The sequence below is a fragment of the Streptomyces sp. 147326 genome, assembly GCF_045000215.1.
Classification (GTDB): domain Bacteria; phylum Actinomycetota; class Actinomycetes; order Streptomycetales; family Streptomycetaceae; genus Streptomyces.
This window is the reverse complement of record NZ_CP134201.1, coordinates 110,759-166,967: the sequence shown is the minus strand read 5'-3', so window position 1 is coordinate 166,967 and position 56,209 is coordinate 110,759. Positions and strand designations below refer to the sequence as shown.

The following is a 56,209-nucleotide window of genomic DNA, read 5'->3' as shown; positions in this document are numbered from 1 at the left end:
GATCCGCTGCGCCCTCGGTGACGGCGCGTTCTTCCGCATGCTGCGCGACTGGCTCACCGTGCACCGCAACGGGGTGGTGACCACCGCCGGCTTCACCACCCATGCGGCCCGCTACGCCGCCGAACCGCTGGACGACCTGTTCTCGGCCTGGCTGTACGCGCCCGCGCTCCCGCCCCTGCCCTCACCGCCGGCCCCGTCGTCGATACCGGAGAAGCCCGGCTACCCCCCGACGAACGGCAGACCCGGCAAGGGCCGCGGCCGCGGCCGCGCCTCCGCCTAACGCCTGATCGCTCAGTGAAGAAAAGTCGCCTGCCGTCCGGGGGCGGAGGTGACACCATGCGGTGCCATGGCAGATGACAGCACCACTGTGTTCGAGGCGGGCCAGACGGGACTGGTCGTCCGGATCCCGGAGGCGGAGCCGGTCGTCCGGGCGTGGCGGGGTCGGCTCGACCCCTCGGCCCACGACGGGCTTCCCGCACATGTCACCGTGCTCTTCCCGTTCCTTGAAGAGAGCCGGGTAGACGCCCTCGTCCACTCGGCCCTCGCGGACCTGTTGGGCCGCCACCAGGCGTTCGACCTGCGGTTCGAGAAGTGCGGGCGGTTCCCGGACGTGCTGTACCTCGTCCCCGAGCCGGACACGCGGTTGCGGCAGCTCACGCAGGCGATCGCGGACCGCTGGCCCGAGGCTCCGCCGTACGGTGGCCGGTTCGCCGAGGTCGTGCCGCACCTGACCATCGCCCAAGGTCAGGAAGGCGTCGCCACCCTGGAGGAGATCGAGGCCGACCTCGTCGGCGGGCTCCCGTTCACCTCCCAGGTCTCGTCGGTGGAACTCCTGGTCCACGACGGCACGGGCTGGCGAGAACGGGCATCGTTCGCGCTCGGAGAACGAAGCGGGTCATGAGGCCCGTACCGAGGCGCTAGCCCTGCCGCGTCCAGCGCTGCGACGCCTCCCCGCCGCACGACTTCGTCACGAGGCCGCTGGCCATGCCCAGGTCGAGGCAGCCTCCGCCGAGGTCGCTCCGGAGGCCGCCGTTCGAACCCGTACGCCAGATCCGGCCTACGTCCTGCGCGCAGTCGCCCACGAAGACGGCCTGGCCGAGCCCGTTGGAGTACAGGCACTGGCCGCTCTGCTGGTTGACGAGCTTGAAGCTCCCGTCAGACCTGCCCTGCACGGTCCAGCGGGCGGACCCGTCCGAGCACTCGCCGAAGTCCGAGGCCCCGAACACCTGGGTGATGCACTTGCCGTTGTTGCCGTTGCGGTAGCGGTACGTGCCGGACGCGGGGGGCGCCGGAGGCGCCGGGGCGGTGGGGGCGGTGGACGTCCCGCCGCCGGACGGGCGCGTACTGCCGGCGCCGCCCGCGTTCGCGGAGTTTCCGGATCCGGCCGAGCCTCCCGAGCCGCCGCCCGGCCCGGTCTGGGCGCCGCCGCCCGCACCGGGACCGGGGCCCTGTCCGGTGCCCGCGGCGGCCGCGTTCGGCGGGACGCCGCCGGCCCCGCCCTGCGCTTGGTCCGTGGCCGGCGACTGCGCGGGTGACGCCGTTGCCGCTGGGATGCCTCCCGTGCTCGCCGGTGGCGTCGGGTCGGCCGCCGCCGTGACCGAGCTGTGCGGGGTGTTCCCCGCCTCGACCTGCGGCGAGCCGATGTGCGGCAGGTACTGGATGGCGAGCGTCGTGCCGCCCGCGACCACGACGACGGGGAGGACGGCCAGCAGGACGCGGGTACGGCGGCGCCGCTCCGGCCGCTCGGGCCGTTCCGGACGGGAAGCGGCGGGTGCGGGCGCCGGCCCGGGATCCTCCGGTTCCTTCCCGGACCCCTTCTCCGGTGCCGGTGCCGGAGCCGGAGCCGGTGCCCCATCCGGATCCGGTTCCGGCTCCTCACCCTTGAGCGGGAGCGTCGGTACGTCGACCTCCTGCACGTTCGCGGCGAAGGCGGCCCGCTCGGTCAGCCGCTCGGCGATGGCCGCCGGCCACAGCGGCGCCGTGAACGGGCCGTGCTGCGCGGCGCGTTCGAGGAGCCCGGCCGCGGTGGGGCGGGCGTCGGGGTCCTTGTCGAGGCAGGCCGCGACGAGGTCGGCGAGCTCCGGCTCCACCTCCCGCAACGGCTCCAGGTCGGGCTCCTCGTGCACGATGCGGTACAGCACGCCGTGCCCCGACTCGTCGCCGAAGGGCGGCTGCCCGCACGCCGCGTACGCGAGGACCGAGCCCAGCGCGAACACGTCGGTGGCGCCGCTCAACCGCCGTCTGCCCGAGGCCTGTTCGGGTGCCATGTAGGCGGGCGTGCCCACCACCATGCCGGTCCTGGTCAGCTGGCTCTGTTCCGCGGCCCGGGCGACGCCGAAGTCGATGAGGGTGAGGCCGTCGAGCGTCAGCATGACGTTGGACGGCTTGAGGTCCCGGTGCACCATGTCCAGCGCGTGCACCGACGCCAGGCCCGCCGCCGCCTCGCGCAGCAGCAGCCACAGCGCGTCCGCGGGCAGCGGGCCGCCGTGCAGCCCGATGGCCTCGCGCAGGGTGAGCCCGGGGATGTACGCGGTGGCGAACCACGGCGGGCTCGCGGAGCGGTCGCTGTCGAGCAGCGGCGCGGTGGCCTCCGCGGGCAGCCGGGCGAGGTTGTCCAGCTCGTGCCCGAAGCGCCGCAGGAAGTCCTCGTCCTCGCCGACGACGGAGGACAGCAGCTGCTTGACGGCGACGTACCGGCCGTCCTGGACCCCGAGGTACACCCGCCCCATGCCTCCGGCCCCGAGCCGGCCCGCCAGCGCAATCGCTCCGATCCGGCGCGGATCCCCCGCCTCCAGCGGCTCGGCCCCGCTCCCCGTCAGCTCTAACACGTCTGCCCCGCCCGGAATTAGAATCAGTTTCCAGAAATCTAACCCGATGATCCCGTAACGGCAACGCGCCCGGCCGGGCGCCGACTTGGCGCCCCTTATGCCCTCTCCCTCAGCCGACGCGGAACGCCTGCCGGTAGGCCGTGGGGGAGACCCCGATCGTCTGGGCCAGGTGCTGGCGCAGGGACGCGGCCGTTCCGAAGCCGGCGTGCGAGGCGACGTGATCGACCGACAGGTCGGTGGTCTCCAGCAGCCGGCGCGCGTGTTCGACCCGCTGCTGGGCGAGCCACTGGCCGGGCGGCATGCCCACCTCCTCGCCGAATCGCCGGCAGAACGTCCGTACGCTCATCCCGGCGTGGCCGGCGAGCTCGGCCAGGGTGAGCGGACGGTGGAGCTGCCGCAGGGCCCACTCGCGGGTGGCGGCCGTCGTGGCGGCCGTCGGCTCGGGCAGCGGACGGTCGATGTACTGGGCCTGGCCGCCCTCCCGCCACGGCGGTACGACGCAGAGCCGGGCCACCCTGTTGGCGATCTCGCTGCCGTGATCGCGGCGCACCAGATGGAGGCACAGGTCGACCCCGGCGGCAACTCCCGCCGCGGTGAGGATCCGGCCGTTGTCGACGAAGAGGACGTTCGCGTCGACCTGCACCTGCGGGAAGGCCTGTTGGAAGTTTCCGGCCTCGTTCCAGTGCGTGGTGGCCGCGTGCCCGTCGAGGAGGCCGGCCGAGGCCAGCACGTAGGAGGCGGTGCAGATGGAGACGATGCGGGCGTCGGCGGGCAAGTGGGCGAGCGCCTCGGCCAGTTCGTCGGGAAGCCAGTCCCGGACCTCTTCGGTTCCGCATGTGAACGGGGGGATGACCAGGGTGTCCGCGGTCCGCAGCGCCTCGCTCCCGTGGGCCACGGTGATGGCGAAGTCGGCGCTGGTGGTGACCGGGCCGCCGTCCAGGCTGCAGGTGACGACCTCGTAGAGCGGCTCGCCGTCGAATCCGGCCGCGGTTCCGAAGATGCGTACGGGGATGCTGAGTTCGAAGGGGTAGACGCCTTCGAGGGCCAGGACGACGACACGATGCATGGCAAGATCCTTTCACATCATGGCCATCTTGCCGCTCGTTGTGGTCCGCGGCATCGGAGAACCTTGATCCAACAGGGCCGCAGGGGCCCGGCGAAGACAGGGGGAACACGATGCGTGCGATCGGTCAGGACGAGTTCGGCGGGCCCGGGGTGCTCCGGGTGGTCGAGGTGGAGCGCCCGGTGCCCGGGCCGGCCGAGGTGCTGGTACGGGTGCACGCGGCGGGCGTCAACCCGACCGACTCCTGGCACCGCGCCACCGGAGGCCTGGCCGGCGCGGTCATCCGGCTCGGCTGGGACGTCTCGGGCGTGGTGGAGGCGGTCGGCCTGGGGGTGACCACCCTCGCGCCGGGCGACGAGGTGTTCGGCATGCCACGTCACCCTCTGCCCGCCGGCACCTATGCCGACTACGTCACTTCCCCGGCCCGGCACCTGGTCCGCAAGCCCGCCGCACTGACCCACGAGCAGGCCGCCGCGCTGCCGTTGGCCGGACTGACCGCCTGGCAGGCCCTGGTGGACACCGCCGAGGTCCGCCCCGGACAGCGCGTACTGATCCATGCGGCGGCCGGCGGGGTCGGCCATCTCGCCGTGCAGATCGCCAAGGCGCGCGGCGCCCACGTCATCGGCACCGCCCGCGCCGCCAAGCACGACTTCCTGCGCTCGCTCGGCGCCGACGAGCTCGTCGACTACACCGAAGCCGAGTTCGAGACGGCCGTGGAGCCGGTCGACGTGGTGGTCGACGCGATCGGCGGCGCCTACGGCCCGCGGTCCCTGCGCGTCCTGCGCCCCGGTGGCACCCTGATCGCGCTCGCCTCACCGGCCGAGGCGCAACTGGCGGACATCGCAAGGCCGCTCGGTCTGCGCGCCGTCTTCATGGCCGTGGAAGCGGACCAGGCGGGCATGCGCGAGATCGCCGCACTCGCCGAAGCCGGGCTGCTGCGCCCCGAACTCGACACCGTCCTCCCGCTCGCGGACGCGGCCAAGGCCCACGAACTCGCCGACAGCCGCCGCACGACCGGCAAGATCGTCCTCTCCGTCACCGACTGACCGCCCCCGACCGCCCCCGACCGGACAACCGCCTCGACCGACCTCGAAGGAATGCCGCGATGACCACTTTCGTCCTCGTACCCGGCGCCTGGCACGGCGCGTGGGTCTTCGAACCGCTCGCCCGGCAGCTGCGCGCGCACGGCCACCACGCCCACCCGCTGACCCTCACCGGGGTGGGGGACCGCAGGCACCTGCTCACCGCCACCGTCAACCTCGACACCCACATAGCGGACCTCGTCAACCTCCTGACGGACCACCAGATCACCGACGCCGTGCTGGTCGGCCACAGCTACGGCGGCATGGTCGTCACCGGAGCCGCCGACCGCGTCCCCGAGCGCGTGGCCGGCCTGGTCTACGTAGACGCCGTGGTCCCGGAGGACGGCGACTCCTGCTGGTCCCTGGTGACCGACCGGGAACGCGCCTGGTACCTCGGTGGAGTCGGGGAGACCGGCTACACCAGCGCACCGCTGCCGTTCTTCGACCCGCGGGCCACCCCGCACCCGCTGGCCTCCCTGATGCAGTCGGTCCGCCTGGAGGGCGGGCTCGACCGGTACCGCACCAGGGACTACGTCTACGCCACCGGCTGGGAGGGCCGGTCGCCCTTCACCCCGCTCTATGAGCGCCTCGCCGCCGACCCCGGCTGGCGTACGCACGCCCTGGCGGGCGGCCACAACCTGATGCGGGACGCCCCGGAGGAGCTGCTGAAGGTCCTGCTGGCGAGCGCCCGGGGCGACTGACCCGGTCCGGGAGTGGCCGAGCGTCGGCTCGTACCGCTTGCGTATCTTGTCGCTCACGGACGGCGACATGGTGGCACGCGGTGGCGGCCTTGATCCACGCGCCGCAGGACGACGAGGAGGAACGGTCATGGGCCTCAAGAGGGCGGTCTACGAGAGGGAGCTGCTGCGGCTGCAGACGGAGCTGATCCAGCTCCAGGAGTGGGTGCGGGCGGAGGGCGCCCGGCTCGTCGTCGTCTTCGAGGGCCGCGACGCGGCGGGCAAAGGCGGAACGATCAAGCGGGTCGCCGAGCACCTCAATCCCCGTGTCGCACGCATCGCGGCCCTTCCCAAGCCGACGGAGCGCGAACGCGGCCAGTGGTACTTCCAGCGCTATGTGGAGCACCTGCCGGCGAGATCGTGCTCTTCGACCGCAGCTGGTACAACCGCGCCGGAGTGGAGCACGTCATGGGCTTCTGCACGCCCGCCGAGCACCAGCGCTTCCTGCGCCAGTGTCCGGTCTTCGAGCGCATGCTCGTGGAAGACGGGATCCTGCTCCGCAAGTACTGGTTCTCGGTCAGCGACGCCGTTCAGGAGGAACGCTTCCGCCGCCGCACGGAGGACCCGCTGCGGCGCTGGAAGCTCTCTCCCATGGACCTGGAGTCCCTCACGCGCTGGGAGGCGTACTCGCGGGCCAAGGACGAGATGCTCGTCCACACCGACACCGTGGACGCCCCCTGGTACGTGGTCGAGAGCGACGACAAGCGCGGTGCGAGGCTCAACATGATCGCGCACCTGCTGTCCTCGGTCCCGTACGAGTCCGTGGCCCTGCCCCCGCTCGTCCTGCCGCCCCGGCCCGCGTCGACGGGATACGAGCGTCCGCCCAAGTACCTGCAGACCGCCGTACCCGATCACGCGGCCACGCTGAGCAAGGCCTGACCCGCATCGTGAGAACTATTACATTCGCCCCAGAATCACCCATTCGGCGTGGATCATTGCTTCTCGGAACTGTCGTATATGGGTCGCTTGTGGGGCCCGCGCCACCTTCTTGACCGGTAGGCGCCGTGGGAGAGGCATGGGACGCGTGGGCAACTGGACCTCCAACCGACGGATCGCCCTGCCGCTGGCGGGCGGCGCCGTCGTACTGGGACTCGGCGGCGGCCTCTACGTCACCGGGCTCGTGGCCGGCAGCGACATCGACCAGGGCACGCGCGTCCTGGGAGTGGACATCGGCGGAATGAGCCGGGGGCAGGCGCAGCAGAAGCTGACCCGGGAGCTCGGGCCCGCCGCCACGGCCCCGGTCGCGATGAAGATCGGCGACCATGTGGAGAAGGCCGCCCCCGCGACGCTCGGGCTCTCGCTCGACACCACCGCGACCGTGGACCGCGCCGTCCGGACGGGATACGGTCCGGCCACTGTCATCGGCCGGCTCTTCGCCTCCGGCGAGCGCGAGGTCGAGCCGGTGATCCGGATGAACGGGCAGACCGCCCGGGCCGCGGTCGACCGCCTCGGCGCGGCCACCGGTCAGCAGGCCCGCGACGGCTCGATCACCTTCGAGAAGGGCGCGGCGAAGGCCGTCGCCCCGCAGCAGGGCGTCACCCTCATCCAGGACCGGGCCGTCACCACCCTCCGCGAAGCCTACCTGCGGCCTGCCGCGGAGCCCGTCGTGATGCCCGTCGAGCGCACCCAGCCCCGCATCGGGGCCGAGGAGACCGGACGGGCCATGCGGCAGTTCGCGCAGCCCGCGATGTCGGGGCCGGTCAACCTCACCGTCGCCGGGCAGCGCCTGTCCATAGGCCCCGGCGTCCTCGGCGAGCACCTCAAGATGCGGCCCGACGCCCAGGGCCGGCTCGTACCGGCCCTCGACTCCAAAGGCCTGCTCGCCGACCCCGCCGTGGCCCGCCCGATCGGGGCGGTCACCGAGACCCCGCGCGACGCCGTACCCCGTCTCGACGCGGACGGGAGCGTGGTCATCGGGGAGCCGGGACGCGAGGGCCGGCAGGTCACCGAGGCGGCACTCGGCAAGGCCGTGCTGCCGCTGCTGACCCGCTCGGGCGCGGCCCGCAGCGGCGAGGTCGCCACCGTGGCCGTCCAGCCGGACCTCACCAGCGCAGAGGCACGACGGCTCGGCATCAAGGAGAAGGTCTCCTCCTTCACCGTCGACTTCCCGGCCGCCCCGTACCGCACCACCAACATCGGCCGTGCCGTCGAGCTCATCAACGGCTCCGTCGTCATGCCGGGGGAGGAGTGGAGCTTCAACCGTACGGTCGGCGAGCGCACCCCGGAGAACGGCTTCGTCGACGGCATCATGATCAACGACGGCCAGTACGTGAAATCGCCCGGCGGAGGCGTGTCGGCGGTCGCCACCACGATGTACAACGCGGTGTTCTTCGCGGGCGTGAAGCCCGTCGAGCACGGCGCCCACTCCTTCTACATCGAGCGTTACCCCGAGGGACGGGAGGCGACCGTCGCCTGGGGCACCCTCGACCTGCGCTGGATCAACGACTCGGGCCACCCCCTCTACATCCAGGCCCGGTCCACCGACACCTCGCTGACCATCTCCCTCCTCGGCACGAAGAAGTACGACGAGATCCGTGCGACCAAGGGTCCGCGCACGCACGTCACCCCGCCCGCCAAGCGCACGGGCATCGGGCCGACGTGCGAGGTCCAGACCCCGCTCGAGGGTTTCGACGTGGCCGTCGGCCGCGTTTTCGTCCAAGGCGGGAAGGAGGTCAAGCACGAGGAGTTCAAGACCCACTACACGCCGCGCGACGAGGTGACCTGCACGCCGGAGGCCTCGCCCACCCCGGGAGCCCCGCAGGCCCCCGGAACCCAGCCGGCCCAGCGGACCCCGGAGACCCGGCAGGCCCCGCAGACCGCCCGGGCCGCGCAGGCCCCGCAGACCGCGCCGGCCCCTTCCGCCACGGCCGGGGGCGGCCCCCTGGCCCTCGGCGGCACCCCCTCGCACTGACCGTCCGTCCAGGACGACGCGTGACAGATCCGGAGCGCGCCGTGCGCGATGGGAGCCATGCAGGCCCGGAAGTGCTACAACTGGGTGCGTGACCATTCCTTGCCACCCGTGCCGGGCACGTCGGTGCGGTCACCGCTAGGCAACAGAACCAGAAGCGTCGCCGGACAGGTATTCGTCCTCCAGGTGGCGATCGTGGTGTTGCTCGCCGCCGGGGCGCTGCTGGCCCTGGTACTGCAGTCGCGCCACGACATCGACCGCGAGGCACGCAACCGCTCGGTGTCCGTGGCCGAGACCTTCGCCCACTCCCTCGGCCTGCAGGACACGCTGAAGACGAGCGACCCGGCTGCCGTCCTGCAACCCCTCGCCGAGGAGACGCGCAAGGCCGCCGGCGTGGACTTCATCGTCGTGATGGACACCAACGGCATCCGGTACAGCCATCCCCAGCCCGACCGCATCGGGAAACGGTTCGTCGGCACCATCGAGCCCTCCCTCGCCGGCAAGGTCCACACCGAGAGCGTGCAGGGCCCCCTCGGCAAGGAGATCCAGGCCGTCGTACCGGTCAAGGGCCCCGACGGCAAGGTCGTCGGCCTGGTCTCGGCCGGACTGACCGTGAAGAACGTGACCGGCGTCGTCGACCGGCAGCTCCCCGTCATCCTCCTGGCCATCGCCACCGGCCTCGCCCTGGCGACCGGCGGCACGGCCCTGATCAGCAGACGGCTGCGCCGCCAGACCCACGGGCTCGGCACGCAGGAGATGACCCGCATGTACGAGCACCACGACGCGGTGCTCCACGCCGTCCGCGAGGGGGTGCTGATCACCGACGGTGAAGGACGGCTGCTGCTGGCGAACGACGAGGCCAAACGGCTGCTCGGACTGCCGGAGGACGCCGACGGACGCCACATCGCGGACGTACCGGGCCTCGACCGCCGGATGGCGGACCTGCTGCTCTCCGGCCGGACGGCCACCGACGAGGTGCTGGAGAGCGGGGACCGGCTCCTCGTGGTCAACCAGCGCCCCACCCACCCCCGGGGCCGGCCGGAGGGCGCCGCGGTCACCATCCGCGACTCCACCGAGATGCGGGTCCTGACCGCGCGGGCCGAGACGGCCCGCAGGCGCCTCAAGCTGCTCTACGACGCGGGCGGCGACGTCGGTACCAGCCTCGACGTCGTGCGGACGGCCGAGGAGCTCGCCGCCGTCGCCGTCCCCCGGTTCGCGGACTTCGTCACGGTCGACCTGGCGGACCAGGTGCTCGACGGTGACGAACCCGCCCCGGGCGCCGATATGAGGCGCACGGCCGTCAGCGGCATCCGGTCCGACCACCCCCTCTACCCCGTCGGCCGGCTGATCGACTTCCTGCCGTCCACCCCCCAGGCACGCGGCTACGGCACCGGCCGGGCGGAGCTGGTCACCGACCTGTCCGACGCGCCGGGCTGGCAGGCCCAGGACCCGCCCCGCGCCCAGGCCATCGTCGAGTACGGGATCCACTCGCTGATCGCGGCCCCGCTCATGGCCCGCGGCGTCGTGCTCGGAGTGGTCAACTTCTGGCGCTCGCAGAAGAAGGAGCCCTTCGACGAGGACGAGCTGTCGCTGGCCGAGGAACTCGTCGCCCGCGCCGCCGTCAGCATGGACAACGCCCGCCGCTACACCCGCGAGCACGCCCTCGCCGTGACGCTCCAGCGCAGCCTGCTGCCGCGCGCCCTGCCCGAACAGAGCGCCATGGACGTGGCGCACTTCTACCTGCCCGCGCAGTCCGGAGTGGGCGGCGACTGGTTCGACGTGATCCCGCTCCCGGGCAGCCGGGTCGCGCTGGTCGTGGGAGACGTCGTCGGGCACGGCCTCCACGCCGCCGCCACCATGGGGCGGCTGCGCACGGCGGTGCACAACTTCTCCTCCCTCGACCTGCCGCCCGACGAGATCCTCGCCCGCCTCGACGACCTCGTACAGCGCATCGACCACGACCGCGACGGGGACGGCGCCGACACGAACGGTGGCGGCGGCATCATGGGCGCGACCTGCCTGTACGCCATCTACGACCCGGTGTCCCAGCGCTGCACGGTGGCACGGGCGGGGCACCTGCCGCCCCTGGTGGTCGCACCCGACGGCACGACGGAGATCGTAGAACTGCCGGCCGGACCTCCTCTGGGGCTCGGAGGCATGCCCTTCGAGACCGCGGAACTGGACCTGGCGGAAGGCAGCCAGCTCGTCCTCTACACGGACGGGCTGGTCGAGGAGCGGACCCGGGACATCAGCGAGGGCCTGGAACTGCTGCGCGCGGCCCTGAGCCACCCCGACCGGGACCCCCAGGACAGCTGCCGGGCCGTACTGGACATGCTGCTGCCGCCCCGGCCCACCGACGACGTGGCCCTGCTCATCGCGCGGACGCGGACCCTCGGCCCGGACCGGGTCGCGCAGTGGGACGTACCGTTCGAGCCGAGCGCGGTCGGCGCCATGCGCAGCATCGCCGCGAAGAAGCTCGACGAGTGGGGCCTGTCGGAACTCGGCTTCGCCACGGAACTGATCCTCAGCGAACTGATCACCAACGCCATGCGGCACGGCAGCGAGCCGGTCCGCGTCCGGCTGCTCCACGACCACACCCTGACCTGCGAGGTGTGGGACGGCAGCAGCACCGCCCCCCACCTGCGGTACGCCGCCACCACGGACGAAGGCGGACGCGGACTGTTCCTGGTCGCGCAGCTCAGCGAACACTGGGGCACGCGGTACACACCCGAGGGCAAGGTCATCTGGGCGGAACTGCTCCTCCCCGACACCCCGGGCGGCACCGAACCCGCCCTGGCCGCCTTCCTGGACGTCGACCCCCTGTGACGGGCCCCGCTAGGGACCGGTCGCGCCGAGAGCCGTCGTGACGAGCCTCAGTGCGTAGGCGGTGTCGAGGCCCTGGGGGCGGAAGAGGAGGCGGTACATCAGGGGGGCGACGACCTGGTCCATGACCGTTTCGACGTCGGGTGTCCGCTCCCCGCGTTCGGTCGCGCGGGCGAGGATGACGCCGATCTGTTCGGCGGCGTAGGCGGAGCACCGGCCGGCGTTGCTGCCGTCCGGGTCGCCGAGCAGGGCGTCGCGGATGTAGGCGCGGCCGGCGGGGGAGGACATCTCGTCCAGGAACTGCTCGGCCCAGGTCGTCAGGTCGGCCGACAGGCCGCCGTGGTCCTGGGGTGCGGTCTCGGGCCTCAGGCGCTCGACCGCGACGTCCGACAACAGCTCTTGCAGGTCTCCCCAGCGACGGTAGACCGTCGACGGGGTCACGCCCGCACGCTGGGCGATCAGCGGGACCGTCAGGGCGTCCCGGCCCATCTCCGCGGTGAGTTCGCGCACCGCGGTGTGCACCGCCGTCTGGACCCGGGCGCTGCGCCCGCCCGGGCGCACCATCTGCCTGCTCACACCCCCACCTTAACGCAAAATCATTGCTTCTAGCGAGGCTGTGGGTCGCCCCCCGGGCGTCCGTGCTCGTGGGCGGGGCGGGTCCGCTCGTACGCGTGGCCGACGCGGAAGAGTACGTCCTCGCGCAGGGGCCGTCCCAGGAGCTGCATGCCGATGGGCAGACCCGCCGCGTCGTGGCCGACCGGCACGGACAGGGACGGTACGCCGGTGATGTTGGCCGGGGACGAGAGGCGCACGTACGCGTCCGGGACGCCCTCGACGGTGCCGTCGGCCCAGGTGATCGTCTCCTGGCCGGCCCGCACGGCGGTCGCCGGCACGGCGGGGGCGGCGATGACGTCGACCTGCTCCAGCATGCGGCCCCACTCCTGCCGCATCAGGGTGCGGGAGCGCTGGGCGCGCAGGTAGTCCACGGCGGGCATCAGCGCGCCGGCCTCCAGGAGGACGCGGACGTCGGCCTGGTAGAGCTCGGGGACCGTGCGCAGGGTGTCCTCGTGGTAGGCGGTGGCCTCGGGCACCATCAGGCCCCACTGGGTGGCCCGGACGTAGCGGGTCATCGGGATCTCGACGTCGACGAGGCGCGCACCGAGGGCCTGCAGGTCGTTGATCGCACGGCGGACGGCGGCTTCGACCTCGGGGTCGACGTGGTCGAAGTAGTAGGTGCGCGGCACGCCGATCCGCAGTCCCGCGAGGCTCGCGCCCCCGGCCGGCCGGTAGTCGACGGCGGGGGTGGCGAGCGAGGCGGGGTCGCGCGGGTCGTGCCCGGCCAGCGCGCTCAGGACCAGGGCTGCGTCCTGGACGGTCCGGGTGATCGGGCCGACGTGGTCCAGCGACCACGACAGGGACGTGACGCCGTGACGGGGAACGAGACCGTAGGTCGGCTTGAGGCCGACGACACCGTTGAGCGCGGCGGGCACCCGGATCGACCCGCCGGTGTCGGTGCCCAGGGCGAAGGTCGCGGAGCCCGACGCCACGGCGACGGCGGATCCGCCGCTGGACCCGCCGGCGACCCGGTCGGGGTCCCGGGCGTTGTGTGTCTGCGGTGTGGTCAGGCCGTACGCGAACTCATGGGTGTGCGTCTTGCCGAGCAGGACCGCGCCGGCCGCCGTCAGGCGTGCGGCGACCGTGCTGTCGGTCTGGGCGCGGTGGCCGGCCCGGACCCGGGAGCCTGCGGATGTCGGGGTGCCGGCCACGTCGATCAGGTCCTTCAGGCCCATCGGGACGCCGTGCAGCGGACCGCGGTGGCGGCCGGCCGCGATGTCGTGTGCGGCCTCGCGTGCGGCCTTGCGGGCGTGCTCGGCCCTGACGCCGACGTACGCCTGCAGGCGTGATTCGACGCGTTCGATGCGCTCCAGTACGGAGTCCACCAGCTCGACGGGGGACAGCTGCCGGGTACGGACCGCTGCGGCGGCTGCCGTCAAGGAGAGCTCATACGGCTGCATCGTGGTTCTCCGGTTCCGTGCGGTAGGCGGGGGCGGGCGGGGTGTCCCCGAAGTCCAGCTCCCGCAGGACCGCGACGACGGAGTGGATGTGCTGGGCGACGGCGGCGACCGCGGCGTGGCGGTCGGCAGGCAGCGGGAGTCCGGCACGGGCGGCCCAGAGGGCCGCTTCCGGCCGGGTGAGGTCAGCCGTGGACATCGATGTCTCTCCTCGGGGCTGGAGGTGGAGGGCTGGAGGGCTGCGAGCAGTTCCCTGACATCTAAAGCTAAGGGTTTGCGTTAGTCACCGTATGGCTCTACGGTGACTTAAAGCAAACCGATTGCGTTTAGCGCTGAGGAGCCTGCCCCATGCCCGCCGTCACACCCCAAGCACCAACGACGTCCCCCGACCGGACCCTCCGCGGGAACACCGGCCATCGCACGGCTGCCTTCGCCCTGAACGCCTCGATCCTGGCCGCCCTCCTCGCGGCATCCAGCGCACCCACCCCGCTCTACCCTCCTACCAGGACGCCTGGGACCTGTCCGCGCTGACCATCACCGTGGTCTTCAGCGCCTACTCCCTGGCGCTGCTGCTGGCCCTGCTCACCACCGGATCCCTCTCCGACCACCGGGGGCGACGTCCCGTCCTGGCCGGCGCCCTGGCCCTGGAGGCCTTATCCATGCTGATGCTGGCCTCGGCGGACGGCGCCGGTGCGCTGATCACCGCCCGGATCCTGCAAGGAGCGGCCACCGGCGCAGCCACCAGCGCCGTGGGAGCGGCCCTCCTCGACCTGGAGGACCCGCTGCGGCCGGGCCGCTCCGCCCTCACCAACGGCATCGCCCCCGTGGTCGGCATGGCCGCCGGCGTCCTGGGCTCCACCCTCCTCGTCCACTTCGCCCCGGCCCACATGACCGGCGTGTACGTGGTGCCGGCGGTCCTGTTCGCCGCCCAGGCGGTCGCGGTCGCCTTCACCCCGGAGACGGCCCGCCCGCACGCCGGCGCCCTGCGCTCGCTGCGCCCGCGCCTCGCCGTGCCGCCGCCCGCACGGCGCGCACTCCTGGCGGGCGGCACCGCCGTCGTCGCCATCTGGGCCCCCTGTGCGGCTTCTACTCCTCCCTCGGCCCGGCGCTGGTGCACCTCGTGGCTCCGGCCGCCCCACAGGCAGCCGGCGGCATGGTCTTCTTCACCCTCACCGCGGCGGCCACGCTCACCATGTGGACACTACGGCGCACGGCCGCGCACGGCCGCGCACACCGCGGTCGCCGGCGGAAGCCTCGCGGTCCTGCCCGCCGCCCTGCTCGCCGTCGCGGCCCTGGGAGCACTCGCGGCGTCGCGCCGCAGCCGCGGGGGAGCCCACCGCGCCCCCAACGGCCGTCCGTAAGCGACCGACCGGACGAACGACCGACCGTCACGAGACCGAGGAAACGAACCGTCATGAGCACTCCGCCGGCCACCCACCCGACCACCGTCCCCGCCTGGACCGTGGGCGACGTCACCGTCCACCGCATCGACGAGACGCTCCTGCCGCCCGCCACCGGACCGTGGCTGCTGCCGGCCGCCACCCCCGCCGTCGTCGCCGGGCAGGACTGGCTGCGCCCCCACTTCGCCGACGACGAGGGCATCCTCCACCTCGACAGCCACAGCTTCGCGTTCACCGTCGACGGGCTGCGCGTCGTGGTGGACACCGGCATCGGCAACGGCAAGGAGCGGGCCAACCCCGCCTGGCACCACCTGGACACCGACTACCTGGAGCGCCTCGCCGCCGCAGGATTCCCCCCGGAATCGGTCGACCTGGTGATCCTCACCCACCTGCACGCCGACCACGTCGGCTGGAACACGCGCGAAGCGGACGGAGGGTGGGTCCCCACCTTCCCCCACGCCCGCTACGTCACCTCCCGCACCGAGAGGGAGTTCTGGGCCGGGTACGACATGGACGAGGCGCGCAGGCAGATGTTCCTGGACTCTGTGATTCCGGTGGAGGAAGCGGGGCTGCTCGCCCTCGTCGACGTCCCCGCCGAGGGCGCCGACCTCACCCCGCACCTCCGCCTGCTCCCCACGCCCGGCCACACCCCCGGCCACGTCGCCGTCGAGCTGACCAGCCGGGGCCGGACCGCTCTGATCACCGGCGACTGCATCCACCACCCCGTCCAGCTCGCCCACCCCGCCATCGGCGCCTGCGTCGACATCGACCCCGGACGGTCCGAGGCCACGCGCCGCACGCTGCTCGGCTCACTCGCCCACACGGACACCCTCCTCCTGGGCACCCACTTCGCGCCGCCCACCGCAGGCCGTGTCGTCCCCCACGAGGGCGCCTACCGGCTCGCGCCCGTTCCCGCCGACGCGACGCACTAGCCGGGGAACGGCATCAGGGCCGGATGTCGTAGAGGACGTTGAACGGGTCCTCGGCCGGCGAGCGGGTGACTTCGGAGAACCCGGCTTCGGAGCAGAGCGTGCGTACGGTCGCCTCCGGCAGCCCGCAGGTCCCGAAGGCCGTTCCGCCCCCGGCCAGGGACGTGGTCATGCAGTAGAACATGCTGAATCCGTACAGCAGCGATGCGACGGGACCGACGTTGTCCTCGGGGCGGTCCCGGGAGTTGACCTCGAGCATGAGGTAGTCCCCGTCGTCCTTGACTCCGGCCCGGATGGCGGCCAGGAGGCGCCGCGGCTGCGCCGCGTCGTGGATGACGTCGAACGTCGTGACGAGGTCGTACCGGCCGGGGAGTCCCCGCCCGGCGTCGAGCGTCTCGAAGGTCACCCGGTCGGCGACCCCCGCCTTCCCGGCGTTGGCACGGGCCCGCTCGGTCTGGCCCGGGAAGCTGTCGAAGCCCACGAACCGCGACCGCGGGAACGCCTTGGCGAGGACGATCAGGGCACGGCCCGCGCCGCAGCCCACGTCCGCGACCGTGCTCCCGCGCTCCAGTTTGGCGACGACGTGCGGGAAGGTGGACAGCCAGTCGTCGATCATGACGCTCTCGAACCAGCTGCCGGTGAAGCGGCTCATGCCTTCCCACAAGGAGGGCGGGTACTCGGCCTGTTGTACGCCGCCGCCGGTCCGGAACGCCTCGGTGAGCCGCTCGTACGGTTGCCACAGGCCCGGAAGCATCTGGTAGACCCCGCCCAGGAACATCGGCCCCGACTCCTCGGCGAGCGCGGGGGCGTGCTCGGGAGGGAGGGAGAAGGTTCCCGGTTCCGGTTCCTCCAGGTAGCCGGCGGCCGTGAGACCGCGAAGCCACTCCCGCACATAGCGTTCCTGCAGGTCCAGCCGGTCCGCCAGGTCCCGGCTGCCGGAGGGGCCGTTGGCGGCGAGGTCCTTGAACAGGCCCAGCCGGTCGCCCAGGACGCACAGGGCCGTGGCCATCGTCCCGCTCAGGTCCCCGAGCGCCTTCTCCATGAACGCTTCGAGCTTCGAACCGTCCGGTTCCCGCGGTGCCGCCATGGGCGCGTTCTCCTGAAAGTCGGGTACGGCCACCGGAAGTGACCGCATCCCAGGCAAGCAGGTCGACGCGGCCCGGCCGCGCCGCCGCTACGACGGCGGAACGAAGTCCACTCCGAGGGAGTCCTCCCGGTCCGGCGCCCGCGGCGGGTCAGCTGTCAGACGGGGCCGGTTCGGCGAGCAGATCGTCGACGATGTGCAGCCGGGTCTCCGGGAGGCGCTCGGCGATCGCCTCCACCATCATGGCCACCCCACGCGGGTCGGGCGCCGAGCAGCGTGCACGCGTCTCCTCGTCGGGCCAGCGGGCGTACGCCACCCAGGTGCCGTCGTCCGCCCGGTGCAGCCGCGACCCGTACGAGCCGCAGCGCGCGTGGATGGCCTCGGTCACCCGGTGCCAGCCGTCGGCGAACTGCTCCTCCATGCCCGGACGGAGCCGCCACCGGTAGATCACAGCGAACACGTCTGGATTCCCCTTCCGAGCAGGTCGGTTGTCGTGGCCACCCTAGAGGGCGCCCACCAGGCACGTTCCAGCCGGGGACCCTGTCGGGCCCGACCGTGCGGGCATGGCCCCGGACCATCGGACCGGGTCGGCCCGCCACGGAAATCCCGTGCTCCGCACCCGTCGTGCTCGCTACCATCGCGCGGTGCACCCCGAACCCCGCCCCTGGTCCCCGTATCCGAAGATCCCCGCCAACCGCCGGCTGGGAGAGGCCCGCGGACGGAACTGGGTCGCCCACGAGAAGATCCACGGCGCCAACTTCGCCGTCGTGTGCGACGAGGCGGGCGCACATCCGGCCAAGCGGCGCGAGCTCCTCACGGACGCCGGACTGGACGAGTTCTTCGGCGTCGGCCGGATCTGGCCCGCCCTCGCGGTCGCGGCGACCCGCTGCGCCCAGGCCCTGCGGGCGGACTGCGGGGCCGCGGACTCGGCGGTCGTGACCCTCTACGGCGAACTCGCGGGCGGTCACTACCCCCACCCCGACGTCTCGCCGGCCCAGGGCGCGGAACCCGTACAGACCGGTGTCTGGTACGCCCCCGGCCTGCTCTGGCCGCTCTTCGACGCGACCGTCGCCGACGGGGACGGCCTGCGCTGGGTCGCCGACCGGACGCTGCGCGCGGCGGCTGACGCGGCCGGCCTGGTCTGCGTCCCGCTGCTGGCCGAAGGCCCGATCGCCCGGCTCCAGGAACTGCCGGTGGTCTTCCCCACCCGGCTGCCCGGCCTGCTGGGCCTGCCCGCCCTGCCGGACAACCTCGCGGAAGGCCTGGTCGTCAAACCCGCCGGGGAAACCCGGGAGCCCGGCCGGCCCATGGCCAAGTTCAAGCAGCCCGCCTTCGCCGAGGACGAGCGCTTCGACGGCTCGCGCCCCTACCAGGCACCCGTCGAAGGCGCGGCCGGTGTCCCCGGCTGGCTGCTCGCGCACGGCACCGGCCTGCTGACCCCGGCCCGGGCCGCGTCGGCCGTGAGCAAACTGGGGCCCCGTACCCCGCCGGGAGACCTGGCCGCCGAGATAGCCCGCGACGCCACCGAGGAGGTCGCGGAGGCCCTGGGCGGTCTGGACGAGGCGACGCAGCGCGCGCTGGAGGAATCCCTGCACGCCGGAGCCCTGTCCCTGGCCCGCTTCGACGCGGCCGACCGCCGCGTCTGACGGGCACGGGGTGGGGGCGGACGGGCCCAGCGGCGCTGTGCATACTGCTGCCATGAAGTCCCGGCCCGCTCAGCGCATCCACCTGATGATCACCTTCGTCCTGGTGACGTGCGGTGCGGTCGGGGGAGCCTGCGTCGGTCTGCTCCTGTCCGGCCGGCTGATGGCCCTGGTCTGCGCGAGCGCGGCCGGCCTGGGCGCGGGCGCGGGGTCGTACCTGTCCCGCCGCCAGGTCTTCGCCTTCCTCACGCCCGAGCGTGAGGACGCCGTTCCGGCCGACGGTTACGCGGAGGGCCTCTCCGACGCGACCCTCGTGTGCATCGCCACGTACCAGGCCGCCGTCTTCCCCCTCACCCCCGACGGGGTGACCGAAGCCGAGCGCACGGCCCGCCGCACGATGGCCTACCGGATCGCCGCCTACGAGGGCCTGCCGCACCCCGTGCAGACCTCGGCGGCCGCCGCCCTCGAAGCCATCGACGAGGGCCTGGACGCCAAGCGGGCGGAGAGCGCGATGAAGGCGCTGTCCCTCACCGTCTACGACAACCGCCGCGGGCGCTGACCGGTTCGGCGCCGCGGAACGCGGGGGCGGTGACCGGACGGGCCCAACCAGGCGTCCGGTCCCGCCGGCTGGGGGAGGAGCCGAGGGCCCGGGGAGTGATGGACTTCCCCGGACCCTCGCGCCGCTGATGCCGCGGGTGTATATCTGCGACAGATAGAGAAACGATTCACCGTGGCCGGGGTTACGCGTCGGACCGGGAAGAACCGGCCGGATCCGTCCGAGGCGGCCCCGGGCGCCCCGCGGTCGTGGTCACCGGTGCACCCGGCCCGCCCCGCCGGGTCCCCCTGGCGGGTGCGTCCCCCCGCCATCCGCCGCCGCGTTCATCCGGTCGGCCGAACAGCGGAAGCCACCCGGGCCCTGCCGGGCCACGCTGTGTGCAAGGACCGCCACCACCGCACAGACGAGGACCGCACCATGTCCCACAGGCGACGTTTCATCCTCGCGGGGGCCGCAGCACTCCTGCTGACCGCCACCGCCTGCTCGGGCCTGGGTCGGAGCACCGTCGGCATGCTCACCTTCCGCGGCCACGACTCGCCGGTCGAGCTCAGCTACTCCAACACCCTGGTCACGGGCTGCCACAAGATCGCCATCCCCAAGGGCGCCACCCACGTGGAGAACAACACCCTCGTCGACGTCGTGCTGTACCGGACGGAGGACTGCAGGAATACCGACCGGGCCGACGGCATCTACGTGGCCACCACCCTCTCGAACGTGACGGCCCCCGAAAGCCTGCCCTGGCGAAGCTTCAGCGTCATCCACTGAACCGCCATCGCCCGGAAGAAGGGCTGCCGGAAGCCGGACGCGGCTCCCGGCAGCGCCCGCGTGCGCCGGTCAGTTCCGGATGGACACGATCTTCCTGGTGGCCAGGTCGGCCTGGACGAAGACCTTGGTCGTGTCGCCGCCGCCCCACGTCAGGGTGACGGTGGCGTTGGTCTTGCCCATCCCGCTGCCGGTGGAGGCGACCTTCCACTGCAGCGGTACGTTCTGCGCGCGGAGCACGCCGTCCGCGTGGTTCGTCTCCTCCCACTTCCTCAGCTCTGCCTGGAGGGGCTCCGTGAGGTAGAAGGCGCGCAGCCGGTCCGCGGTCTGCCCGTCTCCGTCGTAGACCGCGTCGATGTAGGAACCGTAGAAGTCGGCGATGCGGGTGAACGCAGCCTCGGGGCTGCCCGAGACGGACGGCAACGCCGCGGCCGCCGTGGCCCGCTTCGGCGTGGATCCGTCGGCGGAGGCGGAGGCGGAGGCGCTGGTGACGAAGGCGAGGGTGAGTACGGCGGCGGCCGCGAGGGTGAGGGAGGCGGTTCGCTTGGCTGAGGGCTTGGACATCGGCTGAGCCTTTCCCCGTGCTGAGTGGCTGAAGGGACCGACGCGCCTCCGGACCCGCCCGGTTCTCGGAATGCGAGAAATGGCCGAAAAGTCATGCTGGCGGGCGCATCGGGCATGCGGCATGCGGCCCTGCCCGCCGGTCGGCCCTCCTGCCGCGGCGCGATCCCGTCGCTCTTGCGGGGCACAGCTGCCGGGGACCGGAATGCCGTGCCGACGGCGGGAGTTGGCACGAGCGCGACACTGACCCAGCAGGCACAGGAGAGCTCATGAAGATCGGCATCATCGGCGCGGGGAACATCGGCGGCAACCTCACCCGCCGGCTCACCGCCCTCGGGCACGACGTCTCCGTGGCGAACTCGCGCGGCCCCGCGACCCTGGCAGCCCTCGCGGAGGAGACCGGCGCCACCCCCGTCACCGTGCGGGAAGCCGCACGCGGCGCCGAGATCGTCGTGGTCACCATCCCCTTCAAGAACGTGCCGGACCTGCCCGCCGGCCTGTTCGACGAGGCCGCCGAGGGCTTCACCGTCATCGACACCGGCAACTACTACCCGCAGCAGCGCGACGGCCGGATCGCCGGCGTCGAGGACGACGGCCTGACCGAGAGCCGCTGGACCGAGCGCCAGCTCGGACGCCCCGTGATCAAGGCCTTCAACGGCACGTACGCACAGGACATCCTCGACCGGCACCGCCCGGCGGGCGCGCCCGACCGGATCGCACTGCCGGTCGCGGGCGACGACGAGGCGGGGAAGAAGGCCGTCCGCGCCCTCATCGAGGAACTCGGCTTCGACACCGTGGACGCGGGCGGCATCGACGACTCCTGGCGCCAGCAGCCCGAAACCCCCGTCTACGGACTCCGGGAAGGCATCGACGGGGTCACCAAGGCCCTCGCCGCAGCCTCCCCGGTCCGCCCCGAGTCCTTCCGGGGCTGACCGCCGAGCCGCCGCGCCCCCAGCGAGCTCCCGACGCCGACTCCTCGGTCGCGGACTGCCGGCCTGCCTCGCCGCAGCGTATGCGCCGGGGCGGGCCGGTTCGTGGTGCACGCGGTTCAGCAGGGCATCGCGGATCCGTCCAGCGCGGATTCCACGGACACGATGAGTCCCGCCTGCGCCGTGGACCCCACCCGGAGCAGAGCCGGATCGCCCGCCACGTCCTTGCGGAAGCACATGCCGGAGACGCTCCGGAACCGGTCCGCGGCCTCCGCGCGCGTGCCGACCGCTTTCCATCCGTCCGCCGCCGCCGTGTCCCAGTAGTGGGTGATCAGCGGCCGGACGTCTCCGCCGTGGGTGTAAGCGCTGTCCGCGGTGATCCAGGGATCCCCGCTGTCGTCCATGCACTCCGTTACGGTCCTGTCGGCCACGGGTGCCGTGCCGGCCGCAGCAGCGGGGGTCGCGGCCGAGACCTGCGCCATGCGCTCCTGCGCGTCGGTCTCCTCGCACGCGCCTTCCGAGCCGTAGAAGAGCAGGTAGAGGGACCCGGCCAGCAGGCCGAGGCCGGACACGCAGCCGAGGGTGACGGCCAGGCCCAGGATCAGGCCGCGACGCGGGGAACGTACCGGAATCACGGTGTGGCGCCTCTTCTCTGTTCAACCGCTGGGACCGCGGTCCCGGAAGACCGTCCAGGTCTTCTCACGAGCGGGGGAATGCTAGACGTGACACCGCAGTCGCCTGCAGGAGGGGGTCGGACTGGGGCCGGGGGTTCCGGCACGGAGGCTTCGGATCAGCCGCCGGCCGGCCGGGGGACACCGGCGGACGCGCGCCGGATCGCGTCGAGGGCCCGCGTCACATCGTCGTCGGTCGTCGACCAGTTGCTCACCGAGATCCGCATGACGCGCCGGCCGTGCCAAGTGGAGCCGCTGATCCACGCCGTGCCGTCGTCGAGCAGCCGGGCGAGTACCCGCTCCGTCCGTGCGTCGTCGCCGAACTCGGCGCAGACCTGCGTGAACACCACCTCGTTGAGGACCGTCGCGCCGTCGATCGCGGCGATGCCCGCGGCGAAGTCGGACGCGTGACGGCACAGCCGGTCGACGAGGTCGGTCACCCCCGACCGGCCGAGGGACCTGAGCGCGGCCCACACGGTGAAGGCCCTGCCGCGCCGGGAGAGTTCGGGGACCTTGTCGATGGGGTCGCCGTGTTCGTGCTGGATGAGGTAGTCCCCTTGCAGTCCCATTGCGGCCCGCAGCGCGAGCGGGTCGCGCACGATGGCGAGGCCGCAGTCGTAGGGAACGTTCAGGGTCTTGTGGGCGTCCGTCGCCCAGGAGTCGGCGTCCGCGCAACCCGCCGTCAGGTGTGCGTGGCGCGGGGACGCGGCCGCCCACAGCCCGAAGGCGCCGTCGACGTGCACCCACGCCTGCGCCTCGCGCGCGGCGCGGATCGTCTCGGCGAAGGGATCGAAGGCGCCGGAATGGATGTCTCCGGCCTGGAGGACCACGAGCGTCGGGCTCCGGCCGCCCTCCGCGAGGGTGCGCCGCAGGGCCTCCGGCCCGATGCGCCCCTGGTCGTCCGCCTCCACCAGCTCGGGCCTGCCCAGCCCCAGGTAGCGCAGCGCCAGGTCCACGGCCATGTGACGGTCCTCGCCGGCGATGACGCGTACGGGCGGCCCACCCGCGAGCCCGTCGCGGGCGACGTTCCAGCCTGCGTCCCGCAGCACCGCGTCCCGCCCGGCGGCGAGGCAGGTGAAGTTCGCCATCGTGGCACCCGTGGTGAAGCCGACCGCGCTGTCACCGGGCAGGCCGAGCAGACCGAGCAGCCACGCACCGGCGATCTCCTCCGCCGCGGTGTACGCGGGCGAGACGGCGCGCATCACGCAGTTCTGGTCCCAGGCGCTGACCAGCCAGTCCGCGGCCAGCGCGGCCGGTTCGGTGCCGCCGACCACGAACCCGTAGAAACGCCCGCTGGGGAACGCGGTCAGCCCCGGCTCACAGGCCGTGGCCAGCAGATCGACGACGTCGGCGGGGGCGCTGGGACCCCCGGGCAGGTCGACTCCGAGCGCGCGCACGATCTCGTCGACCGAAGCGCGTGCGGGAACCCGGCGGTCGGACAGGCTCGCCAGCCAGCGGACGGCATGGTCATGGGCTCGTCGGAGCGCCGCCTCGCGCGCGTCCATACCTCGGACTATGGGACAGGCGCCGACGTCCCGCAAGCCGCGCGGGACTCCGGATGATCATCACCACACTGCCGACGGCGGCCTGGCCGGGTGAGGGCCGGGAACGAGATCATGGCCGGATGACCGATCACGCCTCTTCACCCCATCCGACCGCGGTGCGCCTCGCGCGCTTCACGAAGTCCGAGCAGAGCGAGATCCTCGGCGACGGCCCGGACCCGTTCGGCGTGGCCGACGCCGGCCTCACGTGGCTCCCCAAGGAGGACCACTTCGGTGTCCGGGAGGGAGACCGCCTCGTGGCCCACGCCGGTCTGCTGAGACTGCCCCTGTCGATCGGTGGCGTGGACACCGAGGTGATGGGCATCGGCGGAGTGGCCGTCGCGCCCGACGTACGCGGGCGTGGACTGGCCCGGGTGGTCCTGACGGCCGCTCTGGACCACGCCCGGACGACCGGACTTCAGCACGCCCTGCTCTTCTGCCGGCCACCCCTCGTCCCCCTCTACCAGCGGCTCGGCTGGCGAACGCTCGACCAGGACGTCCACGTCGAACAGCCGGGCGGGACCGTGACGATGCCGCTGCGGACCATGACGACCGCCCTGCGGGCCGGTGCGCACTGGCCCGGCGGCCCGGTCCACCTGCGCTCCCTGCCCATGTGAGCGCCGTGGACCGTGTCATGGTGGTGTCATGACCATCGAGGTACGCCCGGCTTCGGACTTCGGGGACGTCCGCGCCCTGCTCGGCCCGAAGTCGGCCGGGGCCAACGTCTGCTGGTGCCTGAGCTACCGGATCCCGTCCAAGCTGAACAACGAGCTGCGCGGACCGGCCCGCGGTGAGTACGTCGCCCGGCTGTGCGGTGAGCAACCTCCTCCCGGAGTGATCGCCTACGACGGCGAGGAGCCCGTCGGCTGGGCCGCGGTGGCGCCGCGCTCGGACACCTCCTTCGCGCGCAGCCGTAAGATCCCGCAGGTCGACGACCTGCCCGTCTGGTCACTGTGGTGCATCCGGGTCCGCCCCGGCCACCGGAAGCAGGGCATCTCGCACGCCCTCATAGCCGGCGCGGTCGAGTTCGCCCGCGCCCACGGCGCACCGGCCGTCGAGGCGTACCCCCTCGACAGCGGTGACGCCAAGGTCGACCTGACGATGGCGTACGCCGGGATCCGGAAGAACTTCGAACGCGCCGGGTTCACCCACGCCGCCGACACGACCTCGGTGCTGGCAGGCCATCCCCGCGTCCTGATGCGGCTCGACCTGCGCTGACCGCGTGCCCAGCCCGTCCGCCTACCGGCGGATTCCCGGCCCCGGGGGCGCGTCGTGCCGGAGTCGGCCCATCGCCGCCAGGGCGGTGCGCACGACGCGGCACAGTTCCTCGTCGCGCAGGATGTCCCCGCCGTAGCGGCGCTCCGAGACGATCACCTCGGTGAGCGGGGGCACGGCCGTCGCGGCGGGTCGGCCGATCGCTCCGAGTGCGGTGACGACCCGGAGGACGAGCGGATCCGCCCGGTGCTCCGACAGCGGGCGCAGTTCGGGTAGCAGGGTCGCGACCGCGGTATCGGCGTCCCCGGTCAGCCGCCACCAGGCCTCGGCCGCGCCGACCCGGGTCCATTCGCCGAGGCTGCCCAGCAACGGCCTGAGGGCGTCCGTGTATCCGGTCGCGAGTGGCCCCAGCTCGGCCAGGTGGGACAGGACCGGCCGGGCCAGTCCGCCCCGGACAGCCGCGCCGAGGGCGTCGAGCGCTAGTCCCGGGTCACCCGTGACGCGCCAGTACGCCCAGGCGGCGCTCTGGACGCCGTGCCAGCGGCGCGGCTCCCGGTCCTCGCTCTCCGCGAAGCGCCGCGGGCGCAGGTCGCCCTTCGCGAGGGCGGCCAGCAGGCCCGCGGCGTCCGCCGCCGCCGGTCCGATCCGGCCCAGGGCGCCCACGGCCGCGCGTGCGTACGGGGTGTCGAGCAGCCCCATGAGATCCGGCACCGCCGGTGCGGCGGCCGGACCCCAGCCGGTGAGGATGCGCAGGACGCGCTCCGTCCGGAGGCCCCCGAGCTGCAGCAGCAGTGCGGGCATGACGCTCGGGGCCCACTCCACCGGCAGGGACCCGACCTCCATCCAGTAGCTTTCGGCACGCTTGAGGTACCACGGCAGGGCGCGCGGGTCGCCGATGCCCACCAGGCCGCGTACGAGATGGTCGGCGCGCTCACCCGCCCGCCAGCGGTGCGGGACGAGCAGGTCGGCGTACGGCGCGATCGACGATCCGCCCCGGGCGACGATGCCGTGGGCCTCGTGCGAGGTGAGGAGGTCGTCGTCGGACAGGCCGGCGAGGACCGTCTCCCACGTCCCGGCCGCCGGGTTCCGCCACCTGCGCAGCTGGGCGCCGGCCTCCTGGACGGCCGCGCGACGAGCATCGGGGCTCCCGCTGAGTGTGGTCGCGGTGGCCGTCGCCGTGGCTGTCGTCGCAGGCGCCCCGTCGGGCGTAACCCCACCCGACGTCAGTTGCGCGCTCCGGGCGGCCAGTCGGACGTGCGGATCGGAGTGCTCCAGCCAGGGGTCCAGCCATCCGGGAGGCCGGGAAGCGCCGAGTGCCGCCAGTACTTCGCCGGCCGCGATCAGGTGGCGGCCCAGAGCGGCGGGGTCGCTCTCCACCGCGGCCTGGCGTCGCAGCGCCTCCAAGGTCGCGGGGTCGGCGGAGCGGACCTGCTCGATCGCCCGGGCCGCGTACGAGCGCACCTCGGCCCTGCTGTCGGCCAGGAGTCGTGCCGCGGCGCGCTGGCCGTCGGCCAGCACCTCCGCCATACCGGGGGCGTCCGCCCGGAGGACGCCCACGCGCAGCATCACGGCGCGACCCGCGACCAGGTCGAGCACACCGGTCCGGCCCGCCCCGTCCAGCTGCGGAAGCATGTCCAGCAACCGCCGCAGTACGGCGACGACGAGTTCCGGAGGGTCCGTCCAGCGCAGACGGTAGTCGAACGCCGACCACGGGACCCGTCCGCTGCCGGGCGTCACCAGCCCGCGCAGCAGGCCGGGTATCTCCTCCTGGCCCTCGCGCACCTTCTCCAGGACGTGCCAGGGCGTCCCGTCCCCCACTTCGCTCATGATCGGCAGCCTAGTACGCGGCCCTCACGAGGCTTCGCTCCACACCGCGTCGCGCTCACGTGCCGTACGGAGGGCGTCTGCCCACCAGACCAGGTCGTCGAGCATCGTCACGGCCGCCTTTCCGGCTGCGTCGGTGTCGTGGGGGCGGCCGGCCTCGTCGAACGGGAACTGGTGGAAGCTGACCGTCTCGCGGATCGTGGCCGCGGCCAGCTCGGCGAAGACCAGGCGCAGTTGCTCGACGGCGCGCAGGCCGCCCGACAGCCCGCCGTAGGAAACGAAGCCGACCGGCTTTCGCGCCCAGACGCGCCCCGCGATGTCGATCGCCTGCTTCAGCGAGGCCGGGAAGGAGTGGTTGTACTCGGGGGTGAGGAGCACGTAGGCGTCCGCTTCGGCGAGGCGCTGGACGAAGGCCCGGCCGCGTGGCGCGAGGTCAGGGGTCCAGTGCGCCGGGAGGTCGGCGTCGACCAGGTCGATCACGGTGAGCTCGATGTCGGAGCGGTCGGCGGCGACGGCTTCGAACCAGCGGGCGACCGTCGGGCCGAACCGGCCTTCCCGGGTGCTGCCGACGACGAGTGCGATACGCAGTGGAGTAGTCATGACCACAGGTTTACGACCTCAAGTTCGCTTGAGGTCAACGCCGGTTCACTGACGGCGGGTCAGAGCCCCGGGCGCGCCGGCCGACTGCGCTCCCTCCGACTCCAGCGTCAGGCGGTCCGGATCCGCCATGGTCAGCACGTAGAGGTTGCCCTTGGGGCAGTCGAAGGTGGCCGTCTGGTCGGTCGGGTGGCTGGTCACCGCCTCGAAGACCGCGCTGTCCGGACGGATCTGCCGCAGCTGGAGGGCCTCCGTGCACCCGAGGTTCCGTCCCGTCGAGATCTCCTTGAGGTCGCTCACCTGCCGGCCCACGAGTTCGCCCACGGCTCCGGCGTGCAGGGTGACCGTGACGGAGAACTCACCGGCCCGCGCCCGGGTGATGCCGTCCGCCTCCGGGGTTCCCGGGCCGACGCCGGACCACGTACCGACCCACGATGCCGGCAGAGCCGCAGCAGAGGGGGAGGAGGACGAGGTGGAAGGGGCGGAGGAGGACGGTGCGGACGAGGTGGCGGGAGGGGCGGCCTTGTCGCCGTCTCCGCCCCACGGAAGCCGGATGGCCAGCACGGCGACCGCGGCGAGCACGGCGGCAACGGCGACCGCGGTGATCACCCGGGGCCGGCGGGACACCCACCCGCCGACGCGCCCGGCGGGCACGGGAACGGGAACAGGAGCGGGGAAGAGCAGGGGAGTTCCCGGAGCCGTCGCGGGCGGCTGCGGCTGGATGGCCGATGCAGGGCCGGTGCCTCCGGGGGCGTAGGCGGGCGGCCGCGGTGTGGTGAGCAGCCGACGGAGCTCGTCCTCCCGGCGCCCGACCTCCGCCACCAGGGCCGTCGGCACCGCCCCGCCCCATCCCCCATGCTCCTCCTCCACCCCCTCGGCGGCACCGAGCCGCTCCCGCAGCTGCTCGGCGGTCGGGCGCTGCTCCGGGTCCTTGGCCAGGCACTCCCGCACGAGCGCGACAAGCGTGTCCGGTACGCCGTCGAGCAGCGGCTCGTCGTGCACGATCCGGTAGAGGAGGGCGGGCAGTTCCAGCTCCTCGCCGTCCGCGACGAACGGGCTGCGCCCGGTGGCCGCGTACACGAGGACGGCGGCCAGGGAGAACACGTCGGCCGGCGCCGAGGCCACGGATCCGGTCGCCTGCTCCGGCGAGAGGAAGCCGGGCGTGCCGATGACCGCGCCCGTCTGCGTGTAGCGGGGGTCGCGTACCGCGCGGGCGATGCCGAAGTCGATGAGGAAGGGCCGTTCCCGGCCCAGCAGCACGTTCGCCGGCTTGATGTCACGATGGACCACCCCGGCCGCCCGTACGGTGACGAGCGCCGCCGCCAGCTCCCGGGCCAAGGACGCCACGGCCGCCGCCGGCAGCGGCCCGTACCGGTGCACCCAGTCGCCCAGCGACGGAGCGGCGATGTACTCCGTCGCCAGCCACTGCGGCGACGCCCCCGGCTGGCCGAAGTCCACCACCGAGACCGTCCACGCGCTGCGCACGCGGTCGTTGGTGCGTATCTCCCGGTCGAACCGTTCGGCGAAGTCCGGCTGCAGGCTCAGATCCCGGTGCACGGTCTTCAGGGCCAGCGGCCGCCCGGAGGCCGTCCGGGCCAGGAACACCTCGCCCATCCCTCCCGCGCCGAGCCGCGCCAGCAGGCGGTACCCGCCGATCTCCGGCGGGTCACCGGGCAGCAAGGACTCCACCAACTCCACTCGCTCCCATGACCGTTGCCGACCCGCGCCGTACGGACCATCCGCTGGGTCACCCTAAAGGACGGGCGCCCCCGGAGCCCCGTCGGGCCGGACATCCCCTAAGGGCAGCTCAGGCGGGTGTCGCCCGGGTCGGTCGTGCACGTGTCGGTGCCGGGGCCGCCGTTGGCGGTGTCGTTGCCGGAGACGGAGTCGACCGTGTCGAGCCGGTCGTCGCCGTAGGACCCGGCCAGCGTGTCGGTCCCGGGACCGCCGCCCAGGGTGTCGTTTCCGAAGCCGCCGTCGGCGTTGTCGTTCCCGGGGCCGCCGTGCACGGTGTCGTTGCCGTAGCCGGCCCTGATGACGTCGTTGCCGCTGAGGGCGCAGATCACGTCGGTGCCGTAGCCGCCGACCAGGTCGTCGGCGCCGCTGGTGCCGACGATCGTGCAGCCGCGCGCGTTGTCGACCGTACTGGCCGCCGTCGCGGTGTTGTTCGCGGGCACCGGGTAGGTCTGCGCGGCGCCGGCCGTCGCCGTGTCGGACAGGGTGCCAGTGGTTCGGGGTTCGGCGACCAGCTGCACCGTGGCCCTGGCCCCCGGGGCGAGGGAGCCCAGAGCGCAGTTGGCGCTGGTGGCCGTCCTGGTGCAGGTGCCCTGGCCGGTCGTGGCGGACAGGAGGGAGCCGGGTCCGGTCAGGGTGTCGGTCAGCGTGACCGCGGTGGCCGTCGTCGTGGTGCTCGTATTGGTCACCGTCACGGTGTAGGCGGCCTGGTCCCCGAGGCTGACGGTCGCGGGCCCGGACTTGGTGACGGACAGGTTCACTCCGGGCGGGGGCGGCGGTGTGGCGGCGACCTGGTAGCGGACCAGGCCGCGGTCGTCGCCGGTGTTGCCGGCGGCGACGATTTTGCCGTCCGGCTGCAGCGCCACCGCGGTGGCGACGTCGAAGAAGCCGAAGTAGACGTCGGTGGTGACCTTGCCGCCGGTCCCGAAGCCGCCGTCCAGGGTGCCGTTGGTGTGGTAGCGGGCGACCGCGAAATCGGTCCGGCTGATGCCCGCGGCGACGATCTTGCCGTCGGGCTGCAGCACCAGATCGGAGCTTCCGTCCAGGGTGCCGGTTGCGAAATCGGTCGTGACCTTGCCGTCGCCGTCGAAGGCGCCGTCGAGCGTGCCGTCGGGGTTGTAGCGGGCCAGGGCGAAGTCGAAGGCGCTGGAACCCGCCGCGACGATCTTCCCGTCGGGCTGGACCTTCACCCCGCCGGCCACGTCGGCCTCGGCGAAGGCGGTGGTCACCCTGCCGTCGCCGTCGAAGCCGGCGTCGAGGCTCCCGTCGGCGTTGTAGCGGGCCAGCGCGAAGTCGGAGGCGTTCGCCGGATAGTTGTACCCCGCTCGGCCGGCGACGACGATCCTGCCGTCCGGCTGCGTCGTCACGTCGAACGCGGTCGCGGCGCCCCCGGCGAAGGCGGTGGTCACCCTGCCGTCGCCGTCGAAGCCGGTGTCGGGGCTGCCGTCCGCGTGGTAGCGGGCGAGCGCGAGCTCGGCGCCGCTCATGCCGGCGGCGAGGATCCCGCCGTCGGCCCGCACCGTCACCGCGAAGGCCTCCTGCGCGCCGCCCGTGCCGAAGTCGGTGAGGACGATGCCGTCGCCACCGCCGAAGCCCGTGTCGAGGCTCCCGTCGCTCTGGTAGCGGACCACGGTGAACATCCCGCCGCCCTCGGGCTCCGCGCTGCGGCCCACCACGACGATCTTCCCGTCCGGCTGCACCGCCACCCCGTCGGCCACGTCCTCGCCGCCGCCCCGGAGGTCGCTCAGGACCAGGCCGTCGCCGTCGAAGGTCGCGTCGAGGCTGCCGTCGGGGTTGTAGCGGGCCAGTGCGAAGTCGGCCGCGCCGCCCTCGGGGGGTGTGTTGAGGCCGACGGTGACGATCTTGCCGTCGGCCTGCAGCACCATGTCACGGCTCTCGTCGTAGCCGGCGAAGTCGGTGACGACCCGTCCGTCGCCGTCGAAGGCCGGATCGAGGTCGCCCGGCGCGGCCAGAGCGGCCCCCGGCAGGGTGAGGGCGAACGCCAGCCCGGTGGCGGCCGCGACCCCGGTGCGGCCCAGCGTTCTTCTCAGACCGGAAGTGAATGTGGACATGGAGACCTGGGTCCCTCCTTCTGCTCGCCGCCGCGCAGCGGGTCGCCGCCCTCCCGTGACAGGCCACAGCCTCTTGGCACCGTCGCGGCCGTGCACGGACGGCTGGCCGCGCTGCGCCCACTGGATGCGGCGATCCACCCGCACGGGTGAGGGCGCGGTCCGACGGGTCGACTCAGACGGTCAACTCACCCGAGCCACTCGGGCCGCTTGGCGTGGGCCGGACGGCCAGGCGGGTGTACCACTCCGTCGCGAGGATGCGCGCACGGGCATCGGCGGGGAGTCGGGAGAGGAATTCCGGGCAGCGAGCGGTGGCGTTCCGTCTCGCTCCGGTGCGCGGCGATGGCGGCCCACTTCCGCTCCAGCCACGGACGTACGTCGATCGTCGCGCTGACCCGCTCGTCCGGGACGCTGCGCACGGTCTTTCCGACGTCGGCCAGCAGCGCACCCAGCTCGCCGATGCCCGAGTGCGGATGGGTGGCCAGGCAGAGGGCGGCGGGCTGCCAGGGTTCCCCCGCTTCGGGATGGAGGTGTTCCAGCCCGGCGGCGTGCACGGCCAGCAGGGTGACCCGGTGGGTGTGGACGTGATCGGGATGCCCGGTCAGCTGACCGTAGTCGTCGTGGGTGACGACGATGTCGGGCCGGACCTCCCGTACGTGGCGTACGAGCCGTGCCACTGCCCCGTCGAGCGGTGCGTCGACGAACCGCGGCCGCCCTGGCGCCGATTCGGGGACGCGGGCATCGGCGTACTCCAGCAGCCTCGGCTCGCCGGCGCCCAGGAACACAGGCGCCTGTGCGCACTGGCAGTCGCCAACCGGGCCACGCCCGCTGGCCAGGCAGCACTCGAGGCCCGCGTGTTGCCGCTCGTACGCAGCGGAACCCGGCTGCCGACCACCGAGCGTATGGGCACGAACCAGTTGGCCCGCACCTTCCTCGCCGCGGTCACCGGCGCCAGCCTCGGCCAGGTCGACCGGCTCAATCAGGCCCATGGGCTGTCGGCTCTGGCCACCGAACGTCCTGGCCCGTGTCCCCTCACCACACCGATGACCGGCAGAATCGCGGACAGGCCCTGGCGCGAGCCCCTGGACTTCAACGAGGCCGCCGATCTGACCAGGCACCTGGGCACAGCCGCCATGATCATCTGCCTCTACCTGACGGGCATGCGTCCGCAAGAAGTCCAGGGCCTGCGGTCCGGCTGCTGCCCAGACCCTGAACCGGCCGCCGATGGGACCCCGGGGCGCCACCTGATCCGCGGCCATCACTACAAGAACGTGACCGACCAGGACGGCAACCACATCTCGGCCGGTGAAGTGCGCGAGGTCCCCTGGGTTGCCATCACCCCAGTCGTCCGTGCCATCCGTGTCCTGGAGCGGATGGTTCCTGACGGCGAGCTTCTCCTCAGCGCCGCCCACCACGACTTCGCCGGACGACGCAACTACCAGGGCGCGGTGAAGAACAGCGCATTGAACAAGCGGATCGAGGACTTCATCACGTGGGCCAACCACGAAGCCCACGTCCATGGTCTACCCGAGCAGACCATCCCCGGACCCGCATGGCGAGATCGGCCTGGCCCGGTTCAGGAGGACCCTGGCCTGGCACGTCGCCCGCCGCCCAGGCGGGCTGATCGCGCTCGCGATCCAGTACGGGCACATGCGGACCGTTCTCGATGCCCGGGTCTCGGCCGGCTACGGGTCGCGGAGCCGAGGCGGAATCCACTCCGTCCTCGACGTCGAGACCGCGTTGGCGGCCGCGGACACCGCTGCCCGACTTCGCGACCAGGTCGCGGGTGGAGCGAAGGTCTCGGGCCCGGCAGCGAGACGGGCCCTGACCGCGGCCGCCCACGCCCCGTGCTTCGAGGGCCGAATCGTCCCCAGCACGTTCGCGAAGAAGGCCGCAGGCTTCCTGGCCCGGGACGGCGTCGTGCTCTACGACAACCCGGACGCGTTCCGTTCCTGATCTGCGCGTTCAAGCGAAACAAGGCGCTCTGCGATCCCGGCCTCGGGGCGACTGCCCCGAGGCAGTACGCCTGCCAGTCCGGCTGCGGCAACACCGTCCGCACCGACACCGATGCCCATCGGACGCGGGAGCGGGCCGAGGAGATAGACCAGTTGGCCGCCTCGACGCCCGGCCCGCTCGGCCAACGTCTGCGGGTGAATGCCGACAGACTCCGCGCGACTGCCGACGCCCACGACGCAACCGCCCAGACCGCCGAGGCCCTGATATGAGCCAGCTGCACCAGGCCGAGCGCACCCGCATCCGGGAAGCGATGGACCGGCTGTTGGCTGGGCAGCCTATTGCGTCCAACGGGAGTCTCACCGTCGTTGCGCTCGCCGCCGAGGCCGGTGTTCACCGGATGGCCCTGCAGAAGCGGCACGCGGACCTGAAGAACGAGTTCTACGAGCGTGTCCGCAAAGAAGCACAACAGGTCCCGGAAGCGGAGGAGCGGCCATCTGGTAACCAGCCTGACCTTCGCCAGCGCCGTTCTCACCCAGGGGCACGATGCGTCGGCAGAACCCGGTCTGGTACCGGAGAATGTGATCCCGTTCCCTCCCCTCAACAGCTGAGCCCCCGGCGCGGGGGCCGTCCCGGATGGAACGGACAGCTGAGAACAGAGATCCGTACGTGCTGGTACACGATCGAGGTACCGCCTTCCGCCGCGGCCGAAGGGAACGGCGGCGGTCAGGGGCTCTCGCCGGAGCTGCGGACCACCGCCACTGGGCAGTGTGCATGATGCAGCAATGCCTGGCTCACCGATCCCAGCAGCAGTCCGGCGAAACCTCCGCGTCCGCGCGCGCCGACCACCAGCAGCTGGGCCGTGCCGCTCGCCTTGATCAGCGTCTCCCGCGTCCCGCCCTGCACAACTTCGCGTTTCACTCGCACCCCCGGGTACCTCTCCTGGTGGCCCGCGAGCACCTCGGACATCAGAGCTTCTTGCCTTACCTTCAGGGCTTGCGGCTCGTTCGCGTACGGCATCGCCTCGTCCTGCGGCGGGGGCATCGGCGCGTTCCAGGTGGTCCAGGCGTGCAAGGCAACGATGTCGACCCCGCGCAGTGCCGCCTCGGCGAAGGCGAAGTCAACCGCTCCGGCAGCGGCCGAGGAGCCGTCGACACCCACGACGATCGGCCCCGTGCCCTCACCTTGCCCACGCACGACGAGGACCGGGCACCGGCCATGAGCTGCCAGATGCACGGCCGTCGATCCAACCATCAGCCCGACGAAGCCGCCCATACCGCGAGACCCGACGACTACGAGTTCCGCAGTACGCGATTGCGCCTCCAGGACCGTCAGCGGTTCACCCGTCACCACAGCGCGGGATACATGGACCTCCGGTGCCAGGGTCATGGCGCGCGCCTCCCCCTCGGCCAGCAGGCGTTCTACCATATTGCGCAAGCCACCCTCGGGCGGGCCCAGCGGCGACGGGCCCAACGGCACGTGCATGGCGGGCCAGATAAACGCGTGCACCAGCCGCAAACCTGCACCGCGCCACCGCGCCTCCCGCGCCGCCGCTTCCACCGCGGCCAAACCAGAGGCCGAACCGTCCACGCCCACCACAACCAGACCGCTCACCACGCCTCCACAACTTCCCGCCCTCAATGGATCAAGGGGCCATCGCATACGTGCGCAGGCGGCTTGGCTTCCAGCACATGCCCCACGTCCCAGTGGCGTCGTCCGGTGGCTGCGGCCGATGGCCCGACCGGCACCCTGACGGGGATATACCGGCGAGTGAGGATCTGCAGGCCCACTGGCGTTGGGCCCGAGGGCAGTTACACCCGGCATCTGCGACGGCGAGGGGACCACGATCTACCAGGAGGCGATGCGGTACGCAGCCGAGGGCGTCCGCCTCCTCGTCATCGCCGGCAAGGAATACGGCTCCGGATCATCAGGCGATTGGGCCGGCAAGGTCGCACCGTGGCCGCCGACGGGTCCCGCCTCACTCGGCGTGGGTTGCGGAGTCCCTTACCTCGGTGGTCGGACGCACGATGACGACGGGGCACGTGGCGTACAGCGCACACTGCTGACTCACGGAACCCAGCAGCGCACGGCGGAATCCGCCCAGGCCCCGGTTGCCCAGCACGAGCGCCTCTGCGCCCTCAGACTCGCTGAGCAGCACTTCAACGGGATTGCCGTGCATCAGACGCTGTCGGACCTTGGCAGCGCCGGACTCGCCCAAGACCTGGTTTAGCTGGTTGACGAGGCCTTGCTCGGCGATGGACTTGTCGAATCCCGGGTCCACGGCGGGCGCGGACCATCCGTGAGCCCCGGGCAGCTCCCAGGCAGCCACTGCCACCACATCACCGCCGAGCAGCTCGGCATGCCGGACCGCCCACCGAAGCGCGGCATGCGATGAAGGCGAACCATCGACGCCCACCACGACGCGCAAGGCCGAATCCTGCTTATCCATGGCTATCCCTTCGCTGTCACGTACGCCCACACTGTGCGACAGACGAGCCATGCGCCATACAAGCGCCGCCGGCAGGTCCACCTGGCCGACGCGGCGTTGCCGGGGGCGATTCCGGGGCGAGGCAATCGGTGGCTGGCGCACGCGTTCTCGGTTTCCGGGACGGCAACACACCCCGGCATCCGTGCATGAACCGCGTCGGCAAAGGAACCAGGCGATGTTCCACCATGCTCTGCGCCGTGGCCTCCCTCTCGTGTCCGGCATCCGGGTGACCGGGCCTTCCTTCATGCACAGCCGCCGGACCCTCGGGATAGGGATGCATCTGCGCCCTTCGGCGTCCCGAGCTCTGACGCGGGCTTCACTTCGGGCCATGTCGAAGCACTGTCAAGTGGCCCTGGGCGGCGGCATACGCTGCACCAACCCGGAAGGCAACAGCAATGAAGATCAACGTCGTGGGCCCCGGCAAGATGGGTCGTGCCATCGCCACCCGTGCACTTGCTGGCGGCCACGGAGTGTGTGTGGTCCATCCCGACGCCGACCCGGCCCGGGCGCTGGCGGAGGAGCTCAAGCAGCGGTTCCCGGACAGCGAGTGCGACTGGTCGGCTGCGGTTGAGGCAGCCGATGTCACCGTGCTCGCGCTGCCGTACGATGCGGCGCTGCAGGTCGCGCGATCCGCCGGCGCCGCCTTGGCCGGGCAGATCCTCGTGGACATCTGCAACCCGATCGACTTCTCCACCATGGATGCGCGGCTGACGCCCCCCGACAGCTCGGCGGCCGAGGAGATCCAACAGATCGTCGGTACAGAGGTGAAGGTCGTCAAAGCCTTCAACACCACCTTCGCCGGCCTGCTGACGACGGGCGAGAGCCACGGCTTCCCTCTTGACGTCCTGATCGCCGGAGACGACTCCGCCGCCAAAGACAGGATCGCCGAGTTCGTGCGTTCCAGCGCGATGCGCCCGATCGACGTGGGCCCCTTGCGGCGCGCTCGAGATTTGGAGGCGCTCGGGTTCCTGCACATCTCTATCCAACAGCCACTTCAGCTGAATTGGCAGAGCGCGATCAAAATCCTGCCCTGACCGATACCAGGCCCGTCAGGATTCGGCCGATCACATGCTGTCCAGGGTGAGAGGAATGAGCCCGAGGCGCGGACTGCGCGAAGGGGGATTGCCGTTGGAGCGCGGCGGTGTGTTGTCGTTGCTGCGGAAAGCCCGCGGAGTGGCTGTCGGCGCAGTGTTATGCGGGGAGAAGGGTGCGCAGGGCGTAGGGCAGGATGCCGCCATGCCGGTAGTAGTCGGCTTCTGTGGGGGTGTCCAGGCGCAGGCGTGCGGTGAACCGCGTGGTGCCGCCGCTCCCTGTCGCTTCGACGGTGACCTCGTGGGGCAGCTCGGCCAGTCCGTGGACGGTGTAGGTCTCCTCACCGGTCAGGCCCAGGGAGCGGGTGGTGTCGCCGGGCGCGAACTGCAGCGGCAGGACGCCCATCCCGATCAGGTTGGAGCGGTGGATTCGCTCAAAGGATTCGGCCAGGACGGCTCTGACGCCGAGCAGCGCGGTGCCCTTGGCGGCCCAGTCGCGTGATGATCCGGAGCCGTATTCCTTGCCGGCGATGACGAGTAGGGGGGTGCCCTCGGCGGCGTACCGCATCGCCGCCTGGTAGATCGTGGTTGCCTCGCCGTCGGGCAGGTGGCGGGTGTAGCCGCCCTCGGTTCCGGGGGCCAGCAGGTTGTGCAGCCGGATGTTGGCGAAGGTGCCGCGAATCATCACCTCGTGGTTGCCGCGCCGGGAGCCGTAGGAATTGAAGTCCTCGGGCGCGATGCCGTGGGCTTGCAGGTACTCGCCCGCCGGTGAGTCCCGTTTGATGGTGCCGGCCGGGGAGATGTGGTCGTGGTGACCGAGTCGCCGAGCAGGGCGAGCACCCGGGCGCCGGTGATGTCGTCCGGTGGCTGCGGTCGGCGGGGCATGTTCTCGAAGTAGGGCGGCTTGCGCACGTATGTCGAGGCGGGATCCCAGGCGAACAGGTCGCCCTCGGGGGTGGGCAGGGCCCGCCACTGCTCGTCGCCGGTGAACAGGTCCGCGTAGCCGTCGGTGAACATGCCCGGCCGCAGGCTGGTGGAGATCACCCGCTGGATTTCGTCCTGGGCGGGCCAGATGTCGCGCAGGTGGACGGGCCGCCCGTCGCTGCCGGTGCCCAGCGGATCGCGGGTGAGGTCGACGGCCATGGAGCCGGCCAGCGCGTAGGCGACCACCAGCGGCGGTGAGGCCAGATAGTTCGGTTTCGTCTCGGGGTGGATGCGGCCTTCGAAGTTGCGGTTGCCGGAGAGCACGGACGCCACCACAAGGTCGGCGTCGGCGGCCGCCCGGGAGACCTCACTGATCAGCGGGCCGGAGTTGCCGATGCAGGTGGTGCAACCGTAGCCGACCAGGTCGAAGCCGAGCGTGTCGAGATACGGGATCAGCCCTGCGCGTTCGAGGTAGTCCATCACGATCCTCGACCCGGGCGCGAGGCTGGTCTTCACCCAGGGCTTGGACCGCAGGCCGCGCTCGCCTTCTTGGCCAGCAGCGCGGCGGCGACCATCAATTGTGGGTTGGAGGTGTTGGTGCACGAGGTGATCGCGGCGATCACGACGGCGCCGTGCCCGATCTCGAAGCTGCTGCCCTCCTCGAGCGTCACCGGGACGCGCTGAGGCGGCCGTGCCGTGCCCGGTCCTGTCGCATCGAGGTATCCCGGCTGGTCGCCGGGGTGGCTGCCGGTGACGGCCACCGGGTCGGAGGCTGGGAAGCTTGGTGCATGAGGGCGTCCATAGCGGTGACGAACTCGGGGCTGCGGGTATGCGCGGCGTACCCGCGGAAGAACGCGTTGCGCCAGACCGTGCCGGGCGAATCCGCAGGCGGTTTGCGAAAGCCGCCCAGGCGCGGCTCCCACCGGTAGGCGATGTGCTCTTCGGGCATCCACTGGCCCAATCGCTGCCGTGACAGGTCCGGGTCACGGCGACTGCCGGGGGCGGTCCTGACGTCTACGACCGCTGTGACGCCGGCTTCCCGGAAAAGTCCAGCCAGCGAGGCGCGGTCCGCGGTGCTGTGGCCGAAGGTGATCAGCTCAAGCCGGGTCCCCGGCCGGCCTGCAGGGTCGGTCCGGTCATGGTCCATACCTCGAGTGCAGCAGCTTCCGGCCGGCACGGCACCCGGTTGTGCCTCTGTTGGCTGTGCGGGCGAGGCAGGGGACTCGTCAGGTCCGGAGTGCGGTCAGCAGGACCAGGACCAGGGTTACGACGGCGGCGAGGCCGTGTCCCGCGACGACGGGGAGCGGGAAGTGGCCTTCGGCCGGTGTGTTCTGGCCGGTAGCGGTAGCGGTTGCGCGGTCGCGGTAGACGGGGATCCAGCGGGCGAGCATTACGAACCCGAGCAGGGCAACAGGCAGCAGGAGGCCAAAGCCGGTCCAGGCCAACGCACGCTTTTCGGTGATCACGTAGATGATCCACACGACGAGGCCGATGGCGGCGAGTGCGAAGTGGCCGAAGATGACCGGGACTGGCAGGTGGCTGGTGCCGCCACGGGCGCCGCCGTTCTTAGAGCCAGATGCTGAGCATGAAGGAGCCGCCGAGGGCGGTGACCACCCAGGCGATCAGCGCGGCCATGTCCATGGAAACTCCCTGAGGGGTAGGGGTGAACGCGCAGTGCAGATGCGCTGCGCTGCAGGTCAGGGGCGGGCTGAGTTCCGGCGCGAGGGAACGAAGCCTTCGGCCTGCGTCGCCTCGTCGGCGACGCGAACGCCGTAGTGGTAGGCGAGGTTGCCGCCCAAGAACCCCGAGACGCCGAGCACGGCCAGCGTCACGGCGTTCAGCGCGAGCTGCCCCGCCCCGACGCTGCCGTGACGGCCCGTCCCCGGCGTGACGCCACAGGAAGCTGCCCGCATACGAGGCGGTCACCAGCAGGTTCAGCGTCATGTGGATGAGACCGGTACGAAAGGCACGCGTGCCGGTAGGGATGGCGAACAGATCCAAGAGGCCGACCAGCGCGGCAGCCAGCGCTCCGATCACGCCCACGGCGATCAGCCACATCGCCCCGCGGGCGAGGAAGTCGGGATCGTCCACGAGGTGGGAGGCGATGTCGAAGACGAGGCTGCCCACCCACGCCCCGATCGGCACGGTGACCAGGATCGGATGGAACGGATGCCCGTACGGGCCGGCGAGGACGGCACTGACCGGCTGTTTCGCCTGCTGGTGCAATTCGCTCGTCATGACAGGATCTCCTCCAGAAGATTTCACCAAACAGTATTGGATGTATTCACGCAAGGGGGCAATCTGCCAGGTGGGGATACGAAAATGCTCGGTTACGTGCACGTGGATTGGAGTTATCGTTGCTGTATGACCTCTGACTCGACCCCGGCTCCTTCTCAGGCCCACACCGTTTTGGGAGTAGAAGCGGTCTCGGTGCTCGGGGACGAGATGCGCCGCAGGCTGTATGGCTTCATACGACGCGCCCACCGGCCGGTGACGCGCGAGGAGGCCGCCGCCGATGCCGGGATCTCGGCCAAGCTGGCCGCCTTCCACCTCGACAAACTGGTCGCGGCGGGGCTGCTGACTTCCCGATACGACCACCCGGGCGGCATCCGCAGGGTGGGCCGCAAGCCCAAGGTGTACGAGCCGGCGGACAACGACATCCGCATCTCCATCCCCGAGCGCCGCCCCGACGTCCTGGCCGAGATCCTCATCGACGCGGTCCTCGGCCAGCAGCAAGGCGAGGACGCGCAGTCCGCCGCCCTGCGCACGGCCCGCCACCGCGGTGAGGCGCTCGGAGCCGCGACACGCGCCAACAGCCGTCCAGGCCGTCTGGGCCCCGAGCGTTCTCTCACGCTTTCGGAATCCGTGTTGGAGGAGCACGGCTTCGAGCCCGACCGGCAGGCTCCGACCGAGGTGCGGCTGCTGAACTGCCCCTTCCACCCGCTGGCCGCCCGATCGCCCGAGCTGGTGTGCTCGATCAACCACGCCTTCCTCGCCGGTTTCCTCACTGGCCTGCAGACATCTGGGATCGCCGCGGTCCTCGCCCCTTACCCGGGACGGTGCTGTGTGGAACTTCGCGCCGCAGGCGGCGGTGCGAGCGTGCCCGGCCCTGCCACTGGGGCGTGTGTGAAGGAGGTCTGTGCTCGGTCCGCAGGGGAGCCGGGCGGTACGTAGCCGGCATCTCGCGAGACGACGCTAAGGAGAAGACCATGAGTGAGAACCTGGACCGGCTGTCCGCTGAAGGCGTGGCGGTCTGGCTGGATGATCTGAGCCGGGAGCGGCTCGCCGGTGGCGGGCTGGCCGACTTGGTGCGTGACCAGCGGGTGGTGGGAATTACCAGCAACCCGACGATCTTCGCCAAGGCGATCCGCTCGGGTGCCCGCTACGACGAGCAGGTCGGAGATCTGGCCCGGCGCGGGGTGCGCGTGGAGGAGGCCGTCCGGCTGCTGACGGCGTTCGATGTGCGCTGGGCCTGCGACGTCCTGCGACCGGTGTACGAGGCCAGCGGCGGCGTGGACGGAAGGGTGTCGCTCGAGGTGGACCCGCGCGTCGCCCACGACACGGCGGCGACGATCGCCGAGGCACGAGCCCTGTGGTGGCTGGTGGACCGGCCGAACCTGTTCGTGAAGATCCCCGCCACCCAGCCCAGCCTGGAGGCGATCAGCACGGCGCTCGCGGAAGGCATCAGCATCAACGTGACACTGATCTTTTCCCTCGACCGCTACGACCAAGTGCTCCGCGCCTTCCTCGACGGCATGGGTCAGGCCCATGCGGCCGGGCGGGACCTGGCGTCCATCGCATCGGTGGCCTCCTTCTTCGTCAGCCGCGTGGACACCGAAATCGACAGCCGACTGGACAAGATCGGCACACCGGATGCACTGGCTCTGCGCGGGCGAGCCGCGATCGCCAACGCGCGCCTGGCCTACCGGCACTTCGAGCAGGCCGCCGCCTCCCAGGAGTGGCAGGCTCTCGCCGCGGCCGGGATGCGCCCCCAGCGCCCACTGTGGGCCTCCACCGGGGTGAAGGACCCCGCCTACGCCGACACCCGCTACGTCGACGAACTGGTGGCGCCCGGGGTGGTCAACACCATGCCGGAGCAGACCCTGCGCGCGGTCGCCGACCACGGCCACATCCAGGGCGACACGATCCACGGCACCTATGAGGCATCCCAGCAGGTACTCAACGACCTGGAGACGGTCGGAGTGTCCTACGACGACGTGGTCCGTGTGCTGGAGGACGAGGGCATCGCCAAGTTCACCGCCTCCGGCAACGAACTGTTCGAGCAACTGGACGCCGAACTGCACACCACGCGCACCGCCACCTGACGCGGCGACCGTCGACGAACGGTCCCAGCGCCCAGTCACCGGCGACAGCCGATCGGCAGACACACCGGGGAACAAATCAACCGCTGACAGCGCAGGGCTATCGACGACGATGGCCTGGCCGCGACGAGGGCAGTGAGCGCATCACCACCCGCCCGCGGGCCGAGCCAACGCAGCAGAGGAGAAAACATGGCCGCGAACAACGCATTCGTGATCGTCGGAGGCAGCCTGGCCGGTGCGAAGGCAGCACAGACCCTCCGCGAAGAGGGATTCGACGGACCGATCGTGCTGCTCGGAGAGGAAAACGAGCGCCCCTACGAAAGGCCGCCGCTCTCGAAGGGCTATCTGCTCGGCAAGGACGAGCGTGACACCGTCTACGTCCACCCTCCCCAGTGGTACGCCGAACACGACGTCGATCTGCGCCTGGGCGCCACGGTCACCGCGGTCGACCCGACCGGACACGAGGTGACGCTCGCTGACGGCAGCCGCATCGGCTACGAAAAGCTGCTCCTGACCACCGGCTCCTCACCGCGCCGCCTGACGGTGCCCGGAGCCGACCTCGACGGCGTCGACTACCTGCGCCGGCTCGCCGACAGCGACCGCCTCAAGGAATCCTTCGAGTCTGCATCCCGCATCGTGGTGATCGGCGCCGGCTGGATCGGTCTGGAGACCGCGGCCGCCGCCCGCGCGGCCGGGGTGGAGGTCACCGTGCTGGAGATCGCGGAGCTGCCCCTGCTGCGGGTGCTGGGCCGCGAGGTGGCCCAGGTCTTCGCCGACCTGCACACCGATCACGGGGTCGATCTGCGCTTCGGCGTCCAGGTCGCCGAGATCACCGGTTCCGGAGGACGGGCGAACGGTGTGCTGCTGGCTGACGGCAGCCGCATCGACGCCGACGCGGTCATCGTCGGGGTCGGCATCACCCCCAACACTCAGCTTGCCGACGCCGCCGGCCTGGAGGTCGACAACGGCATCCGCGTCGACGCCCACCTGCGCACCTCACACCCGGACATCTACGCCGCAGGGGACGTCGCCAACGCCTTCCACCCACTGCTCGGCAAGCACATCCGAGTCGAGCACTGGGCCAACGCCGTCCACCAGCCGCAAACCGCGGCCAAGGCGATGCTCGGGCAGGACGTGGCCTACGACCGCGTTCCGTACTTCTTCACCGACCAGTACGACCTGGGCATGGAGTACACCGGCTACGTCGAACCCGACGGCTACGACCAGGTCGTCTTCCGCGGCCGCAGGGACACCCGAGAGTTCATCGCGTTCTGGCTCTCCGGCGGCAGGGTCCTCGCGGGCATGAACGTCAACGTCTGGGACGTCACCGACCCGATCCGCGCCCTCGTCACCTCCGGCCGAGCAGTCGACACAAGGGAACTCGCCGATGTGGACGTTCCGCTGACACAGCTGCTCAACCACCCCGACGCGACCGGCTGAAGGTCCGCGAGGGGCCTTCCCCATCAGTTCGGAACCCCGATCCGCATCGTCACCGATCAGGCAATGCCCGGCGACTTTCGTGGCACCTGCTGTCCTGCCCTCGCTACGCGGCCGACCGGATCCTGGCCGGAGAAGAGGGATGAACCCGAAGGACGGTTCCCCCGAGCCCACCGTGCCGCCGGGCATGGACCCTCGGGCGTACCAAGCCATCGAGCACATCGTGCAGGCGGTCCGCTGCGGCGACGACGCCCGCATCCGCGTGCTGCTGACCGACCTGGCGGCCGTCGCGGACACCGCCGCCCTGCTGTACCTGCGCGAGCGTCTGTCCGCACAGCTGTGACAGACGCGCTACGCCCGGAAGAACAGGTCACCGACGTACACCGGGCCCCGCATGGTCCGGGACCCCGGAGCGCGGGGACTGCGCGGCGACGGGCGAGCCACTCGCGCTCGACGGTGTCGCAGATCGGCGTGTCGGTGATCCTCCCCAGCCGCTGTGGAGGTCTGGAGGATCCGGCCCGCTGCACAGGCGCAACGGTTTCCTGCTCCATGCCTCCAACGACGCCCTGTGGCCGATGTGGCGGTCCGTAGCCGTTCCGACACCGACCGCGCCATGAAGCCGCGGGCCCTGGAACGAGACGACGGCCCCTGCCGCCGGGCGCGGTAGCAGAGGCCGTCACACGGATCCGGCCCCAGATGGCGGGGACCCGGGGGCACGTGTCGTCACCCCCCAACGCCGTCACCCGGCCACCGGTCACGCCGGGCTCGGCCGTTCAGGTGCGCAGGCGGCTGTTGACGCCGTCGTGGCCATCGTCGACCATCAGAACCCGCACGTCGGCGCTGACGCCGTCGATCGCCCGCTCAAGCGCGCCGACGTCCCCAGCGAGTTCCCCCGTGGCGCTGACCAGGACCGAACGACCGCAACGTTGGACATCCGTGGCGATCAATACGGTCTCCCTTCACCCTCCCCAGAGGCGCCAGAGCCTGCGGGCCCTCATCCTGGCCTGACGACCCGGGGCCGGGTGCGAGACCCGCGAACCTGGAACCCAGCGAACAACACGATCTGCCCGAGGTCGAACCCAGAGACCATGATCAACCCCAGCGCTACATCCTGCTACCGCACCCCACGCTCGCCGCTCACGCTAAGTGGCTGCGACTACCCACAGCTACCTGTCGGGTAGCGACAGCAATACGAGGACTGGGCCGTACCGGAGGGTGTCACCCTGGGCCTGGTCGTTCGACGGGGAGGCCGGCCGTGTACGCAGCCTCGGCGAGCACCTGGCGCAGCATCGCTGGGGTCAGTCGGCCGGTGAAGACGTTGCGCTGGCTCACGTGGTAGCAGCCGAACACTGTCACCTCGCCGCCAGTCGGGCCCGCTGGCGTCAATGTCGTCCGTACGCCGTGGCCGAACGCAGGGCGCGGCCGGGGCACGCTCCAGCCGGCCTCCTCCAGAGCGGGGAGGGCCGCCTGCCAGCCGAAGGCGCCCAGCACGACGACGGAGCGCAGGGTCGGTTGCATCAACTGTGCCTCCCGGACCAGCCACACGCGGCAGGTGTCCCTCTCGCCGGTCGTGGGACGATTGGCGGGCGGAGCGCAGTGCACGGGTGCGGTGACCCTGACCCCGTACAGTTCCAGCCCGTCATCCAGGCCCGTGGCCGTTGCCTGGGAGGCCAGCCCGAGCTCGTACAGCGTCGCGTACAGAAGGTCGCCCGCCCGGTCGCCGGTGAACATCCGGCCCGTCCGATTCGCGCCGTGTGCGGCAGGTGCGAGTCCTGTGATCACCATGGCGGCGTCCGCGGGCCCGAACCCGGGTACCGGCCGCGCCCAGTACTCCCAATCAGCGAACGCGGGACGTTTGGCGAAAGCGGTCTCCTCACGCCACGCCACGAGGCGTGGGCAGGCACGGCACCGCACCAGCCGCGTCTCCAGTTCGGTCAGCGTGCGGGCCTTGGCTGCGGCCCGCACCGGGTATTCCGTGGACAATGATCAATCCGCTTTCACAGTGACTGGGAGCGCATGGGTGAACGTCTCCGTCCTTGACAATCCCCGGCCTGTCCGAGAGCACCCTGAGCGGGGCCAGGACATCAGATACGACAGTTCCGGCGCAGGAGGCCGAGATCCACGGGGCGCGTCGAGCCAGGTGGCGCAGTGTCCTGCCGGGTTCGTACGGTGAATGGCGAAGGGCCTGTACGGCAGTGCGGGCGAGCTGACGGCTGGGTGGTGGGGCGGGCAATCGAGTGACGTGAGTGAGGCGGAGGGATGACGAACCGTATCTGTACGGTGGGGCATTCGACGCGCGACTTCGAGGAAGTGCTGGAGCTGTTGCGGAGCAATGAGATCACCTGCCTGGTCGATGTGCGGTCGTCCCTCGTCGAGGAAGTTTCCGCAATGGGACCAGCACGCGGTCATTGACGCGCTCCCTGCCGATATCGGATACCGGTGGATCCCGAAGCTGGGCGGCCGGCGGCACGCCCCCGAGGGCGTTCCGAGCGTGAACGATGCCTGGCGCGTCAAAGCCTTCCGTGACTACGCCGACTACATGGCAAGCGATGCCTTCAAGGAGGGGCTGGACGAATTGCTCGAACTGGCCCACCACGAACGGCCGGCGATCATGTGTAGCGAGGCGGTGCCGTGGCGCTGTCACCGCCGACTGATCACCGATGCGCTGATCGTCAAGGGAGCCGAGGTCGTGGACATCATCTCGCACACCACGGCGAAGCCAGCGGTCCTGAACAAGAACGCGCAGGTCCACAACGGACACCTGACCTATCCGGCGCACCCCTGAGGCCACCATGAACATCATCGAGGAAGTCCGTGAGGTGGTCATCACCATCCCCGCTGGGTCCGCTGCCTCCTACGGTGACATCGCCCTGCGGATCGGTACGACCGCACGGCAGGTAGGACGGGCGATGAGTCTGCTCGACGACGGCGTGCCGTGGTGGCGTGTCGTCCACGCCGACGGAACACCGGCCGCCTGCCACGGCGGACAGGCACCAGAGCTGCTCAAGCGCGAGGGGACCCCGATGCGGGGGACGCGGGTGGACATGGAGCGTGCGCGACATCGGTGAGGGCCCCGGGGTGTGACCCGCTTGCACCACTCATTGGGGTGTGAGTCTCCTGCTTGGTCAGCCCTCGGGACCAGGCTCGGTCGACCAGCACTCTGGCCCCGTCGCCCTCGGCCGGATGTCATATCCGGCGGACCCGCTTTCTGACCTTCGGGCCATGGCTGGCCCTCCTTGAACCTGGGTGCAGGAGGGAATCACAAATAGTAGCGGGCGATGATTTCAAGCCGTGCGACCTCGTCCGGGCGGGGTAGGCCATCACCCGCAAGCCTCTGGGATCGCGGCCTTCGACGAGAGTAAACCTTCGAGTATTCCTGGTCGTTCTATAGGCAGACCACACTTTGAGCACCCGCTCGCAGCGGGTGGAGGTCCTCGAGGCTTTCAGCCGTCCAGACCACGTACCGGGTACCGATCTGGCCTGACGGATATGCCGGCGGGTGTGGGCCCACGGCCCGTACATACATCTGGAAACCGCCGGGCTCACGGGCAGCGCGGCGGTACTGGCGCGGACCGTGGCGGGCAGCGAGGCGCCTCCTCGACCCCCCTGGCGTCATCCCCCGCCCAGCTCGACCCAGGTCCGTGGCAGCCACTGATCTGACGGCCTCAGCAGCGTCGATGTGCTGGTCGTGCGTCCATCCGTAGCCGCTGGATTCGTGACCACCGCGTGGTTCAAGCGTCCTGCACACTCGGCACCAGTGCTGTGCTGTTCAGCAGCGGTTCTTCGTGGCGGAGCGAGAGGAAGCCCGTCGTCTTGCGGCCGGTGATTCGTCGGCGTGTGGCGGCCCGTGCGCCCGGCGCGCAGCGGCGACCGGCTGCGCTGCTTGCTCTTCCTCACCGGTCCTGGACGGGCGTCCCCTCCTTGACGGCGGCGAGGGCCAGGGCGGCCGTCTCCTCAGGGGTACCGTCGATGGGAATGACCACCCCCGGCTCGTCGCCCGCCAGCGGTTCCAGAGCGGCGATCTGCGACCGCAGGAGACTCACCGGCATGAAGTGGTCCTCACGGGCCGCGAGTCGGCCCGCGATGAGCTCTGCCGAACCAACAAGGTGGAGGAAGAAGACATCGGGTGCAGCGGCAGCCAGCCGATCACGGTAGCGGCGCTTGAGCGCCGAGCAGCTGACCACTCCTCCGCCTTCGACGTGCTCGGCAAGCCATACGGCGATCGCATCGATCCACGGGCGGCGGTCTTCGTCGTCCAAGGGGCGGCCGGCCCGCATTTTCGCCACGTTGCGCGGCGAATGGAAGTTATCAGCCTCGGCGTACGGCACGGCCAGACGCCGGGCGAGCTTCTGCCCGATGGTGCTCTTCCCCGATCCCGAAACACCCATCACGACGACCAACGGTTGCCGCGGACCTCGCGCCGGATTCCCGCCGTTCACGTCAGGGCACCCGACGAGTCGAGAGTGAGAACCACCTTCATGTCATCATTCCGGGCCGTGAACGCCTCACTGGCACGGTCCAGTGGCACTCTGCGGGTGATGAGGCTCTCCAGCCACGAGAGATCTGCCTGTGCCAGCGCCTGCGCCGCCTGCCGGTAGTGCCGCAGGTTGGCGTTGACGGAGCCCACCACCGCGTCGTTCTCCAGCACGATCTCCCGGTTGATGCTGCTGGCCTCTATGTTCAGTTTCCGGCCGACGGGCGACACGCCGGTCAGGCAGACGATTCCGTACCGCGCGTTCCCGGACATCGCCGCGAACACCACCTCGGCGGCCCCCGTGGCTTCGATGACGACATCCGGGACGAGCGATCGCATCACCTCTGCGGCGTCCTCCGTGTGATAGGTGGCACCGAGAGCTTTGATCAGCGACGACTTCGGGCCCTTGGTGACGCGGTCCAGCACGTGCACCTCCAGGCCGCGCTGCACCCCGAGCAGAGCGGCCAGTGTTCCGATCGGGCCGGCCCCGGTGACCAGCACCCGCTCCGGCTCGAACCACGATCTGCTGCCGATCCTCTCCACTTGTTCCCACGCTTTCGCCACGACGGACGTCGGCTCCAGCAACATTCCCACGCGCTCCAGTCGCGCATCGCATCTGACCGCGTAGTCGGTCTCCACACACCACGTCTGAGCGCCGTAGCCGTCGATCTCCTTGATGCCCCGCTCGGTGTACCGGCCGTTGCGGCACATGTCGAACTCACCGCGTGCGCAAGCGCCACAGGGCAGCGGGTCGGGCCGGCGAACTACCCCGACGACCAGATCACCGGCCGAGAACCCGCTACCTGTGGGTGCCTGACGCACACGGCCGAGGGACTCGTGCCCCAGCACTAACCGGTCACGGCCCCCCGGCGCCCAACCGTAAGAACCCTCGACGATCTCCCTGTCCGTGCCGCAGATCCCCACAGCGAGACCGTCCACCAGGATTTGCCCGTCCTCGGGGACCGGCTCGGGAAGATCACGGACTTCCAGCGAGTTCTTGAGGTGCGGACGGACGGTCAACGCGCGCATCGGCTTTCCTCCGGTCAGGAAGACATCAAGCCCCGGCTGACCGGCGAGTCCCGCACGGGCCCGGCGGGGTGCCGTGCCGCTGGACTCACGGCCGTGTGGCGGAAGCTCCGAGACGCGCTGGGAAACGGGTCAGCCGCTGCCTTACAGCCATCCTCCGCCCACGACGCGGGCGGAGCACCTTGGCGCCGCTTACGCCGGGACTGGCCCGATTCCGGGGATGGTCAAGTCCGGTAACGGCCTGCGCAGGCGGCGTGCACGACGGCAGGCCCTTCCTGCCCGGCCGCGAGCCGGATGAGGCTGATGTCGGCCGCGCTAGTCCTCGACGAACCCGGTCGGCTCGATCTCGAACGAGACGGAACCGGACCAGGAACTGCCGTCGTCCGAAGCCTTCTCGGTGAGCTGCACGCCCGGGGCATGGACGCCGTGGATCCGGGCTCCGGTGTAACGGAACCGCTCTGCGGTCATGATCCTCCCCCGGGTCAGGGCCTTGTTCGACCGGTCTTCGTCTCTCCTTGCCCGTTCTCGCCGATGTCATCGCTGGGCCGACGGTCGTGGCGCTGGGCGATGGCAGCGACGATTTCTCGGAACTTCTTCTCGGTCAGGGGGTAGGAGAACATGATGGCGATCGCGGGGATGGTGACTAGCGCTGGGACAGCCCCGGCCGCGATTCTGATCGAGGTGAGGGTGCCGTCGCTCTGGATGGCGGCGCCGGATTGGTAGCCTCCGAGGCCGATGATGTAGGCCGCGGCGGCCGCCCCGATGGCCTGTCCGAATTTGCGGCTGAGGGAGAGGACCGAGTAGGTGGCGCCTTCGGCGCGCACACCGGTCTTCCATTCCCCGTACTCGACGGTGTCGGCGACGAGCGCCCAGATCAGGGTGTTGATGGCGCCGATCCCGAGGCCCATGATGCCAAAGCCGACGATGGCGATCGCGGGGATGGAACCCGGCGCGACGGCCGTGATGAGGCCGCCCAGCACGGCGATGGCTCCGCCCGCGATGTAGGAGGTCCGCTTCCCGACCTTGCTCACCGTGGTGGGGATGACCAGGGTTGCGGCGAGCATGCCGACGACCTGAACGGCGACGAGGACGACGTAGAGGCCAGCGTTGTCGAGCACGTACCGGGCGTAGTAGATGGAGGTGGTCTCCAAGGCGAACATGCCGCACAGGAACAGGATGCTGGACAAGCCGAGCCGGAGCAGCGGCTTGTTCTTCTTCACCGTGTCCCATGCCTGGCGCAGGCTGGCCTTCTCGACATCGCGCTGCACGCGTTCTTTGGCGGTGGCGAAGGTGAACGCGTACAGCGCCATCCCGATCACCACGAGCACCAGGGTGAGGGTCGTCAGGGACTGCTGGAGGTCGTCGGAGGTCGCGATCTGCCGTGCGACGACGACTGCCAGGAGCAAGATGACCACGTTCGTGGCGAGGACCCTGGCGCTGGAGAGTTTGGAGCGTTCGTCGGGATCCTGGGTCATGGCGGTGGACAGGGAGCCGTAGGGGATGTTGACCAAGCCGTAGGCGAAGGAGAACAAGGCGTACGAGACGTACGCGTACACGAGTGCGCCGCCTTCGCTCAAACCGCCCGGCACGGAAAAGAGAGCGACGAGCAGGAGCAGCAGGGGCAGCGAAGCGAACAGCAGGTAGGGGCGGTACTTGCCCCACCGGGTGGACGTGCGGTCGACGATACGGCCGGCGATCACGTCGCCGATCCCGTCCCAGGCCCGTACGACGAGAAACAGGGTTCCCGCCGTGGTGGCGGAGATCCCGACGACGTCGGTGTAGTACAGGAGCAGGAACATCGACGCCATGGAGAACGCCAGGTTGTTCGCGAAGTCGCCGGCGCCGTAGCCGATGTACTGAAGGGGGCGCAGCTTGGCGGCCTGGGCGCCCTGCGGGCCGGTCATCGCTGCTCCTGCCAGCGTGAGCGCAGCTGCCACGCGCTGGTCTTGGGTCTGCGTTCGCGCGTGAACACGCCCTTCTTGTTGCCGTCGACACGCAGGACGCCCGGGGCGGTCGCGAAGTCGGCGAAGTTCCAGATCTGCTCGCCGACGACGGCCTCTACGCGGTCGAAGACCCGGTGATACATGGCGAGTACGTCTGCCTGGTAGCCCTCGGTCCACGGCGTGGGGACGATGGTGCGCAGCCCGATGATCGTGTCCGCACCGTATTCGGTCATGATGATCGGCTTGTCGTGCTTGCGCGTCCAGGCCAGGAGTTCGGCCTCCAGGTGCCGCTCGGCTGCCGCGAGGTCCGCCAGGTCCTTGTACCAGCCGTAGTAGCGGTTGAGCATGAGGACGTCGAACAGGTCGCAGACGACGTCGTTATCCGGGGTCGCGCTCATGAAGTTGGCGAAGCCCAGTGGGCGGGACGGGTCCAGTCGCCGGGCGTGGTCGACCAGCGGCTCGAAGTAGGAGCGGGAGGCGGCCGTGGTGGACTCCGGCTCGTTGGCGATGCTCCAGATGACCACGCTGGGATGGTTCTTGTCCCGCTCGATCATCTCCTGGACGGCCTGGCGGTGGACCTCCTGCGTGGCGGCGTTGACGGTGTCGTCGGAGAACGTGGAGAACACGGCTCCGGCGAGCGTCGCGCCGAGTTCGGCGTTGAGGCCGACGGCGGCGGTCTCGCCGATGACCACGATGCCGTGCCGGTCCGCGTACTCGAGTACTTCTTCCGCGTAGGGGTAGTGCGAGGTGCGGAAGGAGTTCGCGCCGAGCCACTCCAGCAGGGCGAAGTCGTGGACCATGAAGGCGTCGTCGTGCCCCTTGCCGCGTACGGGGCTGTCCTCGTGCTTGCCGAATCCGGTGAAGTAGAACGGCTCGCCGTTGATAAGGAACCGGCTCCCCTCGACCGCCACGGTGCGCACCCCCACCGGCAGTTCGTAGACGTCGGCCAGCTCTTCGCCGACGCCTCGTAGTTCGGCCCGGAGCTGGTAGAGGTAGCCCTCTCCCGGCCGCCAGGGGTGCACGTCCTCGACGGTGAGCTCTCCGGTGGGGCCGGCGGCCTGCGCGACCTCGGTGCCGTCGGCATCCCTGAGGACGACACGGACCTCGTGCTCCTCGTCGCCGACCGTGTGGATCCGGTAGTCGACGGTGCCTGTCGAGCCGGCCAGTCGGGTGGTGACGGTGATGTCGTCGATGTGCGTACGGGGGGTGGTGTAGAGCCAGACGCTGCGGTGCAGGCCGGCGTAGTTGAAGAAGTCGTGGAAGTAGCGCTGGCGCGGGCCGTCGGGGGTCTGCTCGACGTAGCCCGGCGGGATCGACTGCCACGTCAGGGTGTTGTCCACCACGACCGTCACCCGGTGTTCGGCACCCGGCTCGACCAGGTCGGTGAGGTCCGCCTCGAACGGCGTGTACCCGCCCTCGTGGGCCGCGACTTCGGTGTCGTCGAGCCAGACCACCGCCCGGTGGGTCGCGGAGTCGAAGCGCAGGACGATCCGCCGGTCCTCCCACCGGCTGGGGACCCGCACGACCTTCTGGTACCAGACGTCACCCACATGGTCGTGGACCGCCGGGTCGGGGAACAGGTCGTTGTAGCTGGCCGGTACGGGCGCCTCCCGCCTGCCGGGCAGGGCGCGGCGCCACCAGCCGTCGGTGCGTCCGACGCCGTCGGTGTCGACGGCGAACCGCCACAGGCCGTTGAGCGGGGTGCACTCCCGGGTGGGCGTGTCGCGGGGCCTGAGCATGGGCACTCCTCATGTCGTTGCGTCGGCACGGCGCGGCGTACGGAGGGCGGCCGCGCGGACGATCAGCTCCACGCACGCGTCCACGCTGAAGGCGGTGGCGTCGATCATGAGGTGGTACAGGGCCGGATCATCGCCGTCCGCGCCGTACGCCCTCCTGACGTACTCCCTGCGCGCCCAGTCGTTGGCCTTCACACGCCGCTCGGCAGTGGCACGGTCGACGGCTTCGGCCTCCATGACCCGCGCGATACGGGCCTGCCGCGGCCCGCCGAGGTACACGTGCAGCGCTTGCGGCACCTCGCGCAGCACGATCGCGCCGCCGCGCCCCAGCACCACCCCTCCGGACCGGGCGGCATCGGCCATGAACCGCCGGATGTCCGCCCGCATCGCCCCCTCCTCCAGGAGCCAGCGCTCCTGGGCGGGGCCGCCCGTCAGGCTGGGTGCCCGGGCCAGTGCCGCCAGCAGCCGCTGCCCGCGGCTGCGCGGGCGCTCATCGGCGGCGGCAACGACCTCCTGGGGAACGCCGGACTGCGCGGCGACCGACGCGGGGATGGCGCGATCGAGGAAAGCTACCCCAAGCCGCTGGGCCACCTCGGGCCCGATGACGACGCCGCCCGTTCCGTACAGCGCGGCCAGCGTCACCACGGCCGGAGAACGCTTCGGTCCCGCACCCGGGGGCTCAAGATCAGGCATACAAACCATTCTTCACGGTTACCGGCAGCATGCCATTCAGGCTGATTTCTGGCGCAACCAGTACCTTTGTGCTGTCCGGTGCTGCCGCTGCCGTCGTACGGGGGCCGACCATTGATCAAGACGTTGGTGCTGCTCGGTGCGACCGGTGACCTCGCCGGCCGGTTCCTGTTGCCCGCTCTTGCCGCACTCCGGGCCGCGGAACGACTTCCCGACGACTTCCGGGTCATCGCGGGCGCCCGGGAAGACCTGGACGACCCTGCCTTCCAGTGCTTCGTCGCCGAGCGGCTCGAACGCCACGCCCCGCACCTGCCGGACGCAGCCCGTGCGGACCTGATCCAGACCGTTCGCTACCGCCCGACCGACGTGACGGACCCCGCGAGCGTCAGCGGCCTGCTGTCCGGTATCCGGCAGCCGGTGGCGGTCTACCTGGCCCTGCCCCCCAGCCTCTACGCGCCGGTGGTGACCGCACTCGGGGCTGCCGGGCTCCCAGTGGGAAGCCGGATCGCGCTGGAGAAGCCGTTCGGTGAGAGCCTCGATGGCGCTCTGGCCCTGAACCGGCTGCTCACCGAGGTGATTGGCGCGGCCGGGGAACAGGCGGTGTTCCGCGTCGACCACGTCCTCGGGCTGGCGACCGTGCAGAACCTGCTCGCGCTGCGCCTGTCGAACCGGGTCCTGGAGCCGGTGTGGAACGGCCGGCACATCGAGCAGATCGACATCCTGTGGGAGGAGGACCTGGGCCTGGAGGGTCGGGCGGGATACTTCGACCGCTCCGGCACCCTGCGGGACGTAGTGCAGAACCACATGCTGCAGATCATGTCCCTCATCGCGATGGACCTGCCGGCGTCCCTCGACGAACACGCCTTGCGGGACCGCAAGGTCGACGTCCTACGCGCCGTGCGCATCCTGAGCCGCGACGACGTGGTGGCCCGGACCCGTCGCGCCCGCTACGGCGCCGGCCGGCTCTACGATCCGACGGGCGGGGCCGGGCGCGTCGTCTCCGCGTACCGGGACGAGGGCGGCGTCGACGCGGCTCGCGGCACCGAGACCTTCGCCGAGGTCGTGCTGGACCTGGCCAGTGAGCGGTGGGCGGGCACCCGATTCCTGCTCCGAGCCGGCAAGGCGCTGCGCCGCCGGCGCAAGCAGGTCACGGTCCGCTTCCGGCCGGCCGAGCACCCGTCGGCCCGAAGCGCTCCGGCCAATGAGCTGCGGATCGGCCTCGACGGTCCCGAGGACCTCGCCCTGCACCTGACCGGCGGTGCACCCCTCGACCCATCGTGCCCGGCGCCGGTCTCATTCGCCGCACCGCCTCCCGCAGCCGACCTGCCCGCATACGGCCGCGTCCTGCTCGATGTCCTGTCCGGCGGCAGTACGTTGTCCGTCCGCGGCGACGAGTCCGAAGCGGCCTGGCGCGTGATGATGCCCGTCCTGGATGCCTGGAGCGCGGGGCTGGTCCCGCTGGAGGAATATCCGGCAGGAAGCGCCGGCCCGCCCTGACACGTACTCGCCGCCACCGGTTGCTCAACCCTGGCGCCTTCGTCGCTTCGCCAGCCGGCACCCCATTCGGCGCAAGGCTCCGGCGGCGCGCGCCAGGCCGGGGAGGTGGAAGTCCTGCGGCGGTTCGGCCGCCCGCGGCTTGCCGGCGCCGGCTTGCTGGAGCACGGCGGACGCCTCCTGGGGGGCGACGCCGGCGAAGACCATGATGTCGAGGCAGAGGAACCGCACGCTGGCCGCAAGCGCTTCCCGCTCCATGTGCGGCGTCGGGGCGTCACCGGCCCCGCGGGCGACGGTGAAGGCACGGTCCACCGCACCCTGGCGGATCGTGCGGCTGCCCAGGTCGGTCGAGAGGTCGGCGACGGCGCTGGCCAGCTCCCGGACTGCCTGCGCGAGTTTGCCTTGCCGGGGTCGATCCGCGCTGATGGCGGTACGCATGAGCATCAGACAGCTGGATCCGAGCAACTGAACCTGGGCCGTTTCCTCGTTCGTTCGCATGGCCGCGGGGCGCCGGTAGCGCCAGATCAACGAGTGACCGGCGACCCGGGCGCCGGCCGGTCCGGCCCTGCCCACCTCGGCGAGGTGCTCCCGTACGCCGGTCATGCACCTGATCAGCCTTGCGTGCAGCTCCTCGTCGTACGTGCCGCGCTCGATCGCCTCGGCCGCCGTCCGAAGCCCCTCGACCATGGTCGCAAGCGCCGCCCGCTCCGCCCGGCGCACCAATGCCAGCGGCTCTGGGGGAAACAGCACCTGGGTGAACACCAGGGCGACCATTGCGCCGATCAGCGCATCGATCAGCCGGTTCACACCCGCCCCGCCATCGGCTGCGGCAATGGTGAGGATCGCCCCGGCTGCGGCCTGGACCCGCATGAGCCGGTTGCCCCCCAGCGTCTGGGCGATGACCAGTGCGACGAAGATGGCCAGCGCCAGGCTGTCCCACCCGCCGCCGAGGACCGCGACAACGAGTTCTCCGATCACGATGCCGATACACACCCCGGACACCAGCCGCAGGGCGTTGCGGCCCCGCTCGCCGCGCCCGAAGTTCAGGGCGACCACCGCGGCGATCGGAGCGAAGAACGGCGCATCGTGACCGCCCACCCGGACGGCGATCACCCAGGCCGCCGTGGCTGCCGCGGTCGCCTGTGCCAGGGGCCAGATCTCGGCGAGCCACGTCCGCAACGCTGCGGCTGTGCGCGAACGGGCCATCCGGTGGTCTCCTGGTTCAGGCGCTATGGCACGCTAAGGAGAAAAGGCTGCTTTCACCCCCAAAGCTATCCACTACCTGCTGTTCCTGGAGTGCCGATGCGTGTGGAGCAGGAGACCGATCCGATCGTGTACCACGGTGAGGGGCCGGTGTGGTCGCCGCGCTGGGGTGGTCTGCGCTGGGTCGACATGCTGGCCGGCGACGTCCTGTCCCTGGCGGACGACGGCACCGTCACCCGTCGCCATGTGGGCGATGTGGCCGCGGCATTGCGGCCCCGCCGCCAGGGTGGCGCGGTTCTCGGAGTCGAGCGGGGCTTTGCCCTGGAGGACGCCGACGGGACGCTGACGCACCTGCCCGCGCTGTGGGGCGACGCCCTCGGGCTACGGATGAACGAGGGCGGCTGCGATCCCGAAGGCCGCTTCTACTGCGGCTCGATGGCCTACGACAAGCGCCCAGGTGCCGGCACGCTGTACCGGCTGGCGCCCGACGGTTCCGTCGCCGTGGTCCTGACCGGGGCTA

Annotated in this window: 51 protein-coding genes and 5 pseudogenes (2 of these 56 cut by a window edge); 26 read left to right on the top strand and 30 right to left on the bottom strand. The window is 71.3% G+C overall.

What is annotated here, in order from left to right; translation table 11 throughout:
* Both RIU97_RS00865 and RIU97_RS00860 read left to right on the top strand, forming a co-directional pair.
* A protein-coding gene (locus RIU97_RS00865) for a M1 family metallopeptidase (RefSeq protein ID WP_404952782.1) crosses the window boundary here: on the top strand, positions 1-280 show its 3' portion. It extends 1,136 nt beyond the left edge of the window; only the last 280 of its 1,416 coding nucleotides appear in the window; the start codon falls outside the window, past its left edge; the stop codon is at positions 278-280.
* 66 nt (positions 281-346) lie between these two features.
* Positions 347-901: a 2'-5' RNA ligase family protein gene (locus RIU97_RS00860; RefSeq protein WP_404952781.1), complete on the top strand. Its 555-nt coding sequence runs from the start codon at positions 347-349 to the stop codon at positions 899-901.
* A 16-nt stretch (positions 902-917) separates the two neighbouring features.
* Here the strand turns inward: RIU97_RS00860 and RIU97_RS00855 are convergent, their stop codons facing one another.
* Positions 918-2,828, bottom strand: a complete 1,911-nt coding sequence (locus RIU97_RS00855; protein ID WP_404952780.1) for a protein kinase domain-containing protein — start codon at positions 2,826-2,828, stop codon at positions 918-920.
* 109 nt (positions 2,829-2,937) lie between these two features.
* The gene (locus tag RIU97_RS00850) at positions 2,938-3,894 is read right to left on the bottom strand and encodes a GlxA family transcriptional regulator (RefSeq protein ID WP_404952779.1); all 957 of its coding nucleotides are present in this window, start codon (positions 3,892-3,894) and stop codon (positions 2,938-2,940) included.
* A 110-nt stretch (positions 3,895-4,004) separates the two neighbouring features.
* Between RIU97_RS00850 and RIU97_RS00845 the strand changes: the two genes are divergently transcribed.
* The 5 genes and pseudogenes from RIU97_RS00845 (at position 4,005) to RIU97_RS00825 (ending at position 11,444) form a co-directional block, all read left to right on the top strand.
* Complete coding sequence (locus RIU97_RS00845) at positions 4,005-4,937, top strand: NADP-dependent oxidoreductase (protein ID WP_404952778.1); 933 nt, start codon at positions 4,005-4,007, stop codon at positions 4,935-4,937.
* 59 nt (positions 4,938-4,996) lie between these two features.
* A complete protein-coding gene (locus tag RIU97_RS00840) occupies positions 4,997-5,674 on the top strand; it encodes an alpha/beta fold hydrolase (protein WP_404952777.1) in 678 nt (225 codons plus the stop codon).
* Between the two features lie 127 nt (positions 5,675-5,801).
* Positions 5,802-6,589, top strand: a pseudogene (ppk2, locus tag RIU97_RS00835) (polyphosphate kinase 2).
* Between the two features lie 136 nt (positions 6,590-6,725).
* Positions 6,726-8,621 (top strand): VanW family protein, encoded by a 1,896-nt coding sequence (locus tag RIU97_RS00830; protein WP_404952776.1) that lies wholly within the window; start codon positions 6,726-6,728, stop codon positions 8,619-8,621.
* A gap of 183 nt (positions 8,622-8,804) precedes the next feature.
* Positions 8,805-11,444, top strand: a complete 2,640-nt coding sequence (locus tag RIU97_RS00825) for a SpoIIE family protein phosphatase (RefSeq protein WP_404952775.1) — start codon at positions 8,805-8,807, stop codon at positions 11,442-11,444.
* Positions 11,445-11,453: 9 nt separating this feature from the next.
* On the opposite strand, the gene RIU97_RS00820 is transcribed toward RIU97_RS00825, so the two are convergent.
* Genes RIU97_RS00820 through RIU97_RS00810 form a run of 3 tightly spaced genes read right to left on the bottom strand, consistent with a single transcriptional unit; the run spans position 11,454 to position 13,652 of the window.
* Positions 11,454-12,005 carry a TetR/AcrR family transcriptional regulator gene (locus tag RIU97_RS00820; protein WP_404962716.1) on the bottom strand — a complete coding sequence of 184 codons (552 nt, stop codon included), beginning with the start codon at positions 12,003-12,005 and terminating at the stop codon, positions 11,454-11,456.
* Between the two features lie 41 nt (positions 12,006-12,046).
* On the bottom strand, positions 12,047-13,456 hold the full coding sequence (locus tag RIU97_RS00815) for an amidase (RefSeq protein ID WP_404952774.1): 1,410 nt from the start codon (positions 13,454-13,456) through the stop codon (positions 12,047-12,049).
* The gene (locus RIU97_RS00810; protein WP_404952773.1) at positions 13,443-13,652 is read right to left on the bottom strand and encodes a hypothetical protein; all 210 of its coding nucleotides are present in this window, start codon (positions 13,650-13,652) and stop codon (positions 13,443-13,445) included. Before RIU97_RS00810 ends, RIU97_RS00815 begins: the two co-directional genes overlap by 14 nt.
* 340 nt (positions 13,653-13,992) lie before the next feature.
* On the opposite strand from RIU97_RS00810, the gene RIU97_RS00805 reads away from it, so the two are divergent.
* Together RIU97_RS00805 and RIU97_RS00800 are read left to right on the top strand one after the other, a co-directional pair.
* Positions 13,993-14,814 carry an MFS transporter gene (locus tag RIU97_RS00805; protein ID WP_404952772.1) on the top strand — a complete coding sequence of 274 codons (822 nt, stop codon included), beginning with the start codon at positions 13,993-13,995 and terminating at the stop codon, positions 14,812-14,814.
* Between the two features lie 53 nt (positions 14,815-14,867).
* Entirely contained in the window at positions 14,868-15,785 is a 918-nt protein-coding gene (locus RIU97_RS00800) for an MBL fold metallo-hydrolase (protein WP_404952771.1), read from the top strand.
* Positions 15,786-15,798: 13 nt separating this feature from the next.
* On the opposite strand, the gene RIU97_RS00795 is transcribed toward RIU97_RS00800, so the two are convergent.
* Both RIU97_RS00795 and RIU97_RS00790 read right to left on the bottom strand, forming a co-directional pair.
* On the bottom strand, positions 15,799-16,869 hold the full coding sequence (locus RIU97_RS00795; RefSeq protein WP_404952770.1) for a class I SAM-dependent methyltransferase: 1,071 nt from the start codon (positions 16,867-16,869) through the stop codon (positions 15,799-15,801).
* A gap of 148 nt (positions 16,870-17,017) precedes the next feature.
* A complete protein-coding gene (locus tag RIU97_RS00790; RefSeq protein ID WP_404952769.1) occupies positions 17,018-17,326 on the bottom strand; it encodes an antibiotic biosynthesis monooxygenase family protein in 309 nt (102 codons plus the stop codon).
* A 184-nt stretch (positions 17,327-17,510) separates the two neighbouring features.
* On the opposite strand from RIU97_RS00790, the gene RIU97_RS00785 reads away from it, so the two are divergent.
* From RIU97_RS00785 to RIU97_RS00775, 3 genes are all read left to right on the top strand, one after another.
* Entirely contained in the window at positions 17,511-18,512 is a 1,002-nt protein-coding gene (locus RIU97_RS00785; protein WP_404952768.1) for an RNA ligase family protein, read from the top strand.
* A gap of 52 nt (positions 18,513-18,564) precedes the next feature.
* Positions 18,565-19,068, top strand: coding sequence for a hypothetical protein (locus tag RIU97_RS00780; RefSeq protein WP_404952767.1), 504 nt, complete (start codon positions 18,565-18,567; stop codon positions 19,066-19,068).
* A 414-nt stretch (positions 19,069-19,482) separates the two neighbouring features.
* On the top strand, positions 19,483-19,830 hold the full coding sequence (locus tag RIU97_RS00775) for a hypothetical protein (protein WP_404952766.1): 348 nt from the start codon (positions 19,483-19,485) through the stop codon (positions 19,828-19,830).
* A gap of 69 nt (positions 19,831-19,899) precedes the next feature.
* Here RIU97_RS00775 and RIU97_RS00770 read toward each other — a convergent pair whose 3' ends face one another.
* The gene (locus RIU97_RS00770; RefSeq protein WP_404952765.1) at positions 19,900-20,391 is read right to left on the bottom strand and encodes a hypothetical protein; all 492 of its coding nucleotides are present in this window, start codon (positions 20,389-20,391) and stop codon (positions 19,900-19,902) included.
* A 107-nt stretch (positions 20,392-20,498) separates the two neighbouring features.
* On the opposite strand from RIU97_RS00770, the gene RIU97_RS00765 reads away from it, so the two are divergent.
* On the top strand, positions 20,499-21,320 hold the full coding sequence (locus tag RIU97_RS00765) for an NADPH-dependent F420 reductase (RefSeq protein WP_404962715.1): 822 nt from the start codon (positions 20,499-20,501) through the stop codon (positions 21,318-21,320).
* Between the two features lie 116 nt (positions 21,321-21,436).
* Here RIU97_RS00765 and RIU97_RS00760 read toward each other — a convergent pair whose 3' ends face one another.
* Both RIU97_RS00760 and RIU97_RS00755 read right to left on the bottom strand, forming a co-directional pair.
* Positions 21,437-21,952: a hypothetical protein gene (locus tag RIU97_RS00760; RefSeq protein ID WP_404952764.1), complete on the bottom strand. Its 516-nt coding sequence runs from the start codon at positions 21,950-21,952 to the stop codon at positions 21,437-21,439.
* A 155-nt stretch (positions 21,953-22,107) separates the two neighbouring features.
* Positions 22,108-23,493, bottom strand: a complete 1,386-nt coding sequence (locus RIU97_RS00755) for a pyridoxal phosphate-dependent decarboxylase family protein (protein ID WP_404952763.1) — start codon at positions 23,491-23,493, stop codon at positions 22,108-22,110.
* Positions 23,494-23,612: 119 nt separating this feature from the next.
* On the opposite strand from RIU97_RS00755, the gene RIU97_RS00750 reads away from it, so the two are divergent.
* Both RIU97_RS00750 and RIU97_RS00745 read left to right on the top strand, forming a co-directional pair.
* On the top strand, positions 23,613-24,146 hold the full coding sequence (locus RIU97_RS00750; RefSeq protein ID WP_404952762.1) for a GNAT family N-acetyltransferase: 534 nt from the start codon (positions 23,613-23,615) through the stop codon (positions 24,144-24,146).
* A 28-nt stretch (positions 24,147-24,174) separates the two neighbouring features.
* A complete protein-coding gene (locus RIU97_RS00745; RefSeq protein WP_404952761.1) occupies positions 24,175-24,747 on the top strand; it encodes a GNAT family N-acetyltransferase in 573 nt (190 codons plus the stop codon).
* A gap of 21 nt (positions 24,748-24,768) precedes the next feature.
* Here the strand turns inward: RIU97_RS00745 and RIU97_RS00740 are convergent, their stop codons facing one another.
* The 5 genes from RIU97_RS00740 to RIU97_RS00720 form a co-directional block, all read right to left on the bottom strand.
* Positions 24,769-26,571, bottom strand: coding sequence for a hypothetical protein (locus RIU97_RS00740; RefSeq protein ID WP_404952760.1), 1,803 nt, complete (start codon positions 26,569-26,571; stop codon positions 24,769-24,771).
* A 24-nt stretch (positions 26,572-26,595) separates the two neighbouring features.
* Positions 26,596-27,168, bottom strand: a complete 573-nt coding sequence (locus tag RIU97_RS00735) for an NADPH-dependent FMN reductase (RefSeq protein ID WP_404952759.1) — start codon at positions 27,166-27,168, stop codon at positions 26,596-26,598.
* Between the two features lie 45 nt (positions 27,169-27,213).
* Positions 27,214-28,854: a serine/threonine-protein kinase gene (locus RIU97_RS00730; protein ID WP_404962714.1), complete on the bottom strand. Its 1,641-nt coding sequence runs from the start codon at positions 28,852-28,854 to the stop codon at positions 27,214-27,216.
* A 107-nt stretch (positions 28,855-28,961) separates the two neighbouring features.
* Complete coding sequence (locus RIU97_RS00725; RefSeq protein ID WP_404952758.1) at positions 28,962-30,971, bottom strand: calcium-binding protein; 2,010 nt, start codon at positions 30,969-30,971, stop codon at positions 28,962-28,964.
* 185 nt (positions 30,972-31,156) lie between these two features.
* Positions 31,157-31,753, bottom strand: coding sequence for a PIG-L family deacetylase (locus tag RIU97_RS00720; RefSeq protein ID WP_404952757.1), 597 nt, complete (start codon positions 31,751-31,753; stop codon positions 31,157-31,159).
* 733 nt (positions 31,754-32,486) lie between these two features.
* Between RIU97_RS00720 and RIU97_RS00715 the strand changes: the two genes are divergently transcribed.
* Positions 32,487-32,924: a hypothetical protein gene (locus RIU97_RS00715; RefSeq protein ID WP_404952756.1), complete on the top strand. Its 438-nt coding sequence runs from the start codon at positions 32,487-32,489 to the stop codon at positions 32,922-32,924.
* A gap of 265 nt (positions 32,925-33,189) precedes the next feature.
* Positions 33,190-33,532: pseudogene (locus tag RIU97_RS00710) on the top strand (hypothetical protein).
* A 115-nt stretch (positions 33,533-33,647) separates the two neighbouring features.
* On the opposite strand, the gene RIU97_RS00705 reads toward RIU97_RS00710, so the two are convergent.
* Both RIU97_RS00705 and RIU97_RS00700 read right to left on the bottom strand, forming a co-directional pair.
* A complete protein-coding gene (locus RIU97_RS00705; RefSeq protein WP_404952755.1) occupies positions 33,648-34,535 on the bottom strand; it encodes a universal stress protein in 888 nt (295 codons plus the stop codon).
* A 364-nt stretch (positions 34,536-34,899) separates the two neighbouring features.
* Positions 34,900-35,370, bottom strand: a complete 471-nt coding sequence (locus tag RIU97_RS00700; RefSeq protein WP_404952754.1) for a universal stress protein — start codon at positions 35,368-35,370, stop codon at positions 34,900-34,902.
* 434 nt (positions 35,371-35,804) lie between these two features.
* On the opposite strand from RIU97_RS00700, the gene RIU97_RS00695 reads away from it, so the two are divergent.
* Positions 35,805-36,443, top strand: coding sequence for an NADPH-dependent F420 reductase (locus RIU97_RS00695; protein WP_404952753.1), 639 nt, complete (start codon positions 35,805-35,807; stop codon positions 36,441-36,443).
* A gap of 157 nt (positions 36,444-36,600) precedes the next feature.
* On the opposite strand, the pseudogene RIU97_RS00690 reads toward RIU97_RS00695, so the two are convergent.
* From RIU97_RS00690 to RIU97_RS00675, 4 genes and pseudogenes are all read right to left on the bottom strand, one after another.
* Positions 36,601-38,146: pseudogene (locus tag RIU97_RS00690) on the bottom strand (aconitate hydratase); the annotation flags it as partial.
* A pseudogene (locus RIU97_RS00685) lies at positions 38,140-38,511 on the bottom strand (DUF488 family protein); the annotation flags it as partial. The pseudogenes RIU97_RS00690 and RIU97_RS00685, both read right to left, overlap by 7 nt.
* Before the next feature lie 79 nt (positions 38,512-38,590).
* Positions 38,591-38,845 carry a hypothetical protein gene (locus RIU97_RS00680; RefSeq protein ID WP_404952752.1) on the bottom strand — a complete coding sequence of 85 codons (255 nt, stop codon included), beginning with the start codon at positions 38,843-38,845 and terminating at the stop codon, positions 38,591-38,593.
* Positions 38,846-38,930: 85 nt separating this feature from the next.
* Positions 38,931-39,602, bottom strand: coding sequence for a DUF2231 domain-containing protein (locus RIU97_RS00675; protein WP_404952751.1), 672 nt, complete (start codon positions 39,600-39,602; stop codon positions 38,931-38,933).
* Between the two features lie 126 nt (positions 39,603-39,728).
* On the opposite strand from RIU97_RS00675, the gene RIU97_RS00670 reads away from it, so the two are divergent.
* From RIU97_RS00670 to RIU97_RS00655, 4 genes are all read left to right on the top strand, one after another.
* Positions 39,729-40,538, top strand: a complete 810-nt coding sequence (locus RIU97_RS00670; RefSeq protein ID WP_404952750.1) for a helix-turn-helix transcriptional regulator — start codon at positions 39,729-39,731, stop codon at positions 40,536-40,538.
* 35 nt (positions 40,539-40,573) lie between these two features.
* Positions 40,574-41,689 carry a transaldolase gene (gene tal / locus RIU97_RS00665; RefSeq protein ID WP_404952749.1) on the top strand — a complete coding sequence of 372 codons (1,116 nt, stop codon included), beginning with the start codon at positions 40,574-40,576 and terminating at the stop codon, positions 41,687-41,689.
* A 186-nt stretch (positions 41,690-41,875) separates the two neighbouring features.
* The gene (locus RIU97_RS00660; protein WP_404952748.1) at positions 41,876-43,126 is read left to right on the top strand and encodes an NAD(P)/FAD-dependent oxidoreductase; all 1,251 of its coding nucleotides are present in this window, start codon (positions 41,876-41,878) and stop codon (positions 43,124-43,126) included.
* Between the two features lie 139 nt (positions 43,127-43,265).
* A complete protein-coding gene (locus RIU97_RS00655; RefSeq protein ID WP_404952747.1) occupies positions 43,266-43,466 on the top strand; it encodes a hypothetical protein in 201 nt (66 codons plus the stop codon).
* Positions 43,467-43,896: 430 nt separating this feature from the next.
* Here the strand turns inward: RIU97_RS00655 and RIU97_RS00650 are convergent, their stop codons facing one another.
* Together RIU97_RS00650 and RIU97_RS00645 are read right to left on the bottom strand one after the other, a co-directional pair.
* A complete protein-coding gene (locus RIU97_RS00650; protein ID WP_404952746.1) occupies positions 43,897-44,070 on the bottom strand; it encodes a hypothetical protein in 174 nt (57 codons plus the stop codon).
* Between the two features lie 271 nt (positions 44,071-44,341).
* Entirely contained in the window at positions 44,342-45,106 is a 765-nt protein-coding gene (locus RIU97_RS00645) for a uracil-DNA glycosylase (RefSeq protein WP_404952745.1), read from the bottom strand.
* Between the two features lie 276 nt (positions 45,107-45,382).
* Between RIU97_RS00645 and RIU97_RS00640 the strand changes: the two are divergent.
* Together RIU97_RS00640 and RIU97_RS00635 are read left to right on the top strand one after the other, a co-directional pair.
* A pseudogene (locus RIU97_RS00640) lies at positions 45,383-45,908 on the top strand (DUF488 family protein).
* Positions 45,909-45,915: 7 nt separating this feature from the next.
* Positions 45,916-46,191: an MGMT family protein gene (locus RIU97_RS00635; protein ID WP_404952744.1), complete on the top strand. Its 276-nt coding sequence runs from the start codon at positions 45,916-45,918 to the stop codon at positions 46,189-46,191.
* Between the two features lie 825 nt (positions 46,192-47,016).
* Here the strand turns inward: RIU97_RS00635 and RIU97_RS00630 are convergent.
* The 6 genes from RIU97_RS00630 to RIU97_RS00605 form a co-directional block, all read right to left on the bottom strand.
* Complete coding sequence (locus RIU97_RS00630; RefSeq protein ID WP_404962713.1) at positions 47,017-47,511, bottom strand: gluconokinase; 495 nt, start codon at positions 47,509-47,511, stop codon at positions 47,017-47,019.
* A 47-nt stretch (positions 47,512-47,558) separates the two neighbouring features.
* Positions 47,559-48,626, bottom strand: a complete 1,068-nt coding sequence (locus tag RIU97_RS00625) for a glucose 1-dehydrogenase (protein ID WP_404952743.1) — start codon at positions 48,624-48,626, stop codon at positions 47,559-47,561.
* Positions 48,627-48,938: 312 nt separating this feature from the next.
* Complete coding sequence (locus RIU97_RS00620) at positions 48,939-49,091, bottom strand: hypothetical protein (RefSeq protein WP_404952742.1); 153 nt, start codon at positions 49,089-49,091, stop codon at positions 48,939-48,941.
* A gap of 14 nt (positions 49,092-49,105) precedes the next feature.
* The gene (locus RIU97_RS00615) at positions 49,106-50,527 is read right to left on the bottom strand and encodes a glycoside-pentoside-hexuronide (GPH):cation symporter (protein WP_404952741.1); all 1,422 of its coding nucleotides are present in this window, start codon (positions 50,525-50,527) and stop codon (positions 49,106-49,108) included.
* Complete coding sequence (uidA, locus tag RIU97_RS00610) at positions 50,524-52,305, bottom strand: beta-glucuronidase (protein WP_404952740.1); 1,782 nt, start codon at positions 52,303-52,305, stop codon at positions 50,524-50,526. Before uidA ends, RIU97_RS00615 begins: the two co-directional genes overlap by 4 nt.
* Positions 52,306-52,314: 9 nt before the next feature.
* Positions 52,315-52,995 (bottom strand): AAA family ATPase, encoded by a 681-nt coding sequence (locus RIU97_RS00605; RefSeq protein ID WP_404952739.1) that lies wholly within the window; start codon positions 52,993-52,995, stop codon positions 52,315-52,317.
* 111 nt (positions 52,996-53,106) lie between these two features.
* On the opposite strand from RIU97_RS00605, the gene RIU97_RS00600 reads away from it, so the two are divergent.
* On the top strand, positions 53,107-54,489 hold the full coding sequence (locus RIU97_RS00600; protein ID WP_404952738.1) for a glucose-6-phosphate dehydrogenase: 1,383 nt from the start codon (positions 53,107-53,109) through the stop codon (positions 54,487-54,489).
* A gap of 24 nt (positions 54,490-54,513) precedes the next feature.
* On the opposite strand, the gene RIU97_RS00595 is transcribed toward RIU97_RS00600, so the two are convergent.
* Positions 54,514-55,692, bottom strand: a complete 1,179-nt coding sequence (locus RIU97_RS00595) for an FUSC family protein (RefSeq protein ID WP_404952737.1) — start codon at positions 55,690-55,692, stop codon at positions 54,514-54,516.
* Positions 55,693-55,788: 96 nt separating this feature from the next.
* Between RIU97_RS00595 and RIU97_RS00590 the strand changes: the two genes are divergently transcribed.
* On the top strand, positions 55,789-56,209 hold the start of the coding sequence (locus tag RIU97_RS00590; protein ID WP_404952736.1) for an SMP-30/gluconolactonase/LRE family protein. The gene runs 431 nt beyond the window's last position; the window shows 421 of its 852 coding nt (coding positions 1-421); the start codon lies at positions 55,789-55,791; its stop codon lies off the right edge, out of view.

Coding starts and splice junctions, on each gene's coding strand:
- RIU97_RS00725 (WP_404952758.1), bottom strand. CDS start 30,971: ATGTCCACATTCACTTCCGGTCTGAGAAGAACGCTGGGCCGCACCGGG.
- RIU97_RS00605 (WP_404952739.1), bottom strand. CDS start 52,995: ATGCCTGATCTTGAGCCCCCGGGTGCGGGACCGAAGCGTTCTCCGGCC.
- RIU97_RS00670 (WP_404952750.1), top strand. CDS start 39,729: ATGACCTCTGACTCGACCCCGGCTCCTTCTCAGGCCCACACCGTTTTG.
- RIU97_RS00745 (WP_404952761.1), top strand. CDS start 24,175: ATGACCATCGAGGTACGCCCGGCTTCGGACTTCGGGGACGTCCGCGCC.
- RIU97_RS00620 (WP_404952742.1), bottom strand. CDS start 49,091: ATGACCGCAGAGCGGTTCCGTTACACCGGAGCCCGGATCCACGGCGTC.
- RIU97_RS00840 (WP_404952777.1), top strand. CDS start 4,997: ATGACCACTTTCGTCCTCGTACCCGGCGCCTGGCACGGCGCGTGGGTC.
- RIU97_RS00820 (WP_404962716.1), bottom strand. CDS start 12,005: ATGGTGCGCCCGGGCGGGCGCAGCGCCCGGGTCCAGACGGCGGTGCAC.
- RIU97_RS00655 (WP_404952747.1), top strand. CDS start 43,266: ATGAACCCGAAGGACGGTTCCCCCGAGCCCACCGTGCCGCCGGGCATG.
- RIU97_RS00615 (WP_404952741.1), bottom strand. CDS start 50,527: ATGACCGGCCCGCAGGGCGCCCAGGCCGCCAAGCTGCGCCCCCTTCAG.
- RIU97_RS00735 (WP_404952759.1), bottom strand. CDS start 27,168: ATGACTACTCCACTGCGTATCGCACTCGTCGTCGGCAGCACCCGGGAA.
- RIU97_RS00715 (WP_404952756.1), top strand. CDS start 32,487: ATGGTCTACCCGAGCAGACCATCCCCGGACCCGCATGGCGAGATCGGC.
- RIU97_RS00755 (WP_404952763.1), bottom strand. CDS start 23,493: ATGGACGCGCGCGAGGCGGCGCTCCGACGAGCCCATGACCATGCCGTC.
- RIU97_RS00860 (WP_404952781.1), top strand. CDS start 347: ATGGCAGATGACAGCACCACTGTGTTCGAGGCGGGCCAGACGGGACTG.
- RIU97_RS00795 (WP_404952770.1), bottom strand. CDS start 16,869: ATGGCGGCACCGCGGGAACCGGACGGTTCGAAGCTCGAAGCGTTCATG.
- RIU97_RS00750 (WP_404952762.1), top strand. CDS start 23,613: ATGACCGATCACGCCTCTTCACCCCATCCGACCGCGGTGCGCCTCGCG.
- RIU97_RS00740 (WP_404952760.1), bottom strand. CDS start 26,571: ATGAGCGAAGTGGGGGACGGGACGCCCTGGCACGTCCTGGAGAAGGTG.
- RIU97_RS00770 (WP_404952765.1), bottom strand. CDS start 20,391: ATGTCCAAGCCCTCAGCCAAGCGAACCGCCTCCCTCACCCTCGCGGCC.
- RIU97_RS00635 (WP_404952744.1), top strand. CDS start 45,916: ATGAACATCATCGAGGAAGTCCGTGAGGTGGTCATCACCATCCCCGCT.
- RIU97_RS00660 (WP_404952748.1), top strand. CDS start 41,876: ATGGCCGCGAACAACGCATTCGTGATCGTCGGAGGCAGCCTGGCCGGT.
- RIU97_RS00695 (WP_404952753.1), top strand. CDS start 35,805: ATGAAGATCAACGTCGTGGGCCCCGGCAAGATGGGTCGTGCCATCGCC.
- RIU97_RS00775 (WP_404952766.1), top strand. CDS start 19,483: ATGTCCCACAGGCGACGTTTCATCCTCGCGGGGGCCGCAGCACTCCTG.
- RIU97_RS00830 (WP_404952776.1), top strand. CDS start 6,726: ATGGGACGCGTGGGCAACTGGACCTCCAACCGACGGATCGCCCTGCCG.
- RIU97_RS00845 (WP_404952778.1), top strand. CDS start 4,005: ATGCGTGCGATCGGTCAGGACGAGTTCGGCGGGCCCGGGGTGCTCCGG.
- RIU97_RS00595 (WP_404952737.1), bottom strand. CDS start 55,692: ATGGCCCGTTCGCGCACAGCCGCAGCGTTGCGGACGTGGCTCGCCGAG.
- tal (WP_404952749.1), top strand. CDS start 40,574: ATGAGTGAGAACCTGGACCGGCTGTCCGCTGAAGGCGTGGCGGTCTGG.
- RIU97_RS00810 (WP_404952773.1), bottom strand. CDS start 13,652: ATGTCCACGGCTGACCTCACCCGGCCGGAAGCGGCCCTCTGGGCCGCC.
- RIU97_RS00675 (WP_404952751.1), bottom strand. CDS start 39,602: ATGACGAGCGAATTGCACCAGCAGGCGAAACAGCCGGTCAGTGCCGTC.
- RIU97_RS00780 (WP_404952767.1), top strand. CDS start 18,565: ATGAAGTCCCGGCCCGCTCAGCGCATCCACCTGATGATCACCTTCGTC.
- RIU97_RS00700 (WP_404952754.1), bottom strand. CDS start 35,370: ATGGATAAGCAGGATTCGGCCTTGCGCGTCGTGGTGGGCGTCGATGGT.
- RIU97_RS00630 (WP_404962713.1), bottom strand. CDS start 47,511: ATGGGTGTTTCGGGATCGGGGAAGAGCACCATCGGGCAGAAGCTCGCC.
- RIU97_RS00625 (WP_404952743.1), bottom strand. CDS start 48,626: ATGCGCGCGTTGACCGTCCGTCCGCACCTCAAGAACTCGCTGGAAGTC.
- RIU97_RS00850 (WP_404952779.1), bottom strand. CDS start 3,894: ATGCATCGTGTCGTCGTCCTGGCCCTCGAAGGCGTCTACCCCTTCGAA.
- uidA (WP_404952740.1), bottom strand. CDS start 52,305: ATGCTCAGGCCCCGCGACACGCCCACCCGGGAGTGCACCCCGCTCAAC.
- RIU97_RS00800 (WP_404952771.1), top strand. CDS start 14,868: ATGAGCACTCCGCCGGCCACCCACCCGACCACCGTCCCCGCCTGGACC.
- RIU97_RS00815 (WP_404952774.1), bottom strand. CDS start 13,456: ATGCAGCCGTATGAGCTCTCCTTGACGGCAGCCGCCGCAGCGGTCCGT.